The organism is Yersinia thracica, assembly GCF_902170565.1.
Classification (GTDB): Bacteria; Pseudomonadota; Gammaproteobacteria; order Enterobacterales; family Enterobacteriaceae; genus Yersinia; species Yersinia thracica.
The window spans coordinates 1-57,671 of record NZ_CABHXX010000082.1 but is presented as its reverse complement, the minus strand read 5'-3'; the positions used below and the strand labels follow the sequence as shown (position 1 = coordinate 57,671).

Genomic DNA, 57,671 nt, shown 5'->3' with positions numbered 1-57,671 from the left:
CACAGACGTAAATGTGGGCACCTTGTTGGATCCAGTCCCACAGTTCTGCACCTTGCTCGCGCAGTTTGTCTTGTACATATATTTTATGGGCTTGATCGCGCGACCAGGCCAGATCAATGCGGGTCAGCAAGCCGTCTTTGACATAACGTTGCCATTCAACCTGATAGAGAAAATCTTCAGTGAAATGTGGGTTACCGAAAAGTAGCCAGTTCTTGCCCGTGGCTCCATCGGCTTCGCGCTGCTGCATAAAGGCGCGGAAAGGCGCGATGCCGGTTCCCGGCCCAATCATTATCACTGGAGTTTCTGGGTTAGCCGGTAAACGGAAGTTATCGTTATGTTCGATAAAGATGCGAATATCGTCATCCACTGCCAGTCTGTCCGCCAGATACCCCGAAGCACCGCCAGCACGTGGATGGCCATCAATCTCATAGCGCACCACACCGACGGTAATATGCACTTCATTCTCAGTTTCAGCTTGTGAGGAGGCAATGGAATAGAGGCGAGGAGTTAGTGGCCGCAACAGTGCAACCAATTGATCGGCATTCAGATCAGAGGGGGCCTGACGAACCATATCCACAATCGGGGTGTTCTTGGCGTAATGTTGCAGCGCCGGTTTATCCGCCAGCAAAGCAATCAATTTCTCATCACGGGACAGTGCGGCGTATTTATCGACAATCACCGTGGTATTTTGCGTCAGTTCAAGATGGCTACGCAGCGCTTGTGACACCAATATATTCTGCCCATCAATACTGACCGGCTCATCACCTTTAAGCCACAATAGCGCCAGCAACTCATCGACCAGTGCCGGGTCATTATCAAACCAGACCCCCAGAGCATCACCCGGCTGATAGCGCAGCCCGGAGTCCCCTAAATCAATTTCAATGTGGCGCACATCTTTTTCAGAATGACGCCCCGTGACTTTTTGCTGTACCGATAACTGCGCGGTAAGTGGCGCGGTTTTGCTATAAGGGCTGGAGGTCATTTCATCGACCACACCACTTTGTGTGACCGCCGCCGCCGCTGTTGATTGGGCTGGCACTCTGGCTTGCAAGGCCGCCACAACCTGCTGACGCCACTGTTGGGCTGATCCTTGATATTCCACATCAGCATCCACTCTTTCAACTAACCGCTGCGCGCCCAACTCAGCCAATTTGTTGTCGAAATCTTTGCCCGCCTGACAAAAATGCTCATAGGAAGTATCGCCTAAGCCAAACACCGCAAAGGCGGTTTCTGGCAATTTAGGCGCTTTTTTAGAGAATAAGAACTTATGCAGCGCCACAGCCTCTTCGGCGGGTTCGCCTTCGCCTTGGGTGGAAGCAACAATCACCAGCAAACGTTCTTGGGCTATCTGTTTAAACTTATAATCACCGGCATTAACCAGATTGACGTTAAGTTTGGCGGCTAAAAGGTCGTCGCGTAACTGTTCAGCCAAACGCCGCGCATTGCCGGTTTGGGAAGCAGAAATCAGGGTGATCGCCGCTGCTGGGGCGGCCACAGCAGGAGCAACAACCGCGCCAGGTTGTTGGTTAACCATGCCCCAGAAGTAGCCAGATAACCATGCCATTTGGGTGGGAGAAAACTCACCAACCGCGGCTTGCAAGCGGGCCAACTGCTCCGGCGATAGCGGGAGTAAAGAAGTAGGAGGAACCTGAGTCGTCATTGCAGTACTAATTCCTTTATGCTTAGCCACGATAGGCACGGACAGCTATCAGTGCGAACAGTTTGCGCTCAAAAGTCTTGATAGTTTGTAAGGTTAACCATCCCGATAATAACAATTAAAGAAGCAATGGAAATAATAAATAACCAAAACGACTAAGTGGTTTTTCAGGTAATAGATATGAGTTAAAGTGTTCAACTTATTAGGAAATTTTTGCCCACTGATATTTCGCCATAAATTAATTACATCTGTATAAAAATCAGTGAAATAGGTTGAAGATAAGCAAAATTCATCCAGCCCAATAGGGCATACAGCTACGCGCATTCATAGCCAGTATCCATGCTTTCCGGTACTATGCGGCGGTTTTTTGAGTCAATAAGGTCAGAATTATGAGCACCACCCTATTTAAAGATTTTCAGTTTGAAGCCGCCCACTTGTTGCCCCATGTCCCAGAGGGCCACAAATGTGGTCGTTTGCACGGCCATTCATTTATGATCCGTATTGAGGTCACAGGTGAAGTTGATGCTCACTCCGGCTGGGTGATGGACTTTGCTGATCTCAAGGCTGCATTCAAGCCAATTTGGGAACGTTTGGATCATCACTATCTGAATGACATTCCCGGTCTGGAAAACCCGACCAGTGAAGTGCTGGCCTGTTGGATTTGGCAGCAGCTTAAACCGCAATTACCAGAACTCAGCGCCGTCATGGTAAAAGAGACCTGCTCGGCGGGTTGTGTTTACCGCGGTTAAATCATTCGTCAGGGCGCTGCCACGCCCTGCACTTTAAGCTATGTTTAGGTATTTATGCGTCTGCATGGAGAGCCGCCAATTCTTGGCGATACAGGTTTCAATGCAGAGCTTAGTGGCTTCTTCTTTCTGACTAATCGGCTGCAAAGCAATAATCCGCTTTTTGTCATCCGTCAGTGTTACCAGCAGTGCTTCCAGTGCTTCGATATCCCGTAAACGCCCCACCGGGTGCTTAATTTCATCTGCGCGCTGTAATGCCTGCGGTAATACTTTTAGGCCGCCGCGCATATTCACTTTTGGCGAAACCGTCACCCACGTGGTCGCCGAACACTGCACTTCATGAGTCCCGCTAGTTTCAATTTGGCAACTGTAACCGGCTTGCTCCAACTGAGATGTTAAAGGAAGCAAATCGTAAATCGCTGGCTCCCCCCCAGTTATCACTACATGGCGGGCGGTATATCCTTGTTGACGGAAAATATCCAATAACTGCTGCTCGCTGGCTGTTCCCCAGAGATCACTTTCCGCAGTTTTTACCATGATGCGCTGCATATCGACTTCCCGATCGGCCTCTTTTTCCCAGGTATGTTTGGTGTCGCACCAGCTACAACCTACTGGGCAGCCCTGCAAACGCACGAAAATCGCCGGTACGCCGGTGAAGTAACCCTCGCCCTGCAAGGTCTGGAACATTTCATTAATCGGGTACTGCATTAGCATCTCTATCGTGATTCAAACCAATGCGCGATTATCGCAGATTCCCTGGCTGTGACCAAACGGGTAACACCGAGGCTACCAGTTTGTTTGTATCAGGCCGTTACTCGATGACACCACAAGCCATTCGCGCACCGCCACCACCCAAAGGCATTGGATGGTCGGCATAGTTATCACCACCAGCATGAATCATTAGCGCATGTTGTTTCACCTCTGATAACGATTTCAGACGTGGAGCCAATACTTGGTAGGTCGCAGTGCCATCGGCATTGACCACCAGCCCCGGCAGGTCACCCAAATGCCCTTTATCACTATAAGGCCCAAGGTGCGTCCCGGTTTTTTGCGGGTCGAAATGGCCGCCCGCAGCCAATGCGGGCACCGCTTTACCGTCTTTCTGCCCCGGCGCACAACGTGGATTTTCATGGAGATGGAAACCATGAACCCCCGCAACCAGCCCAGTCAGATTTGGCGTGAACAATAATCCATAAGGGGTTTCGGTCAGGGTAACTGTACCCAGCGCCTTACCATTGCCCGTTGGCAGCGCTTCATTCATTGTGACGGTAACATCTGCCGCCAATAAACTGCCGGAGAAAAGCATCGCCGGTAACAGTAAGTATTTCAATTTCATTGTTTATCTTCCTTTATGCATTATTGCCGAATCATTCGGGTAATGATTAATGATAACGGGCGGTGAATGATCTGCACGATGGTGGTGTTAGAGATGTGAGTCAGGTGGGGCATTGTGACGAGATTCGGATTAATCTCGCAGGAATAAGTAATCGATAACAATAGGTTAATCTGCAAAATAGCAGATTAACCCGGTTAAATTGGAAAAGTAAGCGATAAGGTTTCCCCTCTCAATCAGCGATTAACTCGGCATTTCCATGGATTGTCTTTGCGACCTCTAATGCCTGAAGTAAATCATTTAATAGATCCTCCACATCCTCTAACCCCACCGATAGTCGAATTAACCCATCGCTAATTAAATGATGACGCCGCTCTTCCGGAGTATAGGAGGAATGCGTCATGCTGGCCGGGTGCTGCGCTAATGTTTCACAGTCGCCCAAACTGACCGCACGATAAATGAGTTGTAGCGCATTGAGAAAGGCGATACCCGCCGCCATGCCGCCACGAAGTTCAAAAGCAATCATGCCGCCAGCCCCTGTCATTTGCCGCTTGACCAACTCATGCTGGGGAAAGTTTGGTAATCCGGGATAATAAATCTGCTCAACCAATGGATGCTGAGATAACTTTTCAGCAATAGTTTGGGCGCTAGCGCAGTGCCTTTCCATACGTACAGCCAGTGTTTTCATCCCGCGTAAAATCAGTGCTGCATCCTGCGCAGATAATACCGCGCCATTCATATCTTTTAACCCCACCAGGCGAATTTGGTCTGCCAGATTTTTGCGCGTTACCACTAATCCCGCTAACAAATCACCGTGCCCGCCCAAATATTTGGTCGCAGAATGCACGACAATATCCGCACCTAGCGCCAAAGGTGTTTGCAAATAGGGGGTGCAGTAGGTGTTATCCACGATAAAGAGCGCGTCATTAGCACGGGTAATTTGGCTTAGCGCCGCGATATCTACAATTCGCATATTCGGATTAGCTGGAGTTTCGCAATAAACCAACCTGGTTTGTTCTGAAATGGCCGCAGCCAGTTTTCGCGAATCAGTTAAATCTACGTGGGTAATTTTCACCCCAAATCGCGCCAATCCATGATGAAAATAAGCATAAGTGCAGCCATAAATGGTTTGGTCGACAATGATTTCATCACCCGGTTTAAGAAACGTCCAACAGCAAGCCGTAATAGCCCCCATCCCGGATGAAAAAGAGACTGCCGCCTCACCGCCTTCCAGTATGGCAATACGGCGCTCCAATAAATCTAATGTTGGGTTACTGATTCTTGAGTAAAAATAACCTTTCTCTGTTCCGGCAAAACAAGCCCCACCGTATTCCGCACTGGGGAAAGTGAAAGTTGAGCTCATATAAACTGGTGGCGATAATGCGCCTAAATGCTCTTGAGGGTGATAACCATAATGAATAGCCTGAGTAGAAAAAGACTTTGCTGATTGCATCGACATCTCTATATCCTCATAAAGTAGCTTATAACTTTAAGGTGGCGATATTTTTGTAGCATTAATTCTTTGACCAATTATCTGTAACGTCCGTAATAACAACGTAATACCGACTAATGTGTCTCGGTCGCGAAATAAAGAATATAATGAACGGTAATTAACTGCCTCTTGATTAAGTCGCAGCTCAGTATTCGCCATCCTTAATGCACTACCACTCTCCCAACCAACGGCAACAATGCCTTCGAATACACCAGCCAGTTTCTCGACCAATGCATTATCTGCAATATCAACCACATCAGATAACAATGACAATATATCTACTGCGTTATTTAATCGCCCTCCCGCTAATAAGGGCTGTAATTTATTAAGCAATTGCGTGAAATCGGCTTCAGGCATTATTTCTTTATCAACATGACTTTCATCTGATTGATGTTCGCTCATATTTTCTCTTATTAAATCAGGCCACGGACAGTGGCCCAATATAAGCCACGGTTAAAACCATTGCGTAACATTCCACCCACTTTGGTCGGTGGTGTTGGCATCACATCATTGCGGTAGTCGTACCATAGCGGCATCCCCGCATTCAGCCCCATTTGGGCCAGCGCTTGTACTTTTCCATCGTAATGACTGGTTGGGTAGCCGATGCGCAGCTCAGAGACAATATTGTCAGCAATAACAGGCGCTTGGTTATGACAGGAACCGCCTGCTTTGCTAATCGGTAGGTCAACGGTATCACCAATAACATAAACCCCCGGCTGCCCATAGACTTGCAGAGTTTGGTGGTCAGTCGGTAACCAACCCTCCCCGTTATCCCATTCACTCAATCCGGTGTTACGCACCGCATCCACAGCGGTAATCGGCGGAGTACTCATTAAGATATCAAAGGGTTGCTCGTCTCCCTCGGCGGAATAGGCAATCTTTTTATCGGGGTCGATTTTTTGCAGCGTAAAACCGCGCTGGTGCTTGATACCTTTAGCGGCAAAAATATTGGGTAAAACTTCCCCTGTAGGTCTTTGTAAGAAAAGACAATTACGCAACAGCTGAGAAACCGTGGGATAGGTATAAACAATTTCAATGGTATTACGCACTCCACGACGGCGGAGATAGTCATCCAACATCAGTGTAGTTTCTATCGGAGCAATGCCACATTGATGGGGTACATTGGGTGTTTGCGGGAAGGAGACGGTGATAAAAATACGGCCTTTCTCTATTTTCGCTAATTTATCAGCTAATTGATGAGAAGCGGCATATTGATAAAAATGATCGCCGGCTTCAGCCAGGCCCTCAATTCTATCTGGCCGGGGAACACATCCTGTCGCAAACACTAAAAAGTCATAATTATATTTTTTCCCACTACGACATGATATTTCTCTTTTAGATAAATCGAAATCCTCCGCTTTATCAACAATAAAAGTAACTTCTGGCCGTAATAAACTTTGTTGTGAACGTTCCAACTCTTGTTTATAAAATAAATTAAAAGCGACATACATAAAAGCGGGTTTATAGTAGTGAACCGGAGAGTCAGAAATAAGTATTAATTCAACTTTCCTTTCAAGAATATCCCGATGCAATTTAGCTGCTAATAAATTAGCTAAAATAGTACCGCCAGTGCCACCACCGACAATAACAATTCTATTGAGCATGTCACTTTACCCCATTAGACCAAGATAAAAACCCTCCTATATCTATAATGTCTGCATCAATTATGAATAGCCATTAGTCGCATCAGAATAAATAAGGAATTCTAATTAATCAAATCCATGAGATATTAATTGTAGTAATAAAAAATTAGACTGCAAACAATATTTCGTGACAAGCATCACATCATTGAAATCAACATATAAGAAACATTTATATAACATGTCGGGATTATATAAATTTAAAGTAGTTATAATTACCCAGATGACTCTCTCGCTACACTCCAGGTATGAAAAAACCCGCCGCAGCGGGTTTTTCAATCAACTTTAATCAAAGCTAAAGCACAGTAATTACTGGCCTTTTACTTCTTTCAGACCGTTGAATGGTGCGCGGTCGCCCAGCGCTTCCTCAATCCGAATAAGCTGGTTGTATTTAGCAACACGGTCAGAACGGCTCATAGAACCCGTTTTGATCTGGCCTGCTGCGGTACCTACTGCCAGATCGGCAATAGTAGCATCTTCGGTTTCGCCTGAACGGTGAGAGATAACCGCGGTGTAACCTGCATCTTTCGCCATCTTGATAGCAGCCAGAGTTTCGGTCAGAGAACCAATCTGGTTGAATTTAATCAGGATAGAGTTAGCAACACCTTTCTCGATACCTTCTTTCAGGATCTTGGTGTTGGTTACGAACAGATCATCACCAACCAACTGGATTTTATCACCCAGGACTTCGGTCTGGTATTTGAAGCCAGCCCAGTCAGATTCGTCCAGACCGTCTTCGATAGATACAATTGGGTACTGTTTGGTCAGGTCTTCCAGGAAGTGAGTGAACTCTTCAGAAGTGAAAGCTTTGTTGCCTTCGCCAGCCAGAACATATTTGCCATCTTTATAGAATTCAGATGCAGCACAGTCCATCGCCAGAGTAACGTCTTTGCCCAACTCGTAGCCTGCCAGTTTTACCGCTTCAGCGATAACAGCCAGTGCTTCGGCATTAGAACCCAGGTTTGGCGCGTAGCCACCTTCGTCGCCTACTGCGGTGCTCATGCCTTTGGATTTCAGAACTTTAGCCAAAGTATGGAACACTTCAGAACCGATGCGAACCGCTTCTTTCAGAGTTTTAGCTCCAACTGGCTGAATCATAAACTCTTGAATATCAACGTTGTTATCAGCATGCTCGCCGCCGTTGATGATGTTCATCATAGGCAATGGCATAGAGAACTTGCCTGGGGTACCATTCAGTTCAGCAATATGCTCGTACAAAGGCATACCTTTAGATGCTGCTGCTGCTTTAGCTGCTGCCAGAGAAACAGCCAAGATGGCGTTAGCACCAAACTGTGACTTGTTCTCAGTCCCATCCAAATCGATCATGATTTTATCGATGTTAGCCTGGTCTTTAGCATCTTTACCGATAACTGCCTGAGCAATTGGGCCATTTACTGCTGCAACGGCTTTCAGAACGCCTTTGCCCAGGAAACGGGATTTGTCACCGTCACGCAATTCCAGTGCTTCACGGGAACCGGTAGATGCACCTGATGGTGCCGCAGCCAAACCAACAAAACCGCCTTCCAGATGAACTTCAGCTTCTACAGTTGGGTTACCACGGGAGTCGATGATTTCGCGACCGATGACTTTAACGATTTTGGACATTAGATTTTCCTCAGTACAAGTTAAACTAAAACTCCAGACAGAGGGGGCGACATCGCTGCCGCCCCTTCTACCAAATATTTTATTTCACCTGGCGCTTCTGATACTCACCAGCCGCTTTCACAAAGCCGGCGAACAACGGGTGACCATCACGTGGCGTCGAAGTAAATTCTGGATGGAACTGACAAGCCACAAACCACGGATGATTTGGCAGCTCAATAATTTCCACCAGTTTGTTATCCGCAGAACGCCCTGCTATGCGTAGCCCGGCGGCTTCAATCTGCTTCAACAACATGTTGTTGACTTCATAACGATGACGATGACGCTCAACGATGGTAGGTTCGCCATACATCTGACGTACCAGGCTACCTTCGGTCAGGTGGCACTGTTGCCCACCCACACGCATGGTACCGCCCAAATCGCTCTCTTCCGTGCGTACTTCAACGTTGCCGTCTTCATCACGCCATTCGGTGATTAATGCAACCACCGGATACTTACAGTCTGGCACAAATTCTGTGGAGTTCGCGTTTTCCATCCCCGCAACATTACGGGCAAACTCCATCAGTGCAACCTGCATACCCAGGCAAATGCCCAGATAAGGAATATTGTGTTCACGAGCATAACGTGCGGCCAGAACTTTGCCTTCCACACCACGGTAGCCGAAGCCCCCAGGGATGAGGATAGCATCCAATCCTTTCAGCATCTCTTCGCCGCGCGTCTCAACATCCTGTGAATCAATTAGCTTGATATTCACCGTCAGACGATTTTTCAGCCCGCCGTGCTTCAAAGCTTCAATCACAGATTTATAGGCATCTGGCAGTTCTACATATTTGCCGATCATCCCAATGGTCACTTCGCCACCTGGATTCGACTCTTCGTATAATACCTGTTCCCATTCTGCGAGATTTGCTTCAGGACAAGTTAAGCTGAATCGTTTACAAATATAATCGTCAAGGCCCTGTGATTTCAATAGCCCTGGGATTTTATAAATGGAATCAACATCTTTTAGTGAGATAACCGCTTTTTCTGGCACATTACAGAATAATGCAATTTTAGCCCGTTCATTAGCAGGAACCGCGCGGTCAGAACGGCAAATCAGCACATCTGGCTGAATACCAATAGAAAGCAGCTCTTTTACCGAATGTTGCGTTGGCTTAGTTTTCACTTCGCCCGCAGCGGCCAGGTAAGGAACCAACGTCAGGTGCATGTAAAGCGTATGCTCGCGACCAACATCAACCGCCATCTGACGAATAGCTTCCAGGAATGGCAAGGATTCGATATCACCGACAGTGCCGCCAATTTCAACCAAGACAACATCGTGGCCTTCGCCGCCTTCGATGATGCGTTCTTTGATGGCATTAGTGATATGAGGAATAACCTGAATAGTTGCACCCAGATAGTCGCCGCGGCGTTCTTTGCGCAGAACTTCAGAGTAAATACGGCCAGTGGTGAAGTTGTTACGGCGAGTCATTTTAGTGCGAATGAAACGCTCGTAATGCCCTAAATCCAGATCGGTTTCAGCACCATCTTCGGTGACAAAAACTTCCCCGTGTTGAGTCGGGCTCATGGTGCCCGGATCCACGTTGATATACGGGTCCAGTTTCATGATGGTAACGTTGAGGCCACGGGCTTCAAGTATAGCCGCCAGAGAGGCTGCGGCAATGCCTTTACCCAGAGAGGATACGACCCCGCCGGTCACAAAAATATAATTAGTTGTCATGCTGAACCTGAGAGTTTAGGTTTAAAGACGATGGAAGAACCAAGACGGGAAAGTAGTATACCCGAACCTTGGTTTCGCTACAAACACTCTCCGCGCGAGTGGCCATTTTTGCCGTTTTTACCGAGCGAAACATCGTCTTGCTATCCGTTATAATTCAATATATTAACGCAATTAAAATTCAACAACCATCCACCAAATGAATTAAAACACCTTACATTTCAGTTTCTTGCTGTTTAACTTGCTGCCAGGCAGATTCCATTTCATCCAGTGTCGCGCTCTCCATGGTTTTACCTGACGCTGTAACTATTTGTTCTACCTGACGAAAACGACGTTCAAACTTGCGATTTGCCGCCTGTAAGGCATTTTCAGCTTTATGCCCCAAATGGCGAGATAAATTAACCGTAGCAAACAGTAAATCGCCAATTTCCTCACCCAACTTTTCTTCATCCACCACAGCTTGCCGAGCTTCGAACATCACTTCATCGATCTCTTCGTAGACTTTATCGAGCACCGGCCCGAGTGTGTCCCAATCAAAACCTACTGATGCACAGCGTTTCTGGATTTTATGTGCTTTCATCAAGGCTGGCAGGGCATCAGGGATATCATCCAATGCCGAATACAACGCTTTCTGCGCCCGTTCCTCGGCTTTACGCGACTCCCACCCTGCCAATGCCGTATCACTGGTAATTATAGCGTCTGAATCATTTTGCGGCGCACCGAGGAACACATGTGGATGGCGACGCACTAATTTATCGCTGATAGCATGGCAAACATCATCAAAGGCAAATAGCCCTTGCTCCTGCCCCATTTGCGCATAAAACACCACCTGAAACAGTAAATCACCCAATTCGTCGCGAAGATCGTCGAAATCCTTGCGCTGAATCGCGTCAAGCACTTCATAAGTTTCTTCCAGCGTGTAGGGCGCAATAGTGTCAAAAGTCTGCTTACGATCCCACGGACAGCCGTGCTCGGGGTCACGCAAGGTGCGCATAATATCCAACAAACGTTGCAGAGCTAAGGCCGTGGCATCTGGGGGAGTTACTGACTTAGTCATATGAATTTATTCACTTTTTTATTTTTTAAAATTCGAGGCGTAGCGAGTGCAGCCAGTTTAGTTGCGGACTGCGCGCAGGACTCCGGAATGTACTTGAGTACATGAGGAAGCCGAGCATAGCCCAAGACTAAAATGGCAAAGCGCAGTAGCCGTCCAGATCAAAAAAATTAATTGCCGTGGAGTCGACGGGCATCTATCACATCCGGCAACTGATTCAGCTTGGCTAACACCCTACCCAGCACCTGCAAGTTGTAGATCTCGATGTCCATGTCGATGGTCGCTACCATCTTTTTGGTATCGCTACGGCTGGCAACGCCCAGCACATTGACTTTTTCGTTTGCCAAAATGGTGGTGATATCACGCAGCAAACCACTGCGATCATTGGCCGTGACTCGCACCACCAGCGAATAGCCACTGGAATAGCTTTCGCCCCAAACCGCATCAACAATCCGCTCAGGCGCATGGGATTGTAATTCAGCTAACTGCTCACAATCAGCACGGTGAATGGATATACCGCGCCCCTGCGTAATAAAACCAATAATTTCATCGCCCGGAATAGGCTGACAGCAGCGAGCAATATGGTGCATCAGATTACCGACACCTTCGACCACAATGCGCCCGCTGTCTTTGCTGGCATTACGCGGTGCTGGCTGATGTTTATTATTCAGATGGCGTAAAGCCTCTAAATCCGCCTCTTCCGCCGTCGGCTTATTCAATTTTCCTTGCAGGAAGTTGACCATCTGATTCAGACGGATATCACCGCCACCAATGGCTGCTAACACTTCATCCATGGAATTCATGTTATAGCGCGGAACCAGCAGCTTCTCAGCCTCTTTCAAGCTGATATCCAGGTGCTCCAGCTCGTCGTCCAACATCTGCCGACCGGCAAGAATATTCTTGTCTCTATCTTGTTTTCTAAACCAGTTATGAATCTTAGAGCGCCCGCGGCTGGTGGTGACATAGCCGAGGTTAGGATTCAGCCAGTCGCGGCTTGGGTTAGGCTGCTTCTGAGTGATAATTTCAATCTGATCACCCATCTGTAACTGGTAAGTAAACGGCACTATCCGGCCACTGATTTTGGCCCCAATACAGCGGTGGCCGACATCACTGTGGATATGGTAAGCAAAGTCCAGCGGTGTAGAACCGGCAGGTAAATCAATGACATCGCCTTTCGGTGTGAACACATATACGCGGTCGTCAAATACCTGACTGCGCACTTCATCCAGCATTTCGCCGGAATCCGCCATTTCTTCCTGCCAGGCAATCAATTTACGCAACCAGGCAATCCGCCCTTCATAACCAGAGCGACCTGCGACTACCGCGCCCTCTTTATACTTCCAGTGCGCAGCAACTCCCAGTTCTGCATCTTCATGCATCTGACGGGTACGAATTTGAATTTCAAGCGTTTTACCACGCGGCCCCAGCACTACCGTATGGATCGATTGATAACCATTAGGTTTAGGGTTGGCGACGTAGTCGTCAAATTCATCAGGTAAATGACGGAAATGGGTATGAACAATGCCAAGCGCGGCATAGCAATCCTGCAAGCGCTCCACCACCACCCGCACTGCGCGCACATCAAACAGTTCATCGAAAGCCAGCGACTTCTTCTGCATTTTGCGCCAGATGCTATAGATGTGCTTGGGGCGACCATAAATGTCGGCTTTGATACCCTCTGCCGCCATGGCTGCATGCAATGAAGCGACAAAGTCATCAATGAATTGCTCACGATCAATACGGCGCTCGTGGAGTAATTTGGCGATTTGCTTATATTCATCAGGGTGCAGATAGCGGAAACAGAAGTCTTCCAACTCCCACTTGATCTGGCCAATACCCAAGCGGTTAGCCAGTGGAGCATAAATATTGGAACACTCTTTGGCCGCCAGTACGCGCTCATCTTCCGGCGCATCTTTCACTTCGCGCAGATGCGCAATACGCTCTGCTAACTTGATGACTACACAGCGGAAATCTTCCACCATCGCCAATAACATACGGCGCACATTATCCACTTGCTCAGAGCTCATGGAATCATTGTGGGTGGCTTTTAACTGGCGGATGGCATCCATATCGCGCACACCATGCACCAAATAAGTAATACTTTTACCGAATTGTTCGGTCAATGTGGCTTCATCCACCACATTGGCATCCACCAGCGGGAACAGCAGCGCAGCGCGCATACTGTCATTATCCATGCTCAGGGTGGAAAGAATCTCAACCATTTCAAGGCCGCGCCACAGCAACAGCGAGGCATTGGGGTGGTTTTGCGTCTGCTGCTCACAGTAGCGCCAAGTCTCGGCTAATCGCTCACCTGATTGCAGATTAGAAAGTCCCAAACTGGCTATCCAGTCGTCGAGAGCAAACTCGCCCGCTGGATTCAAATGTGCACTTCGTACCGCAACCATAACTTCTCCCTACTTTGCGACCCCTGGCTCCTGCATCAACAGCGCCATAGATTCAAGATGCCCGGTGTGGGGAAATATATCTAACATTCGCACCGAGCAAGACGGTAACCGGCGGCTAACAGCACCTGACTATTTCGTGCCCGCACGGTGGGATGACACAAAATATACACCACCCGCTTTGACGCCAGTTTAACTATATGTGTTTAACTGTATTTGTTTAACTATTATATATTTAACTAGTATTTAACTATATGTAGCAATCTGGCATGACCCCGGCAGCACCTGTGCAAGATCTAACCATATTTTATCAAATACCGGTGTTGCCCACGGCTGACAATTGATGTCGGATTCCAAATTTTCATGGAAAAAAGACACCTTGGGCAACGCGTTATTCAATGCATTATACTGCCCATTCGCTACTCACGCCGCAACTCCTTCCACACCGACCACTTCGCGGCAAATTTTACTAATGACAAGATAAAATTATCCCTACCGCAGAACAGATCCAACATCAGCTCATAGGGCTACACATCCAGCCATGCTATAGCCTGACCCAACATTTGCGGGTTAACCGCCTCATTGACTTGAGTAAAATCTCGCGAATGAAACACTCAATATAGACCCCAAATCAGGTAATAGGGTTCCGCACTGATGAGTTTTCCAGACTATCACTACTGCCAGCCAGATAGGCGGCAACCTAATCTCGCTTGCCAGCGGTAACACTTTTAACTTGCTCCTCTGGTAAAGCAGCGGGGATAAAGATAGCTTTGCCTTGGTGGTACGCCCCGCTTAACCAAAGGGGTCGAGCGAATTTACTGCCACAGTTAGCGTTTGTTTGGTCGTCACACGCCGGTTTGGAGAGTAGAATTACGCCATATTGATTGATCAAACATCGGTTTTGTAAGCTGCTGATTCTCCCACATTGGAATACCATGACCAAATACAGTCTTCGCGCGCGCATGATGATTTTAATCTTGGCCCCCACGCTGCTTCTTGGGCTGTTACTCAGCACGTCCTTTATGGTCAATCGTTACAATGAGCTGCAAAAACAATTAGTTAATGCTGGCACGAATATTATTGAGCCGCTAGCGGTTGCCAGCGAATATGGGATGACCTTTCGCAACCGCGATACTGTTCGTCAGTTAATTAATCTACTTCATCGCCGTCACTCGAGTATTGTTCGGTCAATTTCTGTTTTTGACGCAGATAACCATCTTTTTGTTACATCTAACTATAATTACAATTCCTCACAATTAAGATTGCCTAAAGGCACCCCCATTCCGACTTCACTGATGCTTTCCTATCGCGGCGACTCTCTGATTTTGCGGATGCCCATTGTGTCAGAATCCAACCTATCCAGTGATCGAGCTTCCGATTCCGATATCACGAATCGGCCATTGGGCTATATCGCCATGGATTTGGATTTACAATCAGTTCGCTTGCAGCAATATAAAGAAATCTTTATTTCGACTCTGCTGCTGCTGTTCTGCATGTGTGTGGCGATTTTGTTTGCTTATCGGCTGATGCGTGATGTCACTGGCCCCATCCGTAACATGGTGAATGCCGTTGACCGCATTCGCCGCGGGCAATTAGACAGCCGAGTTGAAGGGCAAATGCTCGGGGAGCTAAATATTCTGAAAAACGGCATCAACTCAATGGCCATGTCACTGGCGGCCTATCACGAAGAGATGCAACAAAATATTGATCAAGCCACGTCAGATTTGCGTGAAACACTGGAACAGATGGAAATCCAAAACGTTGAATTGGGGCTGGCGAAAAAACGTGCGCAGGAAGCCGCGCGGATTAAATCTGAATTTCTGGCTAATATGTCTCATGAGCTACGAACCCCGCTGAATGGGGTGATTGGCTTTACCCGCCAAACACTGAAAACATCGCTGACACCGACACAAACTGATTATCTACAAACCATTCAGCGCTCGGCCAACAATCTGTTATGCATCATTAATGATGTACTGGACTTCTCCAAGTTAGAAGCCGAAAAATTGGTTCTTGAACACATCCCGTTCCCACTGCGTGGTGCGTTGGATGAAGTCATTATTCTGTTGGCACATACCGCCCATGAAAAAGGCCTGGAGCTAACCCTTCATGTTAATAATGATGTTCCGGAGCAAGTGATTGGTGATGCCATGCGTTTACAGCAAATAGTCACCAATTTGCTGGGTAATGCGATTAAATTCACCGAACAGGGCAATATCGATATTCTGGTGGCCACACAGACAAAAACTCCGCAGCAAGTAACCTTAGTGGTAGAAATTCACGATACCGGCATTGGTATTTCTGAATCCCAGCAAACCCAGTTATTCCAGGCTTTTCGTCAGGCTGATGCCAGTATTTCACGTCGACATGGGGGAACCGGGCTTGGGCTGGTTATCACCGAAAGATTGGTAAAAGAAATGGGCGGCGATATCAGCTTCCACAGCCAGGTTGATCGGGGGTCGACTTTCAGGTTCCATCTCACCTTGAATCTCAATGAAGCCATTCCCTATCGCCATCCCGATATGTCGCATCTGGAAGGGAAAACGCTGGCCTATATTGAACGCAATGCTACTGCGGCAAGAGCAACACTGGATATTCTCAATATCACACCTTTGCAGGTCACTCATAGCCAAACATTAGCGCAATTGCCGTTGCAACATTATGATTTCCTGCTGGTTGGGGTGCCCATTCCATTCCGCAATAATATGGCAGTTCATCAGGATAAATTGGTGGCTGCACTGAAAGTTGCTGAGCGAGTTATTCTAGCATTACCCAGTCAGTCACAAGTGGAAGCTGAGCAACTTAAACAAATAGGAGCCAAAGCCTGCCTGATAAAACCATTATCATCTAATCGATTGATTCCTTTATTACTATGCGAAGAACCTCTTAGTGAATTAGCAGTGACAGAACAGCCCAGTAAATTGCCAAAGCTACCATTTAAAGTCATGGCCGTGGACGACAACCCGGCTAACTTGAAATTAATAGGAACCTTACTGGAAGAATTGGTTGAAGAAACCGTGTTATGCGACAGCGGGGCAAAAGCCATAACCTACGCCCGTGAAAATACACTGGACATCATTTTAATGGATATCCAAATGCCGGAAATCGACGGCATTCGTGCCAGTGAAGTGATTCATCAGATGTCACATCACCAAGACACGCCGATCATTGCCGTCACTGCTCATGCCGTCCGTGGACAACAAGAACAATTATTAAAATTAGGTATGGCAGATTATCTGGCAAAACCCATTGATGAAGCTCGGCTAATACAAGCACTTTCGGGCTATCAACCTGATTGTATAAAAAAATTTCGGGTAGAAACTGACATTCAGTCAATGCCACCATCTGGATGTCAGGGGTCAATAGACTGGCCATTAGCAGTGAGACAAGCAGCGAATAAAGAAACGCTGGCCAAAGACCTTTTAACCATGTTGTTAGAGTTGACACCACAAGTTGCCGAACGCGTACAGGCGATTCTGGCTGGCGCTCATGATGATGATATTCTGAATCTGATTCATAAGTTTCATGGCAGTTGCGCATGTAGCGGTGTACCTCGATTGAGGCAATTGTGTATGACGATTGAACAACAGTTACGCCAACAAACGGCGTTACAAGATTTGCAGCCTGAGTGGCTTGAATTATTAGATGAGATAGATAACGTTCGCGACGCCGCCCGAAATTATTTGGGTGCAGCCTAATATCAGCGCGGCATCGGGCATAAAAAAAGGGCACAGCAATAAACAGCCGTGCCCTTTGTTACGGTATTTATACTTTTTCTATATAAATACCGGTTACTGTGTCAGTGGCGATTACTGCATCAGTAAATAGAGTGAAGTATCACCACGCTGAATGCTCAACGCTAATACCGATGGTTTGGTATCAAGGATTTTCCGCAGCTCACCCAGATTTTGAACCGGTTGCTGGTTTACACCCATGATAATATCGCCTTTTTTCAGGCCGATACGCGCAGCAGCAGTGCCAGGTTTCACACTATCAACTTTCACGCCTTTCTTGCCATTCACATCAGAGTTGCTCAGTTCCGCCCCTTCAATGCCGGTGTAGAGATTACCGGAATCAACTTGAGTTTGGCTGCTTTGCTCTAATGTGACGTCCACATTGACCGGTTTACCCTCACGCAGAAGACCCAAGGTCATTTTGCTACCGACTGGCAAGGTCCCAATTTCAGCACGGAATCCAGCGAAACTGTTAATGGCTTTGCCGTTCATGCTGACAATCACATCACCCGCCTTGATCCCTGCTTTGGCCGCAGCAGATTTTGGCAGTACCTGACTGATAAAGGCACCTTTCTGTGCATCAACATTCATGGCTTTCGCCAGCTCAGAATTCAATTCTGTGCCCATGATGCCCAACTCACCACGTTTCACCTGACCAAATTCAACCATCTGCGAGGTCAGGTTTTTCACCATGTTACTTGGGATAGCGAAACCGATACCGATGTTGCCACCATCCGGTGCCAGGATAGCCGTGTTGATCCCAATCAGCTCACCGTTCAGGTTGATCAGTGCGCCACCAGAGTTACCACGGTTAATTGCCGCGTCAGTCTGGATAAAGTTTTCATAGTTTTCCACATTCAAACCACTACGACCCAACGCCGACACAATACCAGAAGTGACGGTTTCGCCCAGACCATACGGATTACCGATAGCGACGGTATAATCCCCCACACGTAGTTGGTCGGAATCGGCAATTTTAATCGCTGTCAGGTTTTTGGCATCTTTCAGCTGTAACAATGCAATATCAGTACGTGGATCTTTACCAATCACTTTCGCATCAAAACTGCGACCATCGCTCAACTTAACATTGATTTTGGTCGCATTATCTACCACGTGGTTATTCGTTACGACATAACCCTTAGCAGCATCAATAATTACACCTGAACCCAGTGCACGAAAATCTTGCTTGTTTGGAACTCCACCCTTGCTACCTGGCCCCCCCTGACACATCGGCGAACCCTGGAACGGAGAACCGTCCTGGCAGAATGGTGAATCATCACCAAAGAATTGCTGGAACTGCGGTGGTATGCCACCAGCACCGGCATTGCTGACCTGGGCACTCCCCTCCACATTAATACTCACAACTGAAGGCATTACCTTCTCTAGCATTGGCGCCAGGCTAGGGAGCTGCTGGCTGCTGGAAGAAGCCGTCTCTGCCGCAATGGCAGAAGAAACCGGCCCCATGGCTAAACCGATGCTCAATGCCAATGCACTTAACACTAAAGTTGTTTTTTTCATGTATTCTGGTTCTCGCTATACAATTAATAATGAGTCAATAAATAATGTATACAGACTTATCCCATCAATTTTGATATTGCTTTAGGTCTGGCTGGCAAACCCGAGAATCTAACCCAATTTAGTGAATCGGGTGAATGCTAACCGCTAACACCACAGCAATTTCAAGTAAGAAGAATATAGTCGTCTTGCATAGTAAGATTAAATATGGGGGATGAAGTTCAGAGAGCCAATAATTGAAAAAGTAAAAAAATATTGTCCGTCTTTACAAAACTATAGTTAATTAAACGGACATTTTAGTTTTCTGCATACTATTCCGCAGCCATTAAACGCCGATATTCATCATAAGCATAAAGATCTGTCATACCACTGATATAATCCTGAATTAAACGCGCACGATAATAATACTCATATATCTCATGTTGTTCTGGCGATAAATTACTTAGCCGCTCTACTGACTCCACATAAGCCAAGCGATGTTTAGTCGACAACTTATGGAACAAACGGGTCTCAATCGGGTACTGACGATGGCTGTCTTCTGCCACTAATTGTGTAAACGCTGCTTGTGGCATAGCTAATAGCGGGCTATATATATCAAGCAATCCACTAATAACTCTATACCCTTGTAATTCAAGCTGTTCTACTTCCGGGTAGTTGAATACGTGTTTCACTGCGACTTTTTTAAAAATTTGCAGTAATTTACACGCCGCACTGGAATCTTCTAATAAAGCTTGGTTAAACGAGCCTGCAAATACAGCAGGAAGATTATCAATAAAACGCTGGGCTGCATGGGGAACTAATTTCCCTACGGTATTAACCCGTAAATACATAAAGAATTGATCTTCCGAACTGCGCCGGGCTTGCCCACGTCCTAATTGACGAAATGCACCGCCAACCACTTTATCAAACAAATCGCCATGAGCAATATCACCCCACTCTTGCATCATATGGTCATAAAGTTGTTCAACACTGAAGATATTCTTTTCAACCGCATCTTCCAAGTCGGCAATACAATAAGAAATATCATCCGCAGCTTCCATAATATAGGTCAGTGGAAAGCGGTTAAACTCTCCCATATTGAGTTCACGACGTAAATCTTTAACATAATCCTCTTCCGCGAGATAAAACCCTGGTTTCTTCATTAAATAATGATGGGAAGAGGGAATATCCCCTGACCAATAAGCCGGTTTGGTATATTTAAGAATGCAGCCAACCTGTGCATAGGTGAGATTCAACTTTAATAAGCTATAAACCAAGCGAATGGCTTGTGCGTTACCCTCAAACTGGCTCAAGTCATGGCGAATTTTACTACGCAAAATATTGAGCTCAGTTTCCCCTTCTCGTAACTTTAATACATTAACCCGACATTGATCTTTGCCCCGCGGCTCAGCACCACCGCCATTAGGGTCCATTTGTTTAGTGAACCAATTATTGATTGCTGATTCGCCAAAATGCCCAAAAGGCGGGTTACCAATGTCATGCATCAGGCACGCCATTTCTACAATACTTTCAAAAGGATCAAGCAGCTTATCCAGCCCATAGGCACTGATTTTTTTATCTTGCTTAAAGCGATTGAGGATCTCTTTGGCGATATAACGGCCAACCTGTTGAACTTCCAGTGAATGGGTCAAACGGCTGCGAACAGCCGCATTGCGTTCCAAGGGGAAAACTTGTGTTTTTTGTTGTAAACGCCGAATAGCCGCGGAGTTTACAATCCGGCCGCGATCACTTTCAAAAACCCGAGTAATCTCATATTCATCTTCAGCCGAACTGGGTTTACCAAATGGCCGCTGAAAACTAATTTTCTGTTTAAAGTCAATCCCGGACATGTTGCCCCCTGAGTATTCATCTAAATACAGTGATACCCACTCTCGGAAGAAGATGCAATTGATTAGGTATGAACTGCGGCGCGTTACGCATTATCTTGGGTGAACTACCCGACTATCTCACTTACCTGATAAACTGTGTATTGATAATTACAGACTAATCTACTCTTTAAAATCGGCAGGTATCCATATGAAAGTAGGAATTATTGGTGCAATGGAGCAAGAAGTTACGTTGCTGCGTGACAAAATTGAAAATCGCCAAACTTTGGCTCGTGCAGATTGTGAGATTTACACCGGCCAACTCAATGGCGTAGATGTTGCCCTACTCAAATCCGGTATCGGTAAAGTGTCTGCGGCAATGGGCACCACTCTATTATTAGAGCATTATCAGCCAGATATTGTTATCAATACGGGTTCGGCGGGTGGTTTGGCTTCTAGCCTAAAAGTCGGCGATATTGTAGTTTCTACTGAAGTCCGCTATCACGACGCAGATGTCACTGCGTTTGGCTATGAACCTGGGCAGATGGCGGGTTGTCCGGCTGCTTTCAGCGCATCTCCTAAGCTGATTGAACTGGCTGAAAGTTGCATCAAAGAATTGAATTTAAATGCAGTTCGTGGCCTGATTTGTAGCGGCGATGCTTTTATTAATGGCGCCGCTCCTCTGGCCCGTATTCGCGCTACTTTCCCGACAGTTGCTGCTGTTGAAATGGAAGCTGCGGCTATCGGCCATGTTTGCCACCTGTTCAATACACCCTTTGTTGTAGTTCGCGCTATTTCTGATGTCGCCGATCAGGAGTCTCACCTGAGCTTTGAAGAGTTTTTGGTGGTCGCCGCTCAACAGTCAACATTAATGATTGAAGCAATGTTAACCACACTGGCTCACCGCGATTAATGGTGCGGCTTAATATTGCCCTCTTGGCACGAGCAGCAATAATCCTGCCTCAAGCAGCGATGTTATTGTTGCTCAGCCTATTTATCTCATCCTCACTGGCAGCTGAGCGGGTTATCAGTTTATCACCCAGTACCACAGAATTGGCCTATGCTGCTGGACTCGGGGATAAATTGATTGCAGTAAGTGCTTACTCTGACTATCCAGAAGCCGCTAAAAAGCTGGAGCATGTTGCCTCATGGCAAGGGGTGAATATCGAACGTATTCTGGCATTAAAGCCTGATTTGATCCTCGCCTGGCGCGGGGGGAACCCACAACGTCCGCTGGATCAATTAGCTTCTTTTGGTATCCCGATTTTCTATTCTGATCCGATTAATATTGATCAAATCGCAGATGATCTGGATAAATTGGCCCAATACAGCCCACATCCAGAGCAAGCACGTCAGGCGGCAGTTCAGTTGCGTCATGAGGTTACCGAGTTACGTCGCCAGAATGCGCGCAACCAGCCGTTACGCACTTTCCTACAATTTGGTACTCAACCGCTGTTTACCAGTTCCGGACATACGTTACAGAGTGAAGTTGTTTCTCTTTGCGGTGGGGAAAATATTTTTGCTGGTAGCCGAGTTCCCTGGCCGCAAGTCAGTCGTGAACAAGTCATGACTCGCCAACCACAAGTTATCGTGGTGAGTGGTGATAAGTCCCAGGCAGATAATATCCACGCCTTTTGGCGGCCCCAATTTACAGTTCCTGTGATAACCCTGAATGAGGACTGGTTTAATCGTGCTGGCCCACGTATTCTGCTGGCCGCTAAACAACTGTGCCAGCAAATGGCCAGTCTTCCATCCCCTGTGGCGGAGTCACATTAATGCTGGTCTATTGGCTGGATATTTTAGGTACTGCGGTATTTGCTATCTCTGGTGTATTGCTGGCGGGGAAGTTGCGCATGGATCCCTTTGGCGTGTTGGTTTTGGGGGTGGTGACTGCTGTTGGTGGCGGCACAATTCGCGATATGGCCTTAGCCAATGGCCCTGTATTTTGGGTGAAAGATCCCACCGATTTAGTGGTCGCGATGGTGACTTGTCTGGCAACTATCTTGCTGGTACGGCAACCACGGCGAACACCTAAATGGATTCTACCCGTGCTGGATGCTATTGGTCTGGCGGTATTCGTGGGTATCGGGGTCAATAAAGCCTTTGCTGCGGGTGCCAGCCCGCTAGTTGCTATCTGTATGGGGGTTATAACCGGCGTTGGTGGGGGGATTATCCGTGATGTGCTCGCACGCGAGATCCCGATGATCCTGCGTACTGAAATCTATGCCACGGCCTGTATCATTGGCGGTATTGTGCATGCTACGGCATTTTATACTTTTGGTATGCCGCTGCAACAAGCAATGATGCTGGGCATGGTGATAACCTTAGGTATCAGACTTGCCGCTATTCGCTGGCGCTTAAAACTACCAACATTTGAAATAGAGCACTGATAACCATTCATCATTTAACCACTCATCATTTAACTATTCATCATTCTGATTGCCAATAAAAGCCTGTATTTCGTACAATACACCTTGCTTGTAGACTCTCACCGAGTTTACAAGTTTTATTCATTAGGATGAAATATGGGGATGAGTACGAATTAAATCTTCAAGTTTTTAAATAATTGTCCGATACCTAGAGTCATAGCTGCCTGAACCAGATAGTGGCAGCTAAAAATGCAGTTATAAATTATGAAATATTTTTTGTTGATGTTTTGGCTGGCCGTTTTTGCCAGTCCGTCGCTAGCCCAGGGGCTAAGCGGCACAATAGATTTACATCTGACTATCGTGCCATCTTGTCAGGTGCAGTTGTCGAATAAAAATGAACACGTAGTGAATAACCCAAAAATGAATTATCCAGAAATACAGTGTCATAGAGGAAATGGATTGGTTACGGAACCGAGAATCAGCCATGCTTTTATTGCATCAAATGGCCTACATGTTAGCAAAACAAGTACCGACCAGATGGCGCAATTGATTACTGTTGAATGGTAATATTCAGATATAAAATCTATGGTCACCCCCGTTTTTGCAACACCGATTTTGATTTATGATGGGCTTGCTTAAATCTATCCGGCGTCTGGTGGACAAGGATGTCCGCGCCATGATGAGTTCCGCGCCTGATGAACCTTAAAAAAGCCATTTTTTATATCAGGTTCATCATCAGGCCGCTGTGCCGTTCATGTCATAATAATCAGTCGTCGCAAAACCAGAAAGTTACTTGGTAACTTATTGAGCTGACAGCAGATTTACTGTTGGCTCTTTTATTTACTGAAGACGGTTCCTTGTGTGGTTACTGCCCAGACTATTCACTCTGCCAGTCGACCCGACTGGTATTCCAGCCGCTGCGTATACACTCGGGCGCATTGCACCAGCAGCCGTCGCAGATTTTCATCTCCCCGTTTTCAACCTCCTCAAGTTGTTCACAGAGGTAGCCATAATGTTGATGAAGTCGGGTGAGCAAACGGGCTAAGTATGGCGGCAGTTCGTGCTCTTCCAACACGGTTGCCAGCCGTCTTATCACGGCAATACCGCGTGGCATGCTTACCCCAAACTCAAGTAAAAAAGCGTGCATTTGGTTGGTGGTTTTGACCCGTTCCCTGACGCGATGCAGAGCCAACATCGCCTGCTGATCTTCGGGTCGGGGTGTCACAAAGCGCATGGAAGGACGGGAAGCGGCTTCGCAGATGGCCTCAGCGTCGATAAAATCATTTTTATTACTTTTAACAAAGGGGCGGACAAACTGCGGAGAAATGAGTTTTACCTGATGCCCTAACTGGCTGATATGACGGGCCATAAAGTGCGCGCCGGCGCAAGGCTCCATGACAATGGTCGAAGTCATACAGGTAGAGAGGAAAGTGGTTAACTGAGAGCGGGGAAACTTCTTCCGCGACAATGCATTGCCGTGTTTTTCCTGGCAATGAATATGGAATGAATTCTTACCGAGATCGATGCCGATGAGTGTAACGTTTTGCATGATGATCCCTCCAAAATAAAACACCCTATCAGCTTACCGCTCACAGGGTGGGGGTGACCATCTCATTAACCGCGACTATGGAGGTTGCGGTTTTTTTTATCAAAATCTTCGGTGATTTTATACCCAAAAACATCAATGTTACAACAAGGCAGCAAACGAGTAACAAATTGGTCGGGAACCAATTTGAACAGCATTTATGCTAGCCCGCAGGGTGAGCCTCAAGGATGAGGCTCATTAATCCCGATGAGCTTACTCAAGTAAGTGATTAGGGTGCATGAGTGCCGCTAACATAGCTGTAGCACCAAGGAAGGGTAGGTTAGATGCTGAAAGAAGAACCGCACCCACAAGTACTCTTCGCGTTCGGATTAGTCACGATAAAGCGAGAGCCTTCCAGCCCTTCGGTGTAATCCACTGCGCCACCAACCAGATATTGCAGGCTCATTGGATCCACGACCAACTCAACACCTTGCTTCTCAATGGTCATATCGCCGTCGTTGATCTGATCATCAAAAGTAAAGCCATACTGGAACCCGCTGCATCCGCCACCGGTAATGTACACCCGCAGTTTCAGATTTGGATTTTCCTCATCAGAAATCAGCAGTTTCACTTTTTTTGCCGCTGCCTCGGTAAACTGCAGGGGCAGTACTGTTTCATCGCTCATACTCATCACTCCCAACCGGTGTTCGAGGTGCAGGTTACTACAATGGCAGCCTGATCTATCTATTGATTATCCAATACCCGAGTAATTCATTCAAGTATTGTGGCCTAATGTTATATATTATCTACCTGTTTGGGTGCTACTTTCAACTGCGGCCTGTTGTTCCGCTACCTTTACAGCCTGCTCTTGTCTTTGTAATGTGCGGGCCAAAATAGCTGAATACAAGGGTTTACCCCCCATAAACTGTGCTATTAAGGTCGCCCCCAAGCAAGTCACAATCATTGGCAAAATAAGTTGATAATTATCGGTCATTTCCAATACCAACACGATCCCGGTTAATGGAGCACGTACCGAGGCGGCAAACAGCGCCCCCATTCCGGCAATAGCAAAAGTGCCAGCATCAATACTGTATTGCGGGAAAAAATGTGCGCAGGATAAGCCAAAAGCGGTTCCCAGAATGGTCCCCAAAGCCAACATTGGGGCAAATATCCCACCAGGTGCACCAGAGCCAAAACACAGTAACGTGGTAATAACTCTCGCAATAAAGATAAAGAGCAGCATACCAATACTGAAATTACCAGCGACTGCGATGGGAATTAGGGCAAAACCACCGCCGACTGCTTCACCATGAATCAAAGCCAGTAAGCCACACATCCCCCCCAACAGACCACCGATTAATACCAATTTTCGCCAGTCGCCACCGTGGAAACGCATAAATAGATCTTGTGTACGAAATATCAACGCATTAAACATCACTCCCACTGCACCAAAAATAATACCCAGCAACAGATAGAGCCACAAGGTATTCAGCGGAACATCACTGAGTTTTCCTACATCAATAATCGCACGCTCGCCATTAAAATAGCGGTAAACAATGGTTGAAGTGATGACTCCCACAAATACCGCTTTGATGGAGACCAAGCTATAGCGGAACTGCGAACGCATCTCTTCAATAACAAACAAAATCCCAGCCAATGGAGCATTAAAAGCGGCTGAGAGCCCCGCTGCTGCACCAGTTGCTAATAATGAATGACGCGCTTCTGAGCTGCGCAAACGGAAGATGTCAACAATCATCCGCCCACTATTCCCCCCCATTTGCACCATTGGCCCCTCCCGGCCTAACACCATGCCAGCCCCGAGAGTACCAAGCCCACCAATGAACTTGACCGGAATCACCCGCCACCAGCGAACTGGGCGCATCTCCTCCATTGCCCCTTCTATTTCGGGTATCCCAGAGCCCCCCGCTTCCGGCGCAAAACGGCGGACCAGAAAATACCCCAACATAGCCAATAGCGCCGACATAATAAAAGCCAGCGGCCAGACTAAAATTGCATTATCAGCAACCTTAGCGAGGGTCGCTAACCTTTCTTGCTGGATCCAATCAACACCGCGATCAAATGCGACCCCCAATAAACCGGTGACCGCCCCTACGACAGCGGCCATGATAAGAATAACTAAGGGGGTTGTGTCGCGATTAACTAATGCATGGATAAAGCGGCCACGTTTAACTTCAGAAATGCCGTCATCGGGTATATTTTGCGTTGAATCAGTCATGGTTTGTATGCTTGTCAGTTAAATAATAAGTAATACAAATGAGCAATATGAGTCTAGCTTACACATTAATAATGTGCCTGATTAAACGTCCATGAAATGATCTTGTTCAGAAAAGACTTTTTCTTGAGTTTTGCGGCATGTCGCGCAAGCTGTCTGTTAAATATGCCCAATCATTTGATAACCGCAGCCAGTCCTTTAGAATAAGCAGCATTGTTGATTGCCAAGGCTGATGTTGCCAATGTTAATGTCGCCTAATTCAGGAGCCGTTTATGAGTAAATCCGAAAGTCTGTATGCCCAAGCAAAAGAGTTGATCCCAGGCGGGGTTAACTCTCCGGTGCGTGCATTCACCGGCGTTGGTGGCAGCCCATTGTTTATTGAACGTGCTGATGGCGCATATTTATTTGATGTCGATGGCAAGGCTTATATTGACTATGTTGGCTCCTGGGGGCCAATGGTCTTGGGGCATAATCACCCGGCGATTCGTCAGGCCGTCATTGAAGCTGTCGAGCGCGGTCTGAGCTTTGGTGCCCCCACTGAGATGGAAGTCAAAATGGCTGAATTGGTCACCAATTTAGTCCCAACGATGGATATGGTGCGAATGGTCAACTCCGGCACCGAAGCGACCATGAGTGCGATTCGTCTGGCCCGTGGCTTCACTAACCGCGATAAAATTATCAAGTTTGAAGGCTGCTACCATGGCCACGCCGACTGCTTGCTGGTCAAGGCCGGTTCCGGTGCTCTGACTCTTGGGCAACCAAACTCTCCGGGTGTACCCGCTGATTTTGCTAAACACACTCTGACCTGTACTTATAACAATCTGGATTCAGTACGTGAGGCTTTCGAACAATATCCACAAGATATTGCCTGTATTATTGTCGAGCCAGTCGCCGGTAACATGAACTGCGTCCCGCCACTACCGGAGTTCCTACCCGGCCTGCGTACACTGTGTGACGAATTTGGAGCACTGCTGATTATTGATGAGGTTATGACCGGTTTCCGTGTGGCATTAGCCGGCGCGCAAGATTACTACAATGTTGTCCCTGACTTAACTTGTCTGGGTAAAATCATCGGCGGCGGTATGCCGGTAGGTGCTTTCGGTGGTCGTCGTGATGTGATGGATGCGCTGGCCCCTACGGGCCCGGTTTATCAGGCCGGTACGTTGTCCGGTAATCCAATTGCCATGGCTGCCGGTTTTGCTTGTCTGACCGAAGTTGCACAGGTCGGTGTCCATGAAACCCTAACCGAATTAACCGATTCACTGGCAAGCGGCCTGCTGCACGCAGCTAAAGCAGAGAATATCCCATTGGTCGTTAACCATGTCGGTGGCATGTTCGGCATTTTCTTCACTGATGCTAAGACCGTGACTTGCTATCAGGATGTGATGAATTGCGATGTTGAGCGCTTCAAACGTTTCTTCCATTTGATGTTGGAAGAAGGTATTTATCTGGCTCCATCTGCTTTTGAAGCTGGTTTTATGTCTGTGGCGCACAGCAAAGAAGATATTCAGAAAACGGTGGATGCCGCTCGTCGGTGCTTCGCCAAGCTTTAATATCAATGAATTAACCATCTCTCTATGCTGGGAGATGGTTAAAATCGAACTACCGCCCTTGCTTACGTAATAAATAAACAAAATATGGCGCGCCAATAAACGTCGCCAACAATCCAGCAGGGATCTGATTTGGGAATAGCAGCATCCGGCCGCACCAATCAGCAAAGACCATCAATAAACCACCTAAAATAGCCGCGATAAATAGCTGTGGCATGGCTCGGCGGAAGCCCAACATACGAGCCATATGAGGTGCCATCAGGCCAACAAAACTTAATGGCCCAACCGTCAATGTGGCTGCTGCTGTCATAGTGGCTGCCAGTAACAAAATAGCTAACCGACTAGGTGCCAGCGCCACACCTAATGCTCTGGCCGTTACACTGCCTAAGGGTAAAATCATTAGCCAACGGCGGCACAGCGGTGCTAATGCAATCAGAATCAGGGCGATGACACCGGTGCTCAGTGCTTGTGGAGCATCAACAGCATAGGTAGAGCCAGAAATCCATGTCAGCAAACCGCGCATTCGGGGGTCGCCGCTTGCGAGTAACATGGTAATCACCGTGGTAAAGGCGGTGCTCAATGCAATTCCTGCTAATAACATTCTACCGGGAGAGAACCCTCCTCGCCCCGCAACCACCAGAATCAGCAATAATGTTGCCGCCGCACCTAAACTCCCAGCCGGTAACAACCATGCTAGCGCATTACCTGGCACGATAAACATCATAATCACGACACCGAAAGATGCGCCGGAACTGACCCCCAACACCTCGGGACTGGCCATCGGATTGCCCGTCAGCTTTTGAATTAATGTTCCCGCCACCGCCAGCATCACTCCGGCCGCCAATGCAGCGAATACTCGCGGCCAGCGCCAATGTAATAATGCCTGGATATCATCGCCGCTAATCCAACTCCAGCCATGGCTATCACGACCAAACATCAGCGCCACCATCAAACCGGCCAGCAGTACCAGCAAACCTCCACTGATCCAGATGCCCAAATTTTGCCGCTCAGCGGAAACCTGGTCGCCAAAATCCATACTCGGTGCCATCGCACTGTGTAAGCGAGGCAGCAACCATAACAGCAACGGAGCACCAATCAGCGCGGTAGCCGCACCGGTCGAAATTTCTTGCCCGACTTGAGCCAACCAGATGAGCCCTTGGTCCGTTACCCACAACAGCAACGCGCCTAATACCGGCGCCAACATTAGGCGTTGCGATAACCGGCGAGCGCCTAAAATTTTTGCCAACAGAGGTGCAAAAAGACCAATAAAACCAATGACGCCGACCGCATTAATCAACATTGCGCTAAACAATATTGCTATCCCCAGCGCACTAAGCCGAGCCAATGACAGCCCTAGCCCTAAATTACGGGCGACACCATCATCCAGCCCGAGCAAGGTTAATGGGCGAATCAATAAAGCCGCCAATACGCCGGTTATCAGCAAACGAGGTAGCAAAAACTGTACCGTGCTCCAATCTTGTTGATTCAGAGCGCCGCTGCTCCACAGGAACAACCCTTGCAGTTGGTCATAATGAAATAACGCCAGCAGATTGCTAACTGCGCTACAGTAAAGGCCGAGAACCAACCCCGCCAATATCAGTGTCACTGGCGACATTCGTTTGCCCCAAGCCACACCAAATACCAGCACGCCAATAGTTATACCACCGGCCATTGCTGCCAGTTGGCGGGTCAATTCACCGCCGGGTAGCATCCATAACGTTGCGATGGTTAAACCAAGCTGAGCGCCTGCGGCGACCCCCAAGGTGGCGGGTTCAGCCAATGGATTTCGCAAGATTTGCTGGAACAAAACCCCCACCAGGCCCAATCCGGCACCGGTTAGCAGTGCCACGACCAAGCGGGGTAGTTGACTGTAATGGAATAACATTTGGCGCACATCATCGCCGTCAGGTTGCCATAGCGCTGCCCCCCAGAGCGGGGCGGGTAATGTCTGGCTAAAATTGTGCAGTGTCAGCACCACAGCAAAAATCAGTAATAAGCCAAGTAAGCTGGCAGGTAAAAGCCAGATTTTACGCGGGGTCTTTGTCATCATCAGGATTTATCCCACGCCGATTCTAATAGGCGCACAAATCGCATGGCTGACAAAGTTGCGCCATAGAACCACACTGCGGGCAGTATCTGTAATTGATTTTGGCGCACAAATGACATGGATTGCCATAATGGTGTGCGGGTAACCTGTTGTAGTATTTCACTATTACCCTGGACGAAACACATTGCTCGCCCCGGTTTTACCGTCGCTAAACGTTCGATGCCCACCACCGCGCTGCCCCACACATTGGTTTCGCCCTGCCAGGCATTTTTAATATTCAATTCGTTTAATACATCCTGGAACAGGCTACCTTGGCCGATGACCAAGGCGTGGCGAGCATCCAACAGAGAAAACATCAATAATGACGTATTGTGGGTATTAAATATCCGCTGGCGAGCGGCTTGCATAAAATGATTAAAATCGGCGATATGCTGCTCAGCAGCAGCTTCTAACCCCAGCCGCTGGCCTAATACACGCAATGAACTTTTACTGACGGCGAGCGGTGAAAGCCCCTGTTGGCTAAAAGCAAAACTCATCGATGGGGCGATAGGCGCGAGTTTCTCTGGTGAGGGGCCAAAACCTTCTGACATCAGAATCAATGACGGTGCCATTTGTTGCAGCAATTCCAAATTAGGTTCAGTGCGCTGGCCGACATCAATGACACTGGCAGGTAATGCCGGTTCTTCGACCCATAACCGGTAATTATGAGTATCTGCCACACCATACGGCGTGACTCCCAGCGCCAGCAATAATTCTGCGGGCAACCATTCCAGAGCAACGATCCTATCCAGAGCCCCCCCGCGAACATCAATTTTAGGGGGATTCACCGCCCATCCGGGCAATGAATATAATAATGGCGATAAGGCTAACGCGGCGAGCAATCTGCGCCGAGTCAGGTTCGGCCGCACTGCAGCTAGGGGGAAAGGCATTTTCATCAATACACGAAACTTACCGGCGCACCACCAGCTGGATGCGGCAATATTCCCATAGGAATGCCGTAAATTTCCTCCAGTACCGTCCCCTGCATCAAGCTGTCTGCCGAGCCTTGCGCGATCATCTCGCCCCCGCGTAATGCCACTAAATAGTCACAATAGCGGGCCGCCATATTAATATCGTGCAATACCGCGATGACGGTCAAACCGCGCTCACAGCTAAGACGCTGAATCAGCCCCAATACCTCGACTTGATGAGCAATATCCAGTGCTGAAGTCGGTTCGTCGAGCAACAGACAGCGGCTATTTTGTGCCACCATCATCGCCAACCAGGCACGTTGGCGCTCGCCGCCAGATAAACTGTCGACCAACCGATTCGCCAGCGGCTTTAAATCCACCAGCGCAATAGCCTCTTCCACCTGTTCGCGGTCTTCTTGACGAAAACGCCCCAGCGCGCCATGCCATGGATAACGGCCAATCGCCACCAGCTCACGCACCGTCATCCCTTCCGCTGCCGGTAATTGCTGTGGCAAATAAGCCACTTCACGGGCAAAAGCTTTATTGTCCCACTGCGCTAATGGCACATCATTGAGTAATGCTTCGCCACTGGCGGGCGGTTGGTGGCGACCCAGCATTTTTAACAGTGTCGATTTACCGGAACCATTATGGCCGATAAGCCCACAGACTTTCCCTTGTGGAAAGGTCAGTGACAAGGGTTGCAATAAGATTCGGCCAGGAACCGAAAAACTCAACTCACGGAGTGAAAACACGCTGGATTGGCTTGCCTGTTGGTCCAAGATAGTGCCCTGCGATTGAATGTTAGCGGCTTTAACCATTACTGTGACCCAAACGTTATCGACAAATAACGAGAAAGTGAATCGAAACGATAATAATTATCAAAGCAGCTAGTTTATGCGTAATTCACGGCGAACTGCAAGCGCAAAGCCTGCTGATTACCTGAAGATGGCGGCGGGGAGTTTAAGTGCGGGGAAACGAAAAATTGGCACGATAACAGTCACCGTGCCAATTTTTTGAGTATTACTGGCCGAACATATCTTTGATCCAACCCGCGACGCCATCGCCATCAGGTTTAGCTTGCCCCGCAGGTTGAGCAGCTTGGCACAAGCCTTGCGGGTTTTCTGTCCAAACCGGGATTGTGCGCATACCACCGCCATCACCACAGACAAAATTCCCAGCCGAATCAATATTCATTTGGCTAATCCCTTCCGGTGGCTGCAATACCAGCGGCAATGGGGTTTGATTCTCAAGATAGCGGCGATACAAAGTCAGCGCGCCGTTAGCACCGGTCAACTTGGCCGGGCCATTATTGTCACGCCCCACCCAGGCAATCGCCACTTCTTTGCCATCAATACCGGCAAACCAACTATCACGCAGGTCGTTGGTGGTACCGGTTTTGGCAGCCAGATTGTATTTTGAGAATTTCACTGATAATGAACGGGATGTCCCGCGGGCAACCCCTTGCTGCATGGCGTAAAGGGTCAGATAAGCCGCCTGTGCCGGTACCATGCGCTCCGCCTGCGGGAAGCTCTGATACAGCACTGTGCCATCTTCAGCAATCACCGAGCGCACTGCGGACAATGGCGCGCGATTCCCACCACTGGCGATAGTCTGATATTCCTGCGCCACTTCCACCGGAGTCAAGTCAATCGCCCCCAGCAACATCGCTGGAACTGGGTTGATAACGTTTTTCGGAATACCCAGACGTTGCAGCATGACGCTTATCTGATCCAGCCCGACGGACATCCCCAGATTAACCGTCGGCACGTTCAGCGAGTTAGCCAAACCATCAATTAGCATCACCTGACCACGGAACTGGCGATCATAGTTTTTCGGCTGCCATGATGAGCCGTTAGGCAATTTAATCGACAGCGGTTGGTCCGCCAGCCAGGTATTAAGGCGGTATTTATCCGGCTCACTCAGGGCGGTCAGATAGGTCGGTGGTTTGGCAAGTGACCCCACCAAACGTCGGGCCTGCATCGCGCGGTTAAAGCCGGCAAATTGCGGCTGCGCGCCCCCGACCATGGCACGAACTTCGCCACTGAAACGGTCGACAATCACCATCGCCGCTTCCAAATCATCCAGATGGCGCGCCGCTTTTAGCGCCGGAATTCCCTCTTCGATGGCTTTTTCTGCTGCATCCTGTGAAACCGGATCGAGGGTGGTGAAGATTTTCACGCCGGACAAATCGTTAATTTTGTCGCCCAGTTTTTGCTGTAATTCTTGACGCACCATCTGCATAAATGCCGGCTGCGGGGTGATAACTCCGCCTTTCGGCTGCACGCCCAGTGGTCGGGCGCTGAGCATGGTGTACAGCTCGGCATCAATCACCCCCTGGTTCTGCAACAAGCGCAGCACCAGATTGCGGCGCTCAAGCGCCAGAGTCGGGTTACGCCATGGGTTATACAGCGACGCGCCTTTCACCATGCCCACCAGCATAGCTTGCTGATCGAGGCTCAGTTCATTCACCGGACGACCAAAGTAATACAGGCTCGCCAAAGGGAAACCGCGAATCTGATCACTGCCACTTTGGCCGAGATACACTTCGTTCAGATACAATTCAAGTATCCGATCTTTACTGTAACGGTAGTCTACCAGCAGGGCCATATAAGCCTCGTTGGCTTTACGCCACAATGAACGCTCGTTAGTCAGGAACAGGTTTTTAACCAACTGCTGCGTCAAGGTACTGCCGCCCTGCACCGCCTTACCGGCAGTGAGGTTAGCCAGCATCGCGCGGCCAATAGAATACGGGCTGATGCCGTCATGCTCATAGAAATGGCGGTCTTCTGTTGCCAGCAAGGTATCGACCAGCAAATCAGGGAAGCCAGCACGCGGCACAAATAAGCGCTGCTCACCGTTAGGAGATTGCAGCATGGTGATAAGCTTCGGATCAAGGCGCAGGAAACCGAAATCGCGCTGATTATCCAGGTTTTGGATTTGCGCCAAACTGTCATTTTTAAACACCAAACGCGCGCGGATTTGACCTTCTTTCGCATCAGGGAAATCAAACGGGCGGCGCAAAATATCAATGCTGTCGCCCTGCACGGTAAACTCACCAGGGCGAGTCATGCGAGTGACCTGCCGGTATTGCATCCCTTCCAGCAAATCGATCATTTCTTTCTTGCTGTAGGACATCCCCGGTTCAAGGCTCACCATGCGGCCATAGACAGCGGCGGGCAGTTGCCAAACCTTGCCATCAATTCGGCTGCGGATTTGCGAATCGAGGTAGACCCCATAGATTGCCAACACCACTGCGCCCACCAGGAACAGTTTGATGAATAACCCAAGCCAACGGCGTTTTTTACGCGGGGGACGTGATGCTACCTTTCTTGGCATCGGTTTTTCCTCGTCATCATCATAATCATCATCGTCGTGGTCTTCGTCATCTAAATAGTCTTCTTCATATTCATCTTCATCACGCCGCCGGCGCAATGGCCGTTTTGGTGTAGCTTTGGGTTGGGCTTTTTTGCCCTTGCGCCCTATTGGCTCGCGGTCATCCCCAGACATGTCTTTCTCTCCACGCGCATTGCGACTTAATGTGTTCCCCAATTCATCGGATAGAAAGGGGAAACATCTGAAATTATTGGCTGTTAGCCATGTGACATCATTTATCCTGATACTTCTTGGTCCGGCGAGTCGGGCGGGTATTGGCCGGATCATCTGGCCAGACATGTTTGGGATAGCGCCCTTTCATCTCTTTTTGTACCTCGCGATACGCGCCCTGCCAGAAAGCGGCCAAATCACCGGTAATTTGTAGCGGCCGGTGTGCCGGTGAAAGTAACTCAAGCACCACTGCCACCCGCCCACTTGCTAGCATCGGGCTGCGCTGTTCGCCAAAAACTTCCTGCAAACGCACCGCTAATACCGGTGGACGGTCGACATAATAACGAATGGATAGGCGGCTACCGGTCGGCACAGTGTAGTGAGTTGGCAGCTCAGTATCCAGCCGTTGACGTAACTGCCAGCTCAACAAGCGAGTCAATGCTTCCGCAATATTCACTTGGCGCAGCCCGCGTAAATCCCGCACACCGGACAGTGACGGCTGCAACCACAGCTCAAGTTTATCCAGTAAATATTCGTCATCTACCGCCGGCCATTGCTCTTCGGGTAGCCAACGGCTGGCACAATGTAAGCGGGTGCGCAATTGTTCGGCATTTTCATCCCAATTAAGCACCTGCAACCCTTGTTCGCGCACCCAGTTTAGCAGCGCGAATTGCAATGCTTCATCACTGGGTTTCGCTAAGGGCTGGGCCCGTAAAGTCAGCCGCCCAATTTGCCAACGCCGCCAGGCGCGTAAAGTGCCTTTTTCATCATCCCACTCGACCACTGTCCGCTCTTCGACCAAGCGGGGGAGTTGCTGCGCCAGCGGTTCAATCTCAATCGGTAACGCCAGTAAAATGCGCGCGTCCGGCCCGCTGCTGCTTTGTAATAAGCTGGCAGCCACCAACCAAGGCGCACGTGACAACGCCTCGTCTTGCGCCATTGCCGCGCCCATACCATTAGCCAACAGATAGCGCCCATCTTGCCCACGTTGCTGCGCGATGCGATCCGGATAAGCCAACGCCAGCAATTGAGCGGCAATATTACTGTCAACCGCGCCAACACGGGCATTAATTCTTTGTGTTAATTGCCTCGCACGCCGCTGCCAGTGCGGCTGTGGGCGGCTGAGCCAATAGTGTAAATCAATTTGACCGGATCGCGGCGGCTCTTCCAGAATCGCCGCTAATAATCCCGCCGTGGCTAAGGCGTCCGGGCTTTGCTCGGCGGCAAAACACAACATCGCGGCTAACCGAGGCTCACAGCCCAAACTGGCCATGCTGCGCCCCATGCGGGTGAGCTGCCCCGATGAATCAATAGCCCCTAAACGCCGCAATAAATCGCGCGCTACAGCCAGTGCAGCTTGCGGCGGCCTGTCAAGCCAACTGAGCTGCGCCTCATCCTGGCATCCCCAGTTCAGCAACTCCAACCACAAGCTGCATAAATCACTGTTAAGAATTTCTGGCTCACTGTATTCTGCGGCCCGCTCGGCCTGCTCTTTAGCAAACAGATGCCAGCAGATCCCCGCCTCCAGTCGCCCGGCACGCCCAGCACGCTGCACCATGGAAGCCTGGCTGATGCGCTGAGTCACCAGCCGGGTCAAGCCGTTTTTGACATCAAAACGCGCGACACGTTCCAACCCGCTGTCGACCACCAGCCGGATACCCTCAATGGTCAGACTGGTTTCAGCAATATTGGTCGCCAGCACCACTTTACATCGCCCAACAGCCGCCGGTTGAATGGCTTTTTGCTGTTCACTGAGCGGTAAAGCGCCATACAGTGGGCAGAGGTCAGTATCACTGGCAACCTCGCCTTGCAGCCGCTCCATCACACGATGAATCTCCCCCACGCCGGGTAAAAATAGCAGCAAAGAACCCGCTTGCTCATTCAATAAGCGCTTAACACGATTGGCAACCCCATCCTCCAGCCGCTCATGGCTCGACAAAGGTTGATAGCAGCGCTCGACCGGAAAGCTGCGCCCAGCGGAGACAATCGCTGGCGCGGAGGGCAACAGCGCGGAAAGCCGCTGGTTATCCAGCGTCGCCGACATTATCAGCAATTTGAGGTCATCACGTAGCCCTTGCTGCACATCCAGCAAGAGCGCCAGCGCCAAATCGGCCTGTAAACTGCGCTCGTGGAACTCATCAAGGATGACCAAAGACACGCCCGTCAGCTCGGCATCCTGCTGGAGCATGCGGGTCAGAATGCCCTCGGTCACCACTTCCAGCCGTGTCTCCGGCCCGCTTTTGCTTTCGGCGCGCATCCGATAGCCCACCGTCTGCCCCGGCTGTTCACCCAATTGCTGGGCCAACCGGTAAGCGACATTTTTCGCCGCCAGCCGCCGGGGTTCCAGCATGATAATCCGACCAGACAAGCCCCCAAGTTGTAAGATTTGTAGCGGTAACCAGGTCGATTTACCGGCACCAGTCGGGGCGTGGAGCAAGACTTGCGGTGAGGTTTGCAACGCAGACAATATCTCACTGAGCACTTCACCTATCGGCAAAGCAGCCCCCTGCGCATCACTTTCTCTCTGACTTACCACCACATTCTTCCCCACACTCTCTACTTTCATCGTCAGCCATTGTAACATCATGGCCGTATAGCGTATTTAGCCGAGTGATTATGCCAATCTAATGATTAAAGCCGTCGATAATAAAACCCGCTTTCGCCGCCTGTTCTTTGCGCTGGCCCTACCTGATGCCCTGCAACGGACCATTGTGCCATGGCGAGCAGATAACTTCCCGCCCGAGGCTGGCCGCCCTATTGCTGCCGCGAATCTCCACCTGACACTGGCATTCCTCGGCGAGGTGAGTCACGCTAAAGCTCAAGTCTTGCAGCAACAAGCCGGGCGCATTAGTCAGTCAGGTTTTAACATAACGCTGGATGATATTGGCCACTGGCCTAATTCCGGAGTGATCTGGCTCGGATGTAAAAATCCCCCGCGCGGGCTGTTGCAATTGGCCCAGTTGTTGCGATCCCAAGCGGCGCGCAGTGGTTGTTACCAAACACCACTGCCATTTCATCCCCATGTGACGTTATTCCGTGGGGCTATTCGCCCAGTCACCATACCGGCGAAAGCGCCCAACGAAAGCTTTCGGGCAGACCTTTTTTCGTTATATGAATCGGTATTCACACGAGGCCGCACCCGTTATAACATTGTACAAAGCTGGCCATTGGCGAGCACTGAAAGGAAACCTGATGCCATCTAATTCCCCGTTGCCGGCTTTGGCTCCTCGGTTATTATCTTTTAACCCCAAATTACAGCCCGCCACACTTATCCTGCGGTATAAACGCTTTTTAGCTGATATTGTGACGCCCGAGGGAGAAACATTAACTATTCATTGCGCTAATACCGGAGCAATGACCGGTTGTGCCACGCCAGGGGATAGGGTCTGGTATTCGACCTCGGATAACCCAAAACGTAAGTATCCCCATAGTTGGGAGTTAACTCAGACCCAAACCGATGATTGGATATGCGTAAATACCTTGCGTGCCAATGAGTTAGCCAGTGCAGCAATAGATAATAATTATATTGTTGAATTATCTGGTTACACTTCTGTCAGAAGAGAGGTTAAGTATGGGGATGAAAATAGCCGTATAGACTTGTTATTGCAGGCAGAAAATAGACCTAACTGCTATATTGAAGTCAAATCGGTTACTTTATTACAGCAACAGTGTGGATATTTCCCGGATGCCGTCACTCTGCGGGGGCAGAAGCATCTCAGGGAGTTACAAAACAGGGTTGCCAATGGTCACCGGGCGGTACTTTTTTTTGCCGTATTGCATACGGGCATCAGGCAGGTCGCTGCTGCCCGACACATTGACAAACGCTATGCAGAATTGCTGGCCCAGGCTCAGCAAGCAGGAGTGGAGGTTATTTGCTACGGTTTTCAACTATCGCCTGACGGTATTGCGCTGGATGCACGCCTACCGTTATTACTGGACGAAATGCCCCATTCATAGCGCTGAATAAAAAAGCGATTATTGGATGAAGTTGCTCGCCAAATACGCCTGCCCTCACACCATTGTCAAGCAGGCGACAGGAATAATTGCTAACCTTCCTTCCTTCTGTTATTTATAGCGGCCTGATTTTTTCCCCGATTGGGGATTTTGATAGTGCGTATGAATGTAGGAGAAGCATCATGCAAGAAGGGCAAAAACGTAAAACCTCGTCCTTGAGCATTCTCGCCATAGCTGGGGTAGAGCCATACCAAGAGAAGCCTGGCGAAGAGTATATGAATGCCGCCCAGCTGTTGCATTTCAAGCGGATTCTTGAAGCATGGCGCAACCAGCTCAGGGACGAAGTAGACCGTACTGTATCGCACATGCAAGACGAAGCTGCTAATTTCCCCGATCCGGTAGACCGTGCTGCGCAGGAAGAAGAGTTTAGTCTTGAACTTCGTAACCGCGACCGCGAGCGTAAACTGATTAAAAAGATCGAGAAAACGCTGAAGAAAGTCGAGGATGAGGATTTCGGTTTCTGCGAGTCTTGTGGCGTAGAAATTGGTATTCGCCGTCTGGAAGCACGACCCACTGCAGATTTGTGCATTGACTGTAAAACCCTAGCCGAAATCCGCGAAAAGCAGATGGCAGGCTAACACAGTAATAACCTGTATATCCAAAGAAGTTGGAGCTATAGACACGGTGCCAGAGTCATCTCCGGCACCGCATTTACTACACTGGATTTCCCTTTCCTTTTATGCCCGAAGAGATCAATACCGAGCAAGCTGCGCTTATGCAAACCCCGTATGTTGGGCGTTTTGCGCCTTCTCCGTCTGGTGATTTGCATTTCGGTTCGCTGATTGCTGCATTGGGAAGTTACTTGCAAGCCCGCGCTGAAGGTGGGAGCTGGCTAGTTCGCATCGAAGATATTGATCCCCCCCGTGAGATCCCTGGCGCTGCAGACCGTATTTTAGCGACTCTGGACCACTATGGCCTCCATTGGGATGGCCCGGTTATTTATCAATCTCAGCGCCACGAAGCCTATCGCGCCGCCTTAGACTGGCTGGAGCAACAAGGGCTGAGCTATTACTGCACCTGCACCCGCAGCCGCATTCAGCAAATCGGTGGTCTATATGACGGCTATTGCCGTGACCGCCATTTGCCAGCCCAAAACGCAGCCATTCGCTTACGCCAAACTCATCCGGTTTATACCTTTTGTGATAAATTACTCGGTGAGTTGCACGCCGTACCCGCACTGGCTGAAGAAGATTTTATTATTCGTCGTCGAGATGGCTTATTTGCCTATAATCTGGCGGTGGTGGTCGATGATGCTTTTCAAGGGGTGACCGAGATTGTACGCGGAGCTGATTTAATCGAACCCACAGTACGTCAGATAGCGCTCTACCAGCAGCTACAGCAACCGGTGCCCCGCTATTTGCACTTACCGCTGGCGCTGAATCATAATGGTAATAAGCTCTCTAAACAAAATCATGCGCCGCCGCTGCCCAATGGCTGCCCGCGTCCGATTCTAGTCGAAGCACTAAAATTTTTGCGTCAACCGCTACCAGAATGCTGGCAAGATCTTGATTTGCCGTTATTATTACGCTTTGCCGTCGAAAATTGGACATTGGCAACCATTCCGCATCACGGGGCGGAGATAACCAGTGAGAACACAACGGCATTCTCAAAGACAGCACGGTGAGCTATGATTAGACGCTGTTTTTCTGTTGTTCTGTAATTTATTAGCCACTATCGAGGTGTACCATTTTTACCCGAGTAGCCAATTTCTGCCGTAAGGTACTGATTCGAGATAATAAATCAGCTGACGATAGCAAAGCTGTCCGTGATGACACGGCTCGTGATAGCAGTGCCCGTAAAGATAAAGTGCCCGGTGAAGATAACGTGGCCCGCAAAGAGAAAAGGCCTGCCAGAATGAATACTGGCCGCAAGAATCATGCGGTGCCGGCTTCACAACAGCTTTCTTCACAGCAAAGTGCGATGACGATTATTCCACGAGATCAGCACAATATTTCCCGCAGAGATATCAGCGATAATGCGCTGAAGGTTCTCTATCGCCTGAATAAATCAGGTTACGAAGCCTATCTGGTTGGCGGCGGTGTCCGTGATCTGTTATTGGGCAAAAAACCAAAAGATTTTGATATCACCACCAGCGCCACGCCAGAACAAGTGCGAAAATTATTCCGCAACTGCCGCCTGGTCGGTCGCCGTTTCCGTCTGGCCCATGTCATGTTTGGCCCGGAAATTATTGAAGTCGCCACTTTCCGTGGTCACCACGAACAACAGCAAGCGGAAGACAGCGACAAAAACTCTTCTCAGCAAGCACAAAATGGCATGCTGTTGCGTGACAACATTTTCGGCACCATTGAAGATGACGCCCAGCGCCGAGACTTCACGATTAATAGCCTCTATTACGGCATTTCTGATTTTGCGCTGCGCGACTACACCGGCGGTTTGCGTGATCTGAAAGAAGGTATTATCCGCCTGATTGGCGATCCTGAAACTCGCTATCGTGAAGATCCGGTGCGGATGCTGCGGGCTGTTCGTTTTGCCGCTAAACTGGATATGACGATCAGCTCGGAAACTGCGGAGCCGATCCCGCGTCTGGCCTCGCTGCTGCGCGAGATCCCACCCGCACGTCTGTTTGAAGAGTCACTCAAACTACTGCAATCAGGCTACGGCTATAAAACTTATTTAAAACTGTGTGAATATCAGCTTTTCCAGCCGTTATTCCCACTGATTGCCCGCCATTTTACCGAGCATCATGACTCGCCGATGGAACGTATTTTGGTTCAGGTTCTGAAAAATACTGACTATCGTTTGCATAATGATAAGCGCGTCAATCCAGCATTCTTATTTGCCGCTATGCTTTGGTATCCGCTGATTGAACATGCGCAGAAGCTGACGCAAGAAAGTGGTTTGGCCTATTACGATGCTTTCGCACTGGCAATGAATGATGTGTTGGATGAAGAGTGCCGCTCACTGGCGATTCCAAAACGTATAACCTCATTGGTGCGAGATATCTGGCTGCTGCAACTGCGGCTGTCACGCCGTCAGGGTAAACGTGCACATAAGCTGATGGAACATCCAAAGTTCCGTGCAGCTTACGACTTGCTGGCACTGCGCGCTGAAGTAGAAAATAACCATGAATTACAGCGCCTTACACAGTGGTGGAGCGAATTCCAGGAAGCCCCCCCACTACAACAAAAAAATATGCTGAATACTCTAGGGGCCGATCCGGCGCCGCGTCGCTCTCGTCCTCGCCGCCCGCGTAAGCCAGCACCACGTAACGAAGGGGCATAATACGCACTATGATCCGGGTCTATATCGCGTTAGGCAGTAATCAGTCCATGCCACTGCAACAGGTTAAAACCGCACTGGAAGCGCTGGAGCATCTGCCGCGCACCCGGTTGGTGGCATGCTCACCTTTTTATCGCACTAAACCGTTAGGCCCTCAGGATCAGCCGGATTTTCTTAATGCGGTCGTGGCGTTAGATACCTCCCTGCCCCCGGAACAACTGTTAGACAGCACCCAAGCCATCGAACGCAATCAGGGGCGGGTAAGGAAAGAACAGCGCTGGGGGCCACGGACACTGGATCTCGATATTATGTTGTATGGCGATCAAGTGATAAAAACCGACCGCCTCATTGTGCCGCATTATGGTTTGAAAGAACGAGAGTTCATGCTCTACCCGTTGGCCGATATTGCCCCTGATCTTATTTTTCCCGATGGCGAATCGCTGTCAGACCGCCTTAAACTCGTCGATAAAAATGGCCTGGTACCTTGGTAACTGCACCGATCCAATCCAACACACTATATATACACTAAATAATTCGAGTTGCATGAAGGCGGCAACTGAGCGAGTCCCCAAGATCTTACACAAGTCAGTGACTGGGGTGAACGAAGGCAGCCAACACACATGCAGCTTGAAGTATGACGGGTATACCTATCTGATATCCCGCCATTTTAACCTACCGTCTCAGGAGAAAGAGTGATGAAAGCCACCACCATGAGCCACTTGCGCCAATGGAAACTCGAGAAGCGTAAGTTCGCCACACTGACTGCCTATGATGCTAGCTTTGCGCAATTATTCGCCGAACAGGGAATTGAGGTTCTTCTGGTGGGTGATTCGCTCGGTATGACGTTACAGGGCTTCGACTCGACATTGCCGGTCACAACTGCGGATGTGGCTTATCACACCCGTGCAGTGCGCCGTGGTGCACCTCATTGCCTATTATTAGCAGACATGCCATTTATGAGTTACGCCACACCAGAGCAAACATTTGCCAATGCCGCCGAACTGATGCGGGCTGGGGCCAACATGGTCAAACTGGAGGGCGGTAGCTGGTTGTGCGATACCGTTCGCATGCTGGCAGAACGGGCTGTTCCAGTGTGTGGGCACTTGGGGTTAACCCCACAATCAGTCAATATTTTCGGCGGTTACAAAGTTCAAGGCCGTGAAGAAGTCGCGGCGAACCAACTGTTGAAAGATGCTCTGGCGCTTGAAAATGCCGGTGCACAATTGCTGGTACTGGAATGCGTTCCGGTGGAACTGGCACAGCGCGTGACTGAAGCACTGGCAATCCCGGTGATTGGTATTGGCGCGGGGAATGTTACCGACGGGCAAATTCTGGTCATGCATGATGCCTTGGGCATTACGGGTGGACATACGCCGAAATTCAGCAAAAATTTCCTGCCGCAAAGTGGGGGGGATATTCGTGCCGCCATTAAGCTGTATATTCAAGAAGTTGAGAGCGGTGATTATCCCGCTGAAGAACATACTTTCCAGTAAGTTTTTGTTGATAATACACTGCTATTATATCCTATTTATACCCAATAGATTTCAAGGTGCAGGAAGGCGGCAAGCGAGAGCATCCCGATGAGCTGACACAAGTCAGTGATTCGGGTGATGAGGGCGGCCAACACACCTGCGGTTTGAAAGATGACGGGTATACGGAGAAAAGAATGCTGATTATTGAAACCTTACCACTATTACGCCAGCAAATTCGCCGCTGGCGACAGGAAGGCAAACGAGTTGCTTTGGTTCCCACCATGGGTAACCTACACCAAGGGCATATGACTTTGGTGGAAGATGCCAAAACTCGTGCCGATATTGTGGTCGTCAGTATTTTTGTCAATCCACTGCAATTCGAGCGCCCGGATGATTTAGCCCGCTACCCGCGCACCTTGCAGGAAGATTGCGAGAAGCTGACCCGCCACGGTGTGGATTTAGTGTTCGCCCCTGCGGCGGCGGATGTTTACCCCGCAGGTTTGGACAGCCAGACCTATGTTGACGTCCCTGCCCTGTCGACCATTTTGGAGGGCGCTAGCCGCCCCGGACATTTCCGTGGCGTATCCACTATTGTCAGCAAACTGTTCAATCTGGTTCAGCCGGATGTGGCCTGTTTTGGCGAAAAAGATTATCAACAACTGGCGCTGATCCGCAAAATGGTGGCGGATATGGGCTATGACATCAATATTGTCGGCGTGCCCATTGTACGCGCCAAAGATGGCCTGGCACTCAGTTCTCGTAACGGTTATTTGACCGCTGAAGAGCGCAAAATTGCGCCACAACTGTATAAGATAATGCAGGCGTTGGCCGAGAAACTGGCCATGGGTGAGCGGCAAATTGATGATTTACTGGCTGACACTGCAGAACAATTACGCAGTGCCGGTTTCACACCGGATGAGCTGTTTATTCGTGATGCCCAAACTTTACAGCCGTTGACGGTTGACAGCAAACAAGCCGTGATACTGCTGGCCGTCTGGTTGGGTAAAGCTCGCCTGATTGATAATCAACAAGTTGATTTACGTAGTTAGCCCTTGACTATGGTGAATGCCGGTATAGCCCGGTTTTCACCACATATTCCTCTTCCTCGCCCCTTTCCTTCGCCACAAAAACAAGGTGTTAACCCTAAAGCATTATTCCTGCTTTTGTATGTAAATACATTGCATAAATAACAGGGGACTGACGATGGGAATTATGGTTGGGAATCACGTGTTTTCCACTGAGATTAGTCTCTCAGTTATCGCTGATATTGCGAGAAATACAACACCGCCATCTATGAGTCTATGGGAAATAATAAAGGACTTTTTCTGTTTCACTCGTCGGGCTGAAGCATTGGAATGCCTCTATCAACTATGCCATCCAGGGTATAACCGCGATGGAATGGTCTCGACAGGAACTCACAACAATACAGACAAAATTTTTAATCAATTAAAAGAGCTTGCTGCACCAGGATATCAAGATAGATTTTCTCAGTCTGAAAGCTCGGACAACACACAACAACAATTCATTATTAAGGATGAAAATGGCGAATTTATATTACATATCATCCGCCTCACCAACCAATACTTAATCGACATCCTTGGTAGCCCCCAAAAAACCATACGTTTACAGCCAGCAACCGAGAGAGCATGGGATCGAGGGTTTGATCGCATCACCTTGCTAAACTGGTCGTATAGGCCCTTTGACCCCCCCTAATTTTATTACTGAATAGCGCAATCATAGACAACTGATATAAAATCAGCAAAACTGAGCGCTTCTCCCTAAATCGGTCGATGATGGGACGGGTGCCAGACTTATTCTGGGCAATAACCGGGGTCAAAGGTAAGAGTTATGATACGCACTATGTTGCAAGGCAAACTGCACCGGGTGAAAGTCACTCAAGCTGATTTGCACTATGAAGGTTCCTGCGCTATTGATCAGGATTTTCTGGAAGCCGCAGGTATTCTGGAATATGAAGCCATTGATATTTATAACGTTGATAATGGTCAGCGTTTTTCGACTTATGCTATCGCCGCCGAACGAGGTTCACGAATTATCTCAGTGAATGGCGCAGCAGCACGTTGTGCTTGTGTTGGTGACAAATTGATCATCTGTTCTTATGTCCAGATGTCAGATGCTGATGCCCGCCTGCACCACCCAAAAGTGGCGTATTTTGAGGGTGAAAATCAGCTGCAACGCAAGGCTAAAGCCGTCCCCGTTCAGGTCGCTTAATAACCGTCTGACGCGAAGTTACACATATAGAAAAGGCGCTTAGCTTAACCACTGCGCCTAAAACTGCTGGCAAACCTTGATATCTCGATCTTGTAAGGTGAGGACAGGTAGAAGAGTAAAGCGTCCGCGCCAGGGATGGCGCGGCTCGAGCCCCCAGGGAAGGGTTTACGGCGTCTTTACGATCTACCTGTTTTCACCGCTGCGAGCACTTTGTCATTAAGCCCACCTTTTTTATATCTTAACGTCACACTATAAAATAACTAATCCGACTCCATCACCGCAGGTGCAGCGGCAACCGGCTGACCAGGTTCATTGGCGATACGCTCAGCCATAGTAGGGATTGAATCGGTTCGCAGAATATAAAGCCGCTTGAGGGTGTACGGATTATCGCCGGGTTTAACCTTGCCCTGCATAGTCGTCACCGCCAAATGGAAACCCGCATTTTTCGCCGCATCAATAGCGGTTTGGTTAAAGCCACCGAACGGATATGACAGAAAAATCACGTGTGGATTAAACTGCGACAAAGCCCGGCGAGAATGTTCAAAATCAAAAACAATATTATGATAAGAACGACTTAATAAGATTGGATTACGTTTATTGTCAGTCCGGTGTAAAAAGTGCGTATGAGACTGAATATCAAATACATCCTGAATTGATCTCAATTCGGAAATACTCATAAACTGTAATGTGTCAGGATTCCATTTCTGAGGGTGACGTTTAATGCGCGATGAAATAATAAATGCTGTTGCCCGGAAGCCATTTTCTTTCAGAATCGGATAAGCATAGCGATAGACTGATTTAAGACCGTCATCGAATGTCAGCACCACAACTTTCGCGGGCAAGTTAATTTTGTTATTGAGATAACCTTCAAGCTGATAAAGAGAAATGGTGTCGTAACCCGTTTGCTTGAGATAAGTCATCTGGTTGCTAAACGCGGCATCAGAGGTCGTTGTTGAGGTATTGAGGAAACGTTTATTTTCCTCATTTTTCAACATATGGTGATAAGTCAGAATAGGAATGCCGTTATCTATTTCAGCATCAGTGCTGCTGACATACCCCAGACGATCGCCAATATTGACCTGATACCACGTGTTACCTAGCCGGTCTTTCAACTTACCGACAATCGGGTAGCGTAAGTTTTCTGCTAAGGTAGCAAATTGTTCGCCGTCGACATCTGCGACCAAATAAACCGGGGTCTCGCGTTTAATGATAATGTTTTGATTTGGCAGAGGCTTATTCAAATCCCCCAATATATCATTGTTTTTTCGCGCTTTATTGATATCGCGTAAATCGTCTTTATCAATAAAGCCGATACCGTTACCAAATTTGAATTCATAATATTCTGCCGCCGCGGGCAAAACTTGGATAAGTTGATCTTCTTTAATCTCACCGACAGGAATGACTTGATCGCCAACCAATGAATACATTTCGCTATCGCGGTCGGTAACCATATATTTAGGGGTAAGAACCGCTTCGTCTGGTAGAAGGTCTGCATGGGTTGCCGGCATCATTACCGACATGACAATACCGAGTAGCATCCCAATAGCTATTCTGTTTTTATGCCACATTATCGTTCTACTTATGCGCATTCGGCGCTGAATTGAAAAGGGAAAAATCTGGTGCGCCAGCATAGCACGAGACACCCAAGGTTGAGAAAGATGATATTAGACGGGGACATTATTTATTACGATTAAATTCTAGTATTAACAACAATTAACTTACTAATAATTTACGAGTAGCACTTAAAAACCGATCCAAAGTTACTGACGTTGCAGAGATGAATACAGCCAACACCGCTGCAACCTCAAGGCCGAAGGAGCTACCCAAAGTCATTGGCGTTGCAGCCAGGCGGCAAGTAAACGAATCCCGATGAGCTTACATAAGTAAGTGATTCGGGTAAGTGAACGTAGCCAACACCGCTGCAACCTCAAGGCCGAAGGGTATTAGGTGCGCAGGCCGCGCCCACGCTCAATCAAATACCAAGCCCAAGCATAAAATACCGCGATAAACACCACTAACACACCAATGGTAAAGACCAACGGCACATCAGTAATCCCGAGGAATCCGTAACGGAATCCACTGATCATATACACGATAGGGTTAAGTTTTGACACCGCTTGCCAGAACGGGGGGAGCAAGGCTAACGAGTAAAATACCCCACCCAGATAGGTTAGTGGTGTCAGCACAAAAGTCGGCACCAGGCTGATATCATCAAAGGTCTTGGCAAAAACAGCATTCAACAATCCGCCGAGAGAAAACAGGATTGCCGTCAGCATTAATGTCAGTGCAATCATTGACCAGGAGTGGACATGCAGCGGCACAAAGAACAGCGAAATAATCGTCACCAGAATACCGACACAGATCCCGCGCGCCACGCCACCGCCCACATAACCAACAATCACGATATGAGTGGGTACAGGGGCGACCAACAACTCTTCGATACTGCGCTGGAATTTAGCGCCAAAAAATGAGGCCGCGACGTTAGCATATGAGTTTGTTATCACCGCCATCATTATCAGGCCGGGAACAATAAACTGCATATAATCAAAGCCACCCATATCACCAATTCGGGAGCCAATCAGATTGCCGAAAATAACGAAATAGAGCGACATAGTAATCACCGGCGGCACCAGAGTTTGAATCCAGATGCGAGCAAAACGGGTGATTTCTTTGATCCAGATACTCTGTAATGCTACCCAATACAGGCGGGTCATACTTTTTCTCCCCCGTTGCCATTAACCAAGGTGACAAATAGCTCTTCCAGACGGTTAGCCTTGTTGCGCATACTTTGTACCTGAATTCCCTGTGCGTTCAGTTGACTGAATAGACCATTTAGGCCCTGTTCACGTTTAACATCAACTTCCAACGTTGAGGTGTCCGTCAGACGATAGCTATAGCCTTCCAGCTTCGGCAATGGGCTTTTAATACCCAAATCAAAAATAAATGTTTCTGATTCAAGCTTGCCAAGTAACTGCTTCATAGTGGTATTTTCCACTAACTCACCATTCTGGATAATGCCAATGTTGCGGCACAGCATTTCCGCCTCTTCCAGATAATGAGTCGTCAGAATGATGGTCGTTCCCTGTGCATTCAGCTCCTTGAGGAAACCCCACATGGAGCGGCGTAGTTCGATGTCCACCCCTGCTGTCGGCTCATCTAAAATCAGTAGCTTAGGTTCATGCATCAGAGCGCGGGCAATCATCAAACGGCGCTTCATCCCACCGGATAGGCGAATAGCGCGCTCATTACGTTTGCTCCATAAATCTAGCTGGCTGAGATATTTCTCTGCTCGTTGCAGGGCCTCTCGCCGTGTGACGCCGTAATATCCCGCTTGGGTAACCACAATCTGCAATACCGTCTCAAACGGGTTAAAGTTGAATTCTTGCGGTACTAGCCCAAGCTGGCGTTTGGCATTCACGATATCTTGATCGATGTCGTAGCCAAAGACTTTCACCTTGCCAGAGGTTTTATTCACCAATGAGCTGATAATACCAATGGTGGTGGATTTACCCGCCCCATTAGGCCCAAGTAGTGCATAAAAATCGCCTGCCTCTACGTGCAGATCAATGCCACGCAATGCCTGAACGCCACCTGCATAGGTTTTGGTCAGCTGCGTTATTTCCAGTGCATATGTCATAAGTAAAAAAGAACCTTATTCTATGAGTTCCCAGCGGTCACAGCATGCCCGTGACTTATTTCCCCCCACTGTCGGGGTCAGTTGCGGGGGCGAAGGGAAGCAGTTAGATACAGAGAAGATGTTGTGCGGACAAAAAATGTGCAATCAACAAAGCCACTGTTCCGATTTTAAAATCGTGATCCTTGTCGTATATTATCCTATCGCAATCCGTTCATTACAGGCTATTTACATTAATGAAAGAAATAGAGAAGCTCCTCGCGAACAATGACCTCTGGTCTAAAGCCATCAGTAAAGACGATCCTGGTTTTTTTGAACACCTGGCGGAAGCCCAGAAACCTCGGTTTTTGTGGATTGGTTGTTCGGACAGCCGCGTCCCCGCTGAACAGTTAACCGGCCTGAAAGCTGGGGAATTGTTTGTTCACCGCAATGTTGCCAATCTGGTTATCCATACGGATCTGAACTGTTTGTCCGTGGTGCAATATGCCATCGACGTTTTACAGGTCGAACATATCATTATCTGCGGTCACCTTGGCTGTGGTGGTGTTGAAGCCGCAATGAAAAAAGACCTTGAATTAGGGCTTATCGACAACTGGCTACTGCACATTCGGGATCTTTGGTTTAAACACAGCTCGTTATTGGGTGAGCTGCCTGCCGAAGAACGCAGCGATATGTTATGTAAAATCAACGTGGTAGAGCAAGTATATAACTTGGGTCACTCGACTATTGTTCGCTCCGCCTGGAAGCGCGGGCAGAAAGCCATGATTCACGGCTGGGTCTATGGTATTGAAGACGGTAAACTGACGGATTTAAATATTTCTAGCACCAGCCTTAGCGAACTGGAAATCAAATACCGCGAAGCAATGGCTAAAATACTGCAACCAAACAGACAAAACTAATCCGTGCTATGGGAGGGTGTTAAAACGCACCCTCTCCCATCAACCACGCGCTCAATCAGCCTAAAATACCAACGCGCAGTAGCCGATTACTCGTCAAGCATCACAACTTTGCCGACATACGGCAAGTGCCGGTAACGCTGAGCATAATCGATACCATAACCCACGACGAATTCATCAGGAATGGTAAAGCCGACCCACTCTACGGGAACTTGTACTTCACGGCGCTCAGGTTTATCCAGCAGCGTACAGATAGCCAATGATTTTGGCCCACGCAGTTGCAGAATTTCACGAACCTTACTTAGCGTGTTACCGGAGTCGATAATATCTTCGACAATCAGCACGTTTTTACCACGGATATCTTCATCCAAATCTTTCAGGATTTTCACATCGCGGGTGGTGCTCATGCCGTTGCCATAGCTCGAGGCGGTCATAAAATCGACTTCATGGGAAACGTCTATCGCGCGACATAAATCAGCCATAAACATAAATGAACCACGGAGTAACCCCACCAACACCATTTCACTGCCGCTGTCGCGATAATGTTCGGAGATTTGGCGGCCTAATTCGACAATTCGGGTTTTTACTTCCTGTTCGGAAATCATGACTTCTACAGTGTGCTTCACAGCCAACATACCTATTTAAATTTATTGATTTTATATCAATGAGCAGCCGGTGCAGATAGCCTCAATGATACAGATTGATGCCCCTAGTTTAACACAATTCAAAGGACATCCTGCCACTCTCCCCGCTTAGTGGCGGGGCGAAAGTATAACAAAGATAAACAGCGGGAGTATTGAGAGATATACTAGGGCCATAAATTTGACTCCGATATTGCCTCTGGATAGCCCCTCGACAAGGAATGTTTTAATGAATTATCAGTCAACCAGTATCTGGCTTTATTCCGTAACTTTTACGGTAATCACCGCCATCAGCTTGTTTGTTGCCTTTTTTGGCTTGAGTGCCCCGATCTTTTACTACCTTATTGTCGGTTTGGTCTTCAGTGTCTGGGTTTCATTACATTTGCACCGTATGGCAGAGAAAGGGATTATTTATCTGATTACTGAAAAAACACAATGGATGGTTTATGTCAGGGGGATCCCGGTGCAAGAAACGCGTACGTCCTTAAAAAACCCCTGTTTTATCAGTGGCGCACGTTTGGCATCTTTCTTTCGACGTTTTCTGATAATCAAACTGTTGCTGCAAGCTGTGACTTTGTATTTAGCCCTAAAACAAACCGTTGAACTTCCCCCTTCCGATACCCCGTATATGCTATGGGTGATAATGGGATTGGCGATAGCAATTATCTGCTTCCTTATCAGCAAAATGTGGCTGACAGTCAAAACATTACTCGCACTCCAACGTGCAGAATGGCTGATAGAAGAAATACCGAGAGATGGCTTTAGTTATTATCAGGGATATATCATTAAGAAAGATAAAAGCGGTAATCAGATACTCCAACCCGCTTTGACTGAACTGCTAAAAGTATAAAAAAAGAAAATATCCCCAGCCAACTCGCTGGGGAGTCACTCAAGCACTGACAGTAAAGCCCAGCATCATGCCAGTATCTTCATGCTCCAGCAGGTGGCAATGGGCCATATAAGGGGTACTGGCCGGGGCCAGATGATTAAAGCGCACTAATATCTCACTGCGCGCGCCCTCCACTCGCACCGTATCTTTCCAACCACGGCGATGATCTGCTGGCGGTTTGCCATTCTCACTCAAAATACGGAACTGCGTCCCGTGGACATGGAATGGATGGAGCATCATGTCGCCCTCTCCGGAAATAGTCCATTTTTCGTATTTGCCCTGCTTGGCATCAAACGCCGCGTCGGTCATTGAGAATGCTTTGCCATTAATCATATTGGCGTGGCTGAAATCAAAAACCGGAGCCGCTTTCATTGCGCCATGGTTCATGCCTTTCATATTGCTGTGATCCATACCGCCCATGGCACCAGTATCCATCCCCCCCATATTGCCGCTACCCATGCTCATGCCCGCCATGGCCTGCATACCATAGCGGCTCATCAGCGCCTGCATGCCCAGCATATCCAATTTCGGGTCCATCATCAGTTGGAACCAGCGCTCTGGCAAACCGGTGACATCCACCAGCGGCGGCACTATCACCAGAGAATCCGGCAATGTTTTACTGCCCGCTGCCAATGAGGGTTGAATGCGTAATACCGGCAAGGGCTTATCAAACGGAGCCAATGTCATGCCCATTTGTTTGACCGGCAAAGTGACCAAATCAAGTGCTTTGCCGTCGGAAGTATCCACCAGCACCTCAAAACGTTCGCCCATCAGTATCGGCAACTCGCGCACTGCAACCGGCTCTGCCAGTAACCCACCGTCACTGCCAATCACATACATTGGGCGGCCATCGCTGAGGGCCAAATTCAGGGAACGCGCATTGCACCCATTCAATAACCGCAAGCGCACCCAACCGCGCGGCGTAATCTGCTGTGGATAGCTAGCACCATTAGTGAGCATCCGGTCGCCAAACCACCCCACCGCCGCCGTCATCACATCCAGTTGATAGTCAATCTGGCCATCTTTACCCAGCAATTTATCCTGCAAAATGACCGGGATGTCATCCACGCCCCACTGTTTTGGCAGCGGCAGTTTTTCACTGTCACTATCATCTATTAGCACCAATCCGCCCAGCCCCATCGCGACCTGACGGCCGGTTTTACCGTGGGTATGGGGATGGAACCAACAGGTAGCAGCGGGCTGTTCTGCCGTCAATGCCACCTGGCGTTTTGCTCCCGGCTGAATCAGTGCTTGCGGCCCCCCATCGACATCACCGGGGATTTCCAGGCCATGCCAGTGCACCGTCGTGGCTTCCGGTAAGGAATTTGTTATGTGAATAGTCACCGGCTTGCCGCGCTGTAAACGAATAGCTGGCCCTAATAAGTTGCCGTTATAGCCCCAAGTTTGCGTAGCGGCGGAGGGCAACCAGGCCACTGTGCCAGTTTGGATAGTCAAATTAATATTGCCACTGGCATCTGGGAGCAGTAGTGGCGGGATAGGTAAAGGTGAAAAATCTGCGGCTAAAGCCGCGCGGCTCCATAAAGGCAGTGAAGTGGCGGCTCCAAGAGCTGCCGTTAACTTGATAAAATCACGGCGATGCATGGTCGTCTCCATTCTAATTGTCGATAATGATAAGACTTATCGTGAGTAAGTGCTCGCTTAGCACAAGAACAGCATTATCCGCCAGCATAAACCTTCCCCTAAAGGGAAGGTCAAGCTGTAATCAATCACTTTGTGAATCAACCGCCGTATATACCCACACTAAGGGCATAATAAAATTTACTCTGAACCATCACAGTGTGATAACGTCTGTTAACAATGAATAAGCCTATTTCCGCGATGAAAAGAACAACGTTAGTTATGCTGCTGCTTGCCCTGTGCGGATTCTCATCTGCCAGTTCTGCATTAAGTGAATCTGAAGCAGAAGATCTTGCCGATCTGACTGCGGTATTCGTTTATCTGAAAAATGATTGCGGCTATAAGGAATTACCTAATAATGAAATCAAACGAGCAATTGTCTATTTTGCTCAACAAAATCGCTGGGACCTGCGTAACTACAGTAGCTTCAATATGAATGCGTTGGGTGAAGAGAGCTATCGCGACCTACGTGGTATTGCGCTCCCCGTTCCGACCAAATGCAAATCTCTGGCTCGTGACTCTTTAAGTTTATTGGCCTACGCTAACTAGCGACCCCGCATTTACCCTATCAGTCTGAAATTCAACCGTGCAACCTCAGCCAGAGTTGGCTATGATGTTGCCCCCATTTTTCATGGCTGTTACTGCGAAGGAGAAGCCCGGAACATGTCACAGAAAGAACTATGGTATGAAACATTACATGCCAACTTCGGTCAGTATTTTTCAGTAGAAAATGTACTGTACCGCGAAAAAACCGAGCATCAGGATTTGGTGATTTTTGAGAACCCGGTGCTGGGTCGGGTAATGGCGTTGGATGGCGTGGTGCAAACCACTGAGCGCGATGAATTTATCTATCACGAAATGATGACGCACGTCCCTTTGTTGGCCCACGGTCAGGTAAAGAAAGTGCTGATCATTGGCGGCGGCGATGGCGCGATGCTACGTGAAGTCAGCCGCCACAAAGATATTGAGCAGATTACCATGGTGGAAATTGACGCCGGTGTCGTCGAGTTCTGCCGCCAGTATCTCCCGAATCATAATGCGGGTGCTTATGATGACCCTCGTTTCAAATTAGTGATTGATGATGGCGTCAATTTCGTTAATCAAACGCACGAAAAATTCGATGTCATTATCTCTGACTGCACTGACCCCATTGGGCCTGGTGAAAGCCTGTTTACCTCTGCTTTCTATGAGGGATGCGCCCTTAGTTTGAATGAGGGCGGCATTTTTGTGGCGCAAAACGGCGTGTGCTTCCTGCAACAAGATGAAGCGGTCGACAGCCATAACAAGCTTAGCCACTATTTTAAAGATGTCAGTTTTTATCAGGCCGCCATTCCGACCTATTACGGCGGTATCATGACTTTCGCTTGGGCGACACAAAACCCACAGTTGCGCCAATTAGATATAGCCACGCTACAACAGCGTTTTGTCGAAGCGGGCCTGACCTGCCGCTACTATAACCCCGCGATTCATGTCGGCAGCTTTGCCTTGCCGCAGTATTTGCTGGATGCCTTAACCGCCAAATGTTGATAATCCGTAAGGAGGTGAACTAAATTGTCCAAGCTTAAACTACACGGCTTCAACAACCTGACGAAAAGCCTGAGTTTTTGTATTTACGATATTTGTTATGCCGAAACCGCAGACGACCGCGATGGCTATATCGCCTACATTGACGAACAGTATAATGCCAACCGCCTGACCGAGATCTTGACTGAAACTTGCTCGATTATTGGCGCGAATATTTTGAATATTGCCCGTCAGGATTACGATCCTCAGGGAGCGAGTGTCACCATTTTGGTCAGCGAAGAGCCAGTTGATCCGCGCGATGTTGATACCTCCGAGCACCCCGGCCCACTACCGAATGCAGTGGTCGCCCATCTGGATAAGAGCCATATTTGCGTCCATACCTATCCGGAAAGCCACCCTGAAGCAGGGTTATGCACTTTCCGTGCAGATATTGAAGTCTCTACCTGTGGCGTCATTTCACCACTGAAAGCGCTGAATTACCTTATCCACCAATTGGAATCCGATATCGTTACCATGGATTACCGAGTGCGCGGTTTTACCCGTGATATCAACGGTGTTAAGCACTTTATCGATCATAAAATTAATTCGATTCAGAACTTTATGTCTGACGATATGAAGTCGCTGTATCACATGATGGATGTGAATGTTTATCAAGAAAACATCTTCCATACCAAGATGATGCTGAAAGATTTCGATTTGAAGCATTATCTGTTTAACGCCAAGCCAGAAGAGCTGAGCGCCGCAGAAAGAGAGCGAATTACCCGCCTGCTATACAAAGAAATGCAGGAAATCTACTATGGCCGCAATGTGCCGGAAGTGTGATGTAATTGAGGGAATATCAGTCTTAAAATCCCGGTCTAACCGGGATTTTTGATTAAGGGAGCTGGGCAAGCAAAGGGGCAATATCAACCTTTGCAGCGACTGAGGGCTAATCGCAATGCGGCACCGATTTCACCAGGAGGGCTATTAACGGGTAGAATAACTTTATCGCTTCCGCCGCGCCCCGTTCCCCCCCATGCCTCCAGTTTTTCATGGCGGCTTGGGGAGATGGTGATCACATCATTAAGACAATGAATAGAACATTTTTTCATATCCTTAAATAATGCCCGCTTGGTTTTATAACCGTATTTCTGCATCAGCATTGCTATCCAGGCAGCATATTGCTCTTTGCCTGTTTCAAGATCAAAAAACTCAGCGGACTCTTCAAGTGATAATGTCCGGCTGTTTGATAACGCAATCAGCACAGCTTCACCAATACTTTTATCATCTGCATCCGGTGGTAATAGATGAGGGGGGAAAAGTGGATCCCTCCTCATCAAACCAAGTCCAGAATATGTATTAATATTAAAGAACTCATTGTTGTAAAAGCAACTAGCACAATAATATTGCTCTTGGTTAAATTTCATCATTTCACCTGCGTTACCATCATGTTTACACTCTGGCTTTTACCATATTCAATTGCTCGGTTTATCTCTGCCCATTGTGCTTTGGTTGTATTGGCAGGGATAGCCAATTGTATTTCTCTATTAGTAATCAGCGATGGATTCAGATCTATATCAGAAAGACTATATTCCTTAAACTTCGCAACCGTATCAATATTCCCTTTCAGCGAATTGTAGATTTGCCTTGGATTCGCCACTCTGGCGGCGGTGGTGGTATCCAGAGTTTTTACACTGATGGCCGTGCGGGAGATGCGATTATAGTAATCAAAGGTTTTAAAGTTTACCGGTAACCGTGAGTTTTGTGGCAATTGTGTCCCGACATAATTCTCCCACGGCATTCCTTGCTGGCTAATACCTTGCCCCCATTTAATGCCGGTTGTCGACTGGCTTACCGTCGCAATCCTTGGCACCGCAAACTTCCTCACCTGCCCTGCGGCAAGCCGTGCGCTGCTTTTTGCTACCGCGCCAATGCCGGCAACATAACCGCCATACTCAACCAGCAGTTTACCCGCTTCTCGCCCTGAGTCATAGGCTCCTCCTGCGCCCGCCCGCTGATAATGAGCCTCCATTCTGTCAATCCGTGCCAGCCAGTCCCGCTTGACACTTTGCGCCACAGTGCCCGCCACATCATCACTGTTAACCAGCTCTCTGAGCGCCATAAATGCCTGTTTTGGCTCTTTTAATACCCCCAGTAATTCAATGCTACTGTCATACAGCCCTTCCGGCACACCAGTCACAATACCCGCCGCAAAAGCACCGTCCTGACTGCCGCTGGTCATTCCCCAGCGAATAAAAACTTTACCTTTATCCGCCACTGTCCTCGCAGCGTTCATTTCAGCTTCCATCAACTTTTGTTGATGATGGCTGAGATAGTTATAACGAAAAGTGGTTTCGGCAGCATTAGCGCCGCTGTATGCCCCCTCGGCTTTGCCAGTAAACACCGCGCCCGCCACACCCCCTAAGAATCGGGATAACTGAGCCTGACGTTCAGATTTCTCCTGCCAGTTTTGTGAGCCGATAAAGTTCTCGCCCATCACCGCACCGGCCAGCTCGGCGGCCAGTGCCCCGGCCGCCGCACCTTTCGCATCACCACCACCAATTTCAGCCGCCACGCCCGCCACGACTGCATGACTCAGCG

At 48.6% G+C, this 57,671-nt stretch carries 48 protein-coding genes and 3 pseudogenes (1 of these 51 running past the window's edge); 22 read left to right on the top strand and 29 right to left on the bottom strand.

All coding sequences use genetic code 11. From position 1 onward, the window contains the following. Nucleotides 1-1,660, bottom strand: the 5' portion of a protein-coding gene (gene cysJ / locus FTA91_RS11345; protein WP_145583373.1) for an NADPH-dependent assimilatory sulfite reductase flavoprotein subunit. It extends 143 nt beyond the left edge of the window; the window shows 1,660 of its 1,803 coding nt (coding positions 1-1,660); its start codon is at nt 1,658-1,660; its stop codon lies off the left edge, out of view. Between the two features lie 386 nt (nt 1,661-2,046). Here cysJ and queD point away from each other — a divergent pair, with 386 nt between their 5' ends. Then, nucleotides 2,047-2,406, top strand: a complete 360-nt coding sequence (gene queD, locus FTA91_RS11335) for a 6-carboxytetrahydropterin synthase QueD (RefSeq protein WP_050114054.1) — start codon at nt 2,047-2,049, stop codon at nt 2,404-2,406. Nucleotides 2,407-2,439: 33 nt separating this feature from the next. Here the strand turns inward: queD and queE are convergent, their stop codons facing one another. From queE to rumA (FTA91_RS20565), 11 genes and pseudogenes are all read right to left on the bottom strand, one after another. Beyond that, nucleotides 2,440-3,111, bottom strand: a complete 672-nt coding sequence (gene queE / locus FTA91_RS11330; protein ID WP_050114053.1) for a 7-carboxy-7-deazaguanine synthase QueE — start codon at nt 3,109-3,111, stop codon at nt 2,440-2,442. A gap of 103 nt (nt 3,112-3,214) precedes the next feature. Next, a complete protein-coding gene (gene sodC / locus FTA91_RS11325) occupies nt 3,215-3,739 on the bottom strand; it encodes a superoxide dismutase family protein (protein ID WP_050114051.1) in 525 nt (174 codons plus the stop codon). 229 nt (nt 3,740-3,968) lie between these two features. Next, nucleotides 3,969-5,195, bottom strand: coding sequence for a methionine gamma-lyase (locus FTA91_RS11320; protein ID WP_145535064.1), 1,227 nt, complete (start codon nt 5,193-5,195; stop codon nt 3,969-3,971). 30 nt (nt 5,196-5,225) lie between these two features. Next, nucleotides 5,226-5,585: a hypothetical protein gene (locus tag FTA91_RS11315; RefSeq protein ID WP_050114199.1), complete on the bottom strand. Its 360-nt coding sequence runs from the start codon at nt 5,583-5,585 to the stop codon at nt 5,226-5,228. A 56-nt stretch (nt 5,586-5,641) separates the two neighbouring features. After that, entirely contained in the window at nt 5,642-6,832 is a 1,191-nt protein-coding gene (locus FTA91_RS11310) for an NAD(P)/FAD-dependent oxidoreductase (protein ID WP_145583372.1), read from the bottom strand. A 345-nt stretch (nt 6,833-7,177) separates the two neighbouring features. Further along, nucleotides 7,178-8,473 carry a phosphopyruvate hydratase gene (eno, locus tag FTA91_RS11305; protein ID WP_038636153.1) on the bottom strand — a complete coding sequence of 432 codons (1,296 nt, stop codon included), beginning with the start codon at nt 8,471-8,473 and terminating at the stop codon, nt 7,178-7,180. Nucleotides 8,474-8,552: 79 nt separating this feature from the next. Beyond that, the gene (gene pyrG / locus FTA91_RS11300) at nt 8,553-10,190 is read right to left on the bottom strand and encodes a glutamine hydrolyzing CTP synthase (RefSeq protein ID WP_050114042.1); all 1,638 of its coding nucleotides are present in this window, start codon (nt 10,188-10,190) and stop codon (nt 8,553-8,555) included. Nucleotides 10,191-10,401: 211 nt separating this feature from the next. Then, complete coding sequence (mazG, locus tag FTA91_RS11295; protein WP_050114040.1) at nt 10,402-11,244, bottom strand: nucleoside triphosphate pyrophosphohydrolase; 843 nt, start codon at nt 11,242-11,244, stop codon at nt 10,402-10,404. Nucleotides 11,245-11,411: 167 nt separating this feature from the next. Beyond that, nucleotides 11,412-13,646, bottom strand: coding sequence for a GTP diphosphokinase (relA, locus tag FTA91_RS11290; RefSeq protein WP_050114038.1), 2,235 nt, complete (start codon nt 13,644-13,646; stop codon nt 11,412-11,414). Between the two features lie 9 nt (nt 13,647-13,655). Next, nucleotides 13,656-13,849 (bottom strand): annotated as a pseudogene (rumA, locus tag FTA91_RS20570) (23S rRNA (uracil(1939)-C(5))-methyltransferase RlmD); the annotation flags it as partial. Between the two features lie 81 nt (nt 13,850-13,930). Next, nucleotides 13,931-14,343 (bottom strand): annotated as a pseudogene (gene rumA / locus FTA91_RS20565) (23S rRNA (uracil(1939)-C(5))-methyltransferase RlmD); the annotation flags it as partial. 235 nt (nt 14,344-14,578) lie between these two features. Between rumA (FTA91_RS20565) and barA the strand changes: the two are divergent. After that, nucleotides 14,579-17,341, top strand: a complete 2,763-nt coding sequence (gene barA, locus FTA91_RS11285) for a two-component sensor histidine kinase BarA (RefSeq protein ID WP_050114036.1) — start codon at nt 14,579-14,581, stop codon at nt 17,339-17,341. Nucleotides 17,342-17,452: 111 nt separating this feature from the next. Here the strand turns inward: barA and degP are convergent, their stop codons facing one another. Continuing rightward, nucleotides 17,453-18,895, bottom strand: coding sequence for a serine endoprotease DegP (gene degP / locus FTA91_RS11280; protein ID WP_050114034.1), 1,443 nt, complete (start codon nt 18,893-18,895; stop codon nt 17,453-17,455). 308 nt (nt 18,896-19,203) lie between these two features. Beyond that, nucleotides 19,204-20,721, bottom strand: a complete 1,518-nt coding sequence (dgt, locus tag FTA91_RS11275) for a dGTPase (RefSeq protein WP_050114032.1) — start codon at nt 20,719-20,721, stop codon at nt 19,204-19,206. Nucleotides 20,722-20,908: 187 nt separating this feature from the next. Between dgt and mtnN the strand changes: the two genes are divergently transcribed. The 4 genes from mtnN (at nt 20,909) to FTA91_RS11255 (ending at nt 23,633) form a co-directional block, all read left to right on the top strand. Next, nucleotides 20,909-21,610 carry a 5'-methylthioadenosine/S-adenosylhomocysteine nucleosidase gene (mtnN, locus tag FTA91_RS11270; protein ID WP_145535070.1) on the top strand — a complete coding sequence of 234 codons (702 nt, stop codon included), beginning with the start codon at nt 20,909-20,911 and terminating at the stop codon, nt 21,608-21,610. Further along, nucleotides 21,610-22,473 carry a vitamin B12 ABC transporter substrate-binding protein BtuF gene (gene btuF / locus FTA91_RS11265; protein WP_186366593.1) on the top strand — a complete coding sequence of 288 codons (864 nt, stop codon included), beginning with the start codon at nt 21,610-21,612 and terminating at the stop codon, nt 22,471-22,473. The genes mtnN and btuF overlap by 1 nt, the downstream gene beginning before the upstream one ends. Beyond that, nucleotides 22,473-23,087 (top strand): TRIC cation channel family protein, encoded by a 615-nt coding sequence (locus FTA91_RS11260; protein WP_019211026.1) that lies wholly within the window; start codon nt 22,473-22,475, stop codon nt 23,085-23,087. The genes btuF and FTA91_RS11260 overlap by 1 nt, the downstream gene beginning before the upstream one ends. A gap of 243 nt (nt 23,088-23,330) precedes the next feature. Next, nucleotides 23,331-23,633, top strand: a complete 303-nt coding sequence (locus tag FTA91_RS11255) for a hypothetical protein (protein WP_072082569.1) — start codon at nt 23,331-23,333, stop codon at nt 23,631-23,633. Between the two features lie 317 nt (nt 23,634-23,950). On the opposite strand, the pseudogene FTA91_RS11250 reads toward FTA91_RS11255, so the two are convergent. The 3 genes and pseudogenes from FTA91_RS11250 to clcA all read right to left on the bottom strand — a co-directional run. Further along, nucleotides 23,951-24,615 (bottom strand): annotated as a pseudogene (locus FTA91_RS11250) (IS110 family RNA-guided transposase); the annotation flags it as partial. 316 nt (nt 24,616-24,931) lie between these two features. Further along, nucleotides 24,932-25,276, bottom strand: coding sequence for an iron-sulfur cluster insertion protein ErpA (erpA, locus tag FTA91_RS11245; protein WP_004706254.1), 345 nt, complete (start codon nt 25,274-25,276; stop codon nt 24,932-24,934). A gap of 117 nt (nt 25,277-25,393) precedes the next feature. Then, complete coding sequence (gene clcA / locus FTA91_RS11240; RefSeq protein WP_145535073.1) at nt 25,394-26,827, bottom strand: H(+)/Cl(-) exchange transporter ClcA; 1,434 nt, start codon at nt 26,825-26,827, stop codon at nt 25,394-25,396. A 269-nt stretch (nt 26,828-27,096) separates the two neighbouring features. On the opposite strand from clcA, the gene hemL reads away from it, so the two are divergent. Beyond that, complete coding sequence (hemL, locus tag FTA91_RS11235; RefSeq protein ID WP_050114022.1) at nt 27,097-28,377, top strand: glutamate-1-semialdehyde 2,1-aminomutase; 1,281 nt, start codon at nt 27,097-27,099, stop codon at nt 28,375-28,377. A gap of 49 nt (nt 28,378-28,426) precedes the next feature. Here hemL and fhuB read toward each other — a convergent pair whose 3' ends face one another. From fhuB to hrpB, 5 genes are all read right to left on the bottom strand, one after another. Continuing rightward, on the bottom strand, nt 28,427-30,424 hold the full coding sequence (gene fhuB / locus FTA91_RS11230) for a Fe(3+)-hydroxamate ABC transporter permease FhuB (RefSeq protein ID WP_145583370.1): 1,998 nt from the start codon (nt 30,422-30,424) through the stop codon (nt 28,427-28,429). Then, nucleotides 30,424-31,356: a Fe(3+)-hydroxamate ABC transporter substrate-binding protein FhuD gene (fhuD, locus tag FTA91_RS11225; RefSeq protein WP_145583368.1), complete on the bottom strand. Its 933-nt coding sequence runs from the start codon at nt 31,354-31,356 to the stop codon at nt 30,424-30,426. The genes fhuB and fhuD overlap by 1 nt, the downstream gene beginning before the upstream one ends. After that, the gene (gene fhuC / locus FTA91_RS11220) at nt 31,356-32,150 is read right to left on the bottom strand and encodes a Fe3+-hydroxamate ABC transporter ATP-binding protein FhuC (RefSeq protein WP_072082579.1); all 795 of its coding nucleotides are present in this window, start codon (nt 32,148-32,150) and stop codon (nt 31,356-31,358) included. The genes fhuD and fhuC overlap by 1 nt, the downstream gene beginning before the upstream one ends. A 241-nt stretch (nt 32,151-32,391) precedes the next feature. Then, nucleotides 32,392-34,878, bottom strand: a complete 2,487-nt coding sequence (gene mrcB, locus FTA91_RS11215) for a bifunctional glycosyl transferase/transpeptidase (protein ID WP_145583366.1) — start codon at nt 34,876-34,878, stop codon at nt 32,392-32,394. 97 nt (nt 34,879-34,975) lie between these two features. Further along, a complete protein-coding gene (gene hrpB / locus FTA91_RS11210; protein WP_145535110.1) occupies nt 34,976-37,498 on the bottom strand; it encodes an ATP-dependent helicase HrpB in 2,523 nt (840 codons plus the stop codon). 43 nt (nt 37,499-37,541) lie between these two features. On the opposite strand from hrpB, the gene thpR reads away from it, so the two are divergent. The 10 genes from thpR (at nt 37,542) to panD (ending at nt 45,869) form a co-directional block, all read left to right on the top strand. Then, entirely contained in the window at nt 37,542-38,117 is a 576-nt protein-coding gene (gene thpR / locus FTA91_RS11205) for an RNA 2',3'-cyclic phosphodiesterase (RefSeq protein WP_050114012.1), read from the top strand. Beyond that, complete coding sequence (gene sfsA / locus FTA91_RS11200) at nt 38,107-38,871, top strand: DNA/RNA nuclease SfsA (RefSeq protein WP_072082567.1); 765 nt, start codon at nt 38,107-38,109, stop codon at nt 38,869-38,871. The genes thpR and sfsA overlap by 11 nt, the downstream gene beginning before the upstream one ends. 179 nt (nt 38,872-39,050) lie before the next feature. Further along, nucleotides 39,051-39,506, top strand: coding sequence for an RNA polymerase-binding protein DksA (gene dksA / locus FTA91_RS11195; protein ID WP_004389064.1), 456 nt, complete (start codon nt 39,051-39,053; stop codon nt 39,504-39,506). A gap of 101 nt (nt 39,507-39,607) precedes the next feature. Next, nucleotides 39,608-40,552 (top strand): tRNA glutamyl-Q(34) synthetase GluQRS, encoded by a 945-nt coding sequence (gluQRS, locus tag FTA91_RS11190; RefSeq protein WP_050114010.1) that lies wholly within the window; start codon nt 39,608-39,610, stop codon nt 40,550-40,552. A 62-nt stretch (nt 40,553-40,614) separates the two neighbouring features. Next, entirely contained in the window at nt 40,615-42,171 is a 1,557-nt protein-coding gene (pcnB, locus tag FTA91_RS11185; RefSeq protein WP_072082566.1) for a polynucleotide adenylyltransferase PcnB, read from the top strand. Nucleotides 42,172-42,179: 8 nt separating this feature from the next. Then, nucleotides 42,180-42,659 (top strand): 2-amino-4-hydroxy-6-hydroxymethyldihydropteridine diphosphokinase, encoded by a 480-nt coding sequence (folK, locus tag FTA91_RS11180; protein WP_050114006.1) that lies wholly within the window; start codon nt 42,180-42,182, stop codon nt 42,657-42,659. A 204-nt stretch (nt 42,660-42,863) separates the two neighbouring features. Then, entirely contained in the window at nt 42,864-43,661 is a 798-nt protein-coding gene (panB, locus tag FTA91_RS11175) for a 3-methyl-2-oxobutanoate hydroxymethyltransferase (protein WP_186377362.1), read from the top strand. 173 nt (nt 43,662-43,834) lie between these two features. After that, complete coding sequence (gene panC, locus FTA91_RS11170) at nt 43,835-44,689, top strand: pantoate--beta-alanine ligase (RefSeq protein ID WP_145535116.1); 855 nt, start codon at nt 43,835-43,837, stop codon at nt 44,687-44,689. A gap of 154 nt (nt 44,690-44,843) precedes the next feature. Then, on the top strand, nt 44,844-45,353 hold the full coding sequence (locus tag FTA91_RS11165; RefSeq protein WP_050114001.1) for a hypothetical protein: 510 nt from the start codon (nt 44,844-44,846) through the stop codon (nt 45,351-45,353). Nucleotides 45,354-45,488: 135 nt separating this feature from the next. After that, complete coding sequence (panD, locus tag FTA91_RS11160; protein ID WP_005156780.1) at nt 45,489-45,869, top strand: aspartate 1-decarboxylase; 381 nt, start codon at nt 45,489-45,491, stop codon at nt 45,867-45,869. 260 nt (nt 45,870-46,129) lie between these two features. Here the strand turns inward: panD and FTA91_RS11155 are convergent, their stop codons facing one another. The 3 genes from FTA91_RS11155 to FTA91_RS11145 all read right to left on the bottom strand — a co-directional run bounded on the left by FTA91_RS11155 (nt 46,130) and on the right by FTA91_RS11145 (nt 49,506). After that, nucleotides 46,130-47,437: a polysaccharide deacetylase family protein gene (locus FTA91_RS11155; protein ID WP_050113999.1), complete on the bottom strand. Its 1,308-nt coding sequence runs from the start codon at nt 47,435-47,437 to the stop codon at nt 46,130-46,132. 375 nt (nt 47,438-47,812) lie between these two features. Beyond that, nucleotides 47,813-48,583 carry an ABC transporter permease gene (locus tag FTA91_RS11150; protein ID WP_023160237.1) on the bottom strand — a complete coding sequence of 257 codons (771 nt, stop codon included), beginning with the start codon at nt 48,581-48,583 and terminating at the stop codon, nt 47,813-47,815. After that, complete coding sequence (locus FTA91_RS11145) at nt 48,580-49,506, bottom strand: ABC transporter ATP-binding protein (RefSeq protein ID WP_050113996.1); 927 nt, start codon at nt 49,504-49,506, stop codon at nt 48,580-48,582. Before FTA91_RS11145 ends, FTA91_RS11150 begins: the two co-directional genes overlap by 4 nt. Nucleotides 49,507-49,739: 233 nt before the next feature. Here FTA91_RS11145 and can point away from each other — a divergent pair, with 233 nt between their 5' ends. Then, nucleotides 49,740-50,402, top strand: a complete 663-nt coding sequence (can, locus tag FTA91_RS11140; protein ID WP_050113995.1) for a carbonate dehydratase — start codon at nt 49,740-49,742, stop codon at nt 50,400-50,402. Nucleotides 50,403-50,488: 86 nt separating this feature from the next. Here can and hpt read toward each other — a convergent pair whose 3' ends face one another. Further along, a complete protein-coding gene (gene hpt / locus FTA91_RS11135) occupies nt 50,489-51,034 on the bottom strand; it encodes a hypoxanthine phosphoribosyltransferase (RefSeq protein WP_186366594.1) in 546 nt (181 codons plus the stop codon). Nucleotides 51,035-51,269: 235 nt separating this feature from the next. Between hpt and FTA91_RS11130 the strand changes: the two genes are divergently transcribed. Continuing rightward, nucleotides 51,270-51,890, top strand: a complete 621-nt coding sequence (locus FTA91_RS11130; protein WP_050113993.1) for a hypothetical protein — start codon at nt 51,270-51,272, stop codon at nt 51,888-51,890. A gap of 39 nt (nt 51,891-51,929) precedes the next feature. Here FTA91_RS11130 and cueO read toward each other — a convergent pair whose 3' ends face one another. After that, entirely contained in the window at nt 51,930-53,531 is a 1,602-nt protein-coding gene (gene cueO, locus FTA91_RS11125; protein ID WP_050113991.1) for a multicopper oxidase CueO, read from the bottom strand. 237 nt (nt 53,532-53,768) lie between these two features. Here cueO and FTA91_RS11120 point away from each other — a divergent pair, with 237 nt between their 5' ends. From FTA91_RS11120 to speD, 3 genes are all read left to right on the top strand, one after another. Next, nucleotides 53,769-54,116, top strand: coding sequence for a YacC family pilotin-like protein (locus tag FTA91_RS11120; RefSeq protein ID WP_038636226.1), 348 nt, complete (start codon nt 53,769-53,771; stop codon nt 54,114-54,116). Nucleotides 54,117-54,230: 114 nt separating this feature from the next. Beyond that, entirely contained in the window at nt 54,231-55,094 is an 864-nt protein-coding gene (gene speE / locus FTA91_RS11115; RefSeq protein WP_145540197.1) for a polyamine aminopropyltransferase, read from the top strand. A 24-nt stretch (nt 55,095-55,118) separates the two neighbouring features. Beyond that, nucleotides 55,119-55,913, top strand: a complete 795-nt coding sequence (gene speD, locus FTA91_RS11110) for an adenosylmethionine decarboxylase (protein ID WP_145540195.1) — start codon at nt 55,119-55,121, stop codon at nt 55,911-55,913. Nucleotides 55,914-55,996: 83 nt separating this feature from the next. Here the strand turns inward: speD and FTA91_RS11105 are convergent, their stop codons facing one another. Together FTA91_RS11105 and FTA91_RS11100 are read right to left on the bottom strand one after the other, a co-directional pair. Next, on the bottom strand, nt 55,997-56,497 hold the full coding sequence (locus FTA91_RS11105) for a contact-dependent growth inhibition system immunity protein (RefSeq protein WP_145583362.1): 501 nt from the start codon (nt 56,495-56,497) through the stop codon (nt 55,997-55,999). Then, a partial coding sequence (locus tag FTA91_RS11100) for an endonuclease toxin domain-containing protein (RefSeq protein WP_186377361.1) occupies nt 56,497-57,671 on the bottom strand: 1,175 nt, incomplete at its 5' end. The genes FTA91_RS11105 and FTA91_RS11100, both read right to left, overlap by 1 nt.

What these genes read in the sequence shown, in the direction of transcription:
- queD (WP_050114054.1), top strand. Translation starts at nt 2,047, where the DNA reads ATGAGCACCACCCTATTTAAAGATTTTCAGTTTGAAGCCGCCCACTTG.
- queE (WP_050114053.1), bottom strand. Translation starts at nt 3,111, where the DNA reads ATGCAGTACCCGATTAATGAAATGTTCCAGACCTTGCAGGGCGAGGGT.
- sodC (WP_050114051.1), bottom strand. Translation starts at nt 3,739, where the DNA reads ATGAAATTGAAATACTTACTGTTACCGGCGATGCTTTTCTCCGGCAGT.
- FTA91_RS11320 (WP_145535064.1), bottom strand. Translation starts at nt 5,195, where the DNA reads ATGTCGATGCAATCAGCAAAGTCTTTTTCTACTCAGGCTATTCATTAT.
- FTA91_RS11315 (WP_050114199.1), bottom strand. Translation starts at nt 5,585, where the DNA reads ATGCCTGAAGCCGATTTCACGCAATTGCTTAATAAATTACAGCCCTTA.
- FTA91_RS11310 (WP_145583372.1), bottom strand. Translation starts at nt 6,832, where the DNA reads ATGCTCAATAGAATTGTTATTGTCGGTGGTGGCACTGGCGGTACTATT.
- eno (WP_038636153.1), bottom strand. Translation starts at nt 8,473, where the DNA reads ATGTCCAAAATCGTTAAAGTCATCGGTCGCGAAATCATCGACTCCCGT.
- pyrG (WP_050114042.1), bottom strand. Translation starts at nt 10,190, where the DNA reads ATGACAACTAATTATATTTTTGTGACCGGCGGGGTCGTATCCTCTCTG.
- mazG (WP_050114040.1), bottom strand. Translation starts at nt 11,244, where the DNA reads ATGACTAAGTCAGTAACTCCCCCAGATGCCACGGCCTTAGCTCTGCAA.
- relA (WP_050114038.1), bottom strand. Translation starts at nt 13,646, where the DNA reads ATGGTTGCGGTACGAAGTGCACATTTGAATCCAGCGGGCGAGTTTGCT.
- barA (WP_050114036.1), top strand. Translation starts at nt 14,579, where the DNA reads ATGACCAAATACAGTCTTCGCGCGCGCATGATGATTTTAATCTTGGCC.
- degP (WP_050114034.1), bottom strand. Translation starts at nt 18,895, where the DNA reads ATGAAAAAAACAACTTTAGTGTTAAGTGCATTGGCATTGAGCATCGGT.
- dgt (WP_050114032.1), bottom strand. Translation starts at nt 20,721, where the DNA reads ATGTCCGGGATTGACTTTAAACAGAAAATTAGTTTTCAGCGGCCATTT.
- mtnN (WP_145535070.1), top strand. Translation starts at nt 20,909, where the DNA reads ATGAAAGTAGGAATTATTGGTGCAATGGAGCAAGAAGTTACGTTGCTG.
- btuF (WP_186366593.1), top strand. Translation starts at nt 21,610, where the DNA reads ATGGTGCGGCTTAATATTGCCCTCTTGGCACGAGCAGCAATAATCCTG.
- FTA91_RS11260 (WP_019211026.1), top strand. Translation starts at nt 22,473, where the DNA reads ATGCTGGTCTATTGGCTGGATATTTTAGGTACTGCGGTATTTGCTATC.
- FTA91_RS11255 (WP_072082569.1), top strand. Translation starts at nt 23,331, where the DNA reads ATGAAATATTTTTTGTTGATGTTTTGGCTGGCCGTTTTTGCCAGTCCG.
- erpA (WP_004706254.1), bottom strand. Translation starts at nt 25,276, where the DNA reads ATGAGCGATGAAACAGTACTGCCCCTGCAGTTTACCGAGGCAGCGGCA.
- clcA (WP_145535073.1), bottom strand. Translation starts at nt 26,827, where the DNA reads ATGACTGATTCAACGCAAAATATACCCGATGACGGCATTTCTGAAGTT.
- hemL (WP_050114022.1), top strand. Translation starts at nt 27,097, where the DNA reads ATGAGTAAATCCGAAAGTCTGTATGCCCAAGCAAAAGAGTTGATCCCA.
- fhuB (WP_145583370.1), bottom strand. Translation starts at nt 30,424, where the DNA reads ATGATGACAAAGACCCCGCGTAAAATCTGGCTTTTACCTGCCAGCTTA.
- fhuD (WP_145583368.1), bottom strand. Translation starts at nt 31,356, where the DNA reads ATGAAAATGCCTTTCCCCCTAGCTGCAGTGCGGCCGAACCTGACTCGG.
- mrcB (WP_145583366.1), bottom strand. Translation starts at nt 34,878, where the DNA reads ATGTCTGGGGATGACCGCGAGCCAATAGGGCGCAAGGGCAAAAAAGCC.
- hrpB (WP_145535110.1), bottom strand. Translation starts at nt 37,498, where the DNA reads ATGTTACAATGGCTGACGATGAAAGTAGAGAGTGTGGGGAAGAATGTG.
- thpR (WP_050114012.1), top strand. Translation starts at nt 37,542, where the DNA reads ATGATTAAAGCCGTCGATAATAAAACCCGCTTTCGCCGCCTGTTCTTT.
- sfsA (WP_072082567.1), top strand. Translation starts at nt 38,107, where the DNA reads ATGCCATCTAATTCCCCGTTGCCGGCTTTGGCTCCTCGGTTATTATCT.
- dksA (WP_004389064.1), top strand. Translation starts at nt 39,051, where the DNA reads ATGCAAGAAGGGCAAAAACGTAAAACCTCGTCCTTGAGCATTCTCGCC.
- gluQRS (WP_050114010.1), top strand. Translation starts at nt 39,608, where the DNA reads ATGCCCGAAGAGATCAATACCGAGCAAGCTGCGCTTATGCAAACCCCG.
- folK (WP_050114006.1), top strand. Translation starts at nt 42,180, where the DNA reads ATGATCCGGGTCTATATCGCGTTAGGCAGTAATCAGTCCATGCCACTG.
- panB (WP_186377362.1), top strand. Translation starts at nt 42,864, where the DNA reads ATGAAAGCCACCACCATGAGCCACTTGCGCCAATGGAAACTCGAGAAG.
- panC (WP_145535116.1), top strand. Translation starts at nt 43,835, where the DNA reads ATGCTGATTATTGAAACCTTACCACTATTACGCCAGCAAATTCGCCGC.
- FTA91_RS11165 (WP_050114001.1), top strand. Translation starts at nt 44,844, where the DNA reads ATGGGAATTATGGTTGGGAATCACGTGTTTTCCACTGAGATTAGTCTC.
- panD (WP_005156780.1), top strand. Translation starts at nt 45,489, where the DNA reads ATGATACGCACTATGTTGCAAGGCAAACTGCACCGGGTGAAAGTCACT.
- FTA91_RS11155 (WP_050113999.1), bottom strand. Translation starts at nt 47,437, where the DNA reads ATGTGGCATAAAAACAGAATAGCTATTGGGATGCTACTCGGTATTGTC.
- FTA91_RS11150 (WP_023160237.1), bottom strand. Translation starts at nt 48,583, where the DNA reads ATGACCCGCCTGTATTGGGTAGCATTACAGAGTATCTGGATCAAAGAA.
- FTA91_RS11145 (WP_050113996.1), bottom strand. Translation starts at nt 49,506, where the DNA reads ATGACATATGCACTGGAAATAACGCAGCTGACCAAAACCTATGCAGGT.
- can (WP_050113995.1), top strand. Translation starts at nt 49,740, where the DNA reads ATGAAAGAAATAGAGAAGCTCCTCGCGAACAATGACCTCTGGTCTAAA.
- hpt (WP_186366594.1), bottom strand. Translation starts at nt 51,034, where the DNA reads ATGTTGGCTGTGAAGCACACTGTAGAAGTCATGATTTCCGAACAGGAA.
- FTA91_RS11130 (WP_050113993.1), top strand. Translation starts at nt 51,270, where the DNA reads ATGAATTATCAGTCAACCAGTATCTGGCTTTATTCCGTAACTTTTACG.
- cueO (WP_050113991.1), bottom strand. Translation starts at nt 53,531, where the DNA reads ATGCATCGCCGTGATTTTATCAAGTTAACGGCAGCTCTTGGAGCCGCC.
- FTA91_RS11120 (WP_038636226.1), top strand. Translation starts at nt 53,769, where the DNA reads ATGAAAAGAACAACGTTAGTTATGCTGCTGCTTGCCCTGTGCGGATTC.
- speE (WP_145540197.1), top strand. Translation starts at nt 54,231, where the DNA reads ATGTCACAGAAAGAACTATGGTATGAAACATTACATGCCAACTTCGGT.
- FTA91_RS11105 (WP_145583362.1), bottom strand. Translation starts at nt 56,497, where the DNA reads ATGAAATTTAACCAAGAGCAATATTATTGTGCTAGTTGCTTTTACAAC.